Annotated in this window: 38 protein-coding genes, 1 pseudogene and 2 riboswitches; of the genes and pseudogenes, 18 read left to right on the top strand and 21 right to left on the bottom strand. The window is 73.5% G+C overall.

What is annotated here, in order from left to right; genetic code table 11:
• Positions 1–151 precede the first annotated feature (151 nt).
• A pseudogene (locus ACFXHB_RS32035) lies at positions 152–1,474 on the bottom strand (tyrosine-type recombinase/integrase).
• The gene (locus ACFXHB_RS32030; RefSeq protein WP_380578189.1) at positions 1,474–1,623 is read right to left on the bottom strand and encodes a helix-turn-helix domain-containing protein; all 150 of its coding nucleotides are present in this window, start codon (positions 1,621–1,623) and stop codon (positions 1,474–1,476) included. Before ACFXHB_RS32030 ends, ACFXHB_RS32035 begins: the two are co-directional and overlap by 1 nt.
• Positions 1,624–1,848: 225 nt before the next feature.
• On the opposite strand from ACFXHB_RS32030, the gene ACFXHB_RS32025 reads away from it, so the two are divergent.
• Entirely contained in the window at positions 1,849–2,586 is a 738-nt protein-coding gene (locus ACFXHB_RS32025; RefSeq protein ID WP_380578188.1) for a (2Fe-2S)-binding protein, read from the top strand.
• 93 nt (positions 2,587–2,679) lie between these two features.
• Here ACFXHB_RS32025 and ACFXHB_RS32020 read toward each other — a convergent pair whose 3' ends face one another.
• On the bottom strand, positions 2,680–3,432 hold the full coding sequence (locus tag ACFXHB_RS32020; RefSeq protein ID WP_380578187.1) for a FadR/GntR family transcriptional regulator: 753 nt from the start codon (positions 3,430–3,432) through the stop codon (positions 2,680–2,682).
• Positions 3,433–3,606: 174 nt separating this feature from the next.
• On the opposite strand from ACFXHB_RS32020, the gene ACFXHB_RS32015 reads away from it, so the two are divergent.
• Positions 3,607–5,130, top strand: coding sequence for an APC family permease (locus ACFXHB_RS32015; protein ID WP_380578186.1), 1,524 nt, complete (start codon positions 3,607–3,609; stop codon positions 5,128–5,130).
• A gap of 142 nt (positions 5,131–5,272) precedes the next feature.
• On the opposite strand, the gene ACFXHB_RS32010 is transcribed toward ACFXHB_RS32015, so the two are convergent.
• The 5 genes from ACFXHB_RS32010 to ACFXHB_RS31990 form a co-directional block, all read right to left on the bottom strand.
• Entirely contained in the window at positions 5,273–6,340 is a 1,068-nt protein-coding gene (locus tag ACFXHB_RS32010; RefSeq protein WP_380578185.1) for a hypothetical protein, read from the bottom strand.
• Positions 6,341–6,568: 228 nt separating this feature from the next.
• Entirely contained in the window at positions 6,569–8,194 is a 1,626-nt protein-coding gene (locus ACFXHB_RS32005; protein WP_380578184.1) for an alpha-amylase family glycosyl hydrolase, read from the bottom strand.
• Between the two features lie 199 nt (positions 8,195–8,393).
• Positions 8,394–9,050, bottom strand: a complete 657-nt coding sequence (locus ACFXHB_RS32000; RefSeq protein ID WP_380578183.1) for a bifunctional 4-hydroxy-2-oxoglutarate aldolase/2-dehydro-3-deoxy-phosphogluconate aldolase — start codon at positions 9,048–9,050, stop codon at positions 8,394–8,396.
• 131 nt (positions 9,051–9,181) lie between these two features.
• Positions 9,182–10,807 (bottom strand): amidohydrolase family protein, encoded by a 1,626-nt coding sequence (locus tag ACFXHB_RS31995; protein ID WP_380578182.1) that lies wholly within the window; start codon positions 10,805–10,807, stop codon positions 9,182–9,184.
• Positions 10,807–12,111 (bottom strand): alanine racemase, encoded by a 1,305-nt coding sequence (locus tag ACFXHB_RS31990; protein WP_380578181.1) that lies wholly within the window; start codon positions 12,109–12,111, stop codon positions 10,807–10,809. The genes ACFXHB_RS31995 and ACFXHB_RS31990 overlap by 1 nt, the downstream gene beginning before the upstream one ends.
• A 123-nt stretch (positions 12,112–12,234) precedes the next feature.
• Here ACFXHB_RS31990 and ACFXHB_RS31985 point away from each other — a divergent pair, with 123 nt between their 5' ends.
• From ACFXHB_RS31985 to ACFXHB_RS31975, 3 genes are all read left to right on the top strand, one after another.
• Entirely contained in the window at positions 12,235–13,554 is a 1,320-nt protein-coding gene (locus ACFXHB_RS31985) for a sugar kinase (protein WP_380578180.1), read from the top strand.
• Positions 13,551–14,303: an IclR family transcriptional regulator gene (locus tag ACFXHB_RS31980; protein WP_380578179.1), complete on the top strand. Its 753-nt coding sequence runs from the start codon at positions 13,551–13,553 to the stop codon at positions 14,301–14,303. The genes ACFXHB_RS31985 and ACFXHB_RS31980 overlap by 4 nt, the downstream gene beginning before the upstream one ends.
• 131 nt (positions 14,304–14,434) lie before the next feature.
• Positions 14,435–14,842, top strand: a complete 408-nt coding sequence (locus ACFXHB_RS31975; RefSeq protein ID WP_380578178.1) for a RidA family protein — start codon at positions 14,435–14,437, stop codon at positions 14,840–14,842.
• Between the two features lie 60 nt (positions 14,843–14,902).
• Here ACFXHB_RS31975 and ACFXHB_RS31970 read toward each other — a convergent pair whose 3' ends face one another.
• On the bottom strand, positions 14,903–16,138 hold the full coding sequence (locus tag ACFXHB_RS31970; protein ID WP_380578177.1) for an MFS transporter: 1,236 nt from the start codon (positions 16,136–16,138) through the stop codon (positions 14,903–14,905).
• Positions 16,139–16,335: 197 nt separating this feature from the next.
• Between ACFXHB_RS31970 and ACFXHB_RS31965 the strand changes: the two genes are divergently transcribed.
• Positions 16,336–17,055 (top strand): DUF2470 domain-containing protein, encoded by a 720-nt coding sequence (locus ACFXHB_RS31965; RefSeq protein ID WP_380578176.1) that lies wholly within the window; start codon positions 16,336–16,338, stop codon positions 17,053–17,055.
• A 466-nt stretch (positions 17,056–17,521) separates the two neighbouring features.
• On the opposite strand, the gene ACFXHB_RS31960 is transcribed toward ACFXHB_RS31965, so the two are convergent.
• Positions 17,522–18,568, bottom strand: a complete 1,047-nt coding sequence (locus ACFXHB_RS31960; RefSeq protein ID WP_380578175.1) for a peptidoglycan DD-metalloendopeptidase family protein — start codon at positions 18,566–18,568, stop codon at positions 17,522–17,524.
• A gap of 4 nt (positions 18,569–18,572) precedes the next feature.
• A riboswitch (cyclic di-AMP (ydaO/yuaA leader) is annotated at positions 18,573–18,733 on the bottom strand.
• A gap of 313 nt (positions 18,734–19,046) precedes the next feature.
• On the opposite strand from ACFXHB_RS31960, the gene ACFXHB_RS31955 reads away from it, so the two are divergent.
• Positions 19,047–20,588, top strand: coding sequence for an MFS transporter (locus ACFXHB_RS31955; RefSeq protein ID WP_380578174.1), 1,542 nt, complete (start codon positions 19,047–19,049; stop codon positions 20,586–20,588).
• A gap of 7 nt (positions 20,589–20,595) precedes the next feature.
• On the opposite strand, the gene purB is transcribed toward ACFXHB_RS31955, so the two are convergent.
• From purB to ACFXHB_RS31935, 4 genes are all read right to left on the bottom strand, one after another.
• Positions 20,596–22,026: an adenylosuccinate lyase gene (purB, locus tag ACFXHB_RS31950; RefSeq protein WP_380578173.1), complete on the bottom strand. Its 1,431-nt coding sequence runs from the start codon at positions 22,024–22,026 to the stop codon at positions 20,596–20,598.
• A gap of 219 nt (positions 22,027–22,245) precedes the next feature.
• Positions 22,246–22,701 carry a MarR family winged helix-turn-helix transcriptional regulator gene (locus tag ACFXHB_RS31945; protein ID WP_380578172.1) on the bottom strand — a complete coding sequence of 152 codons (456 nt, stop codon included), beginning with the start codon at positions 22,699–22,701 and terminating at the stop codon, positions 22,246–22,248.
• A 91-nt stretch (positions 22,702–22,792) separates the two neighbouring features.
• The gene (locus tag ACFXHB_RS31940) at positions 22,793–23,209 is read right to left on the bottom strand and encodes a DUF3037 domain-containing protein (RefSeq protein WP_380578171.1); all 417 of its coding nucleotides are present in this window, start codon (positions 23,207–23,209) and stop codon (positions 22,793–22,795) included.
• Complete coding sequence (locus ACFXHB_RS31935) at positions 23,206–23,961, bottom strand: HipA family kinase (RefSeq protein ID WP_380578191.1); 756 nt, start codon at positions 23,959–23,961, stop codon at positions 23,206–23,208. Before ACFXHB_RS31935 ends, ACFXHB_RS31940 begins: the two co-directional genes overlap by 4 nt.
• Positions 23,962–24,131: 170 nt before the next feature.
• On the opposite strand from ACFXHB_RS31935, the gene ACFXHB_RS31930 reads away from it, so the two are divergent.
• The gene (locus ACFXHB_RS31930; protein WP_380578170.1) at positions 24,132–25,490 is read left to right on the top strand and encodes an NAD(P)/FAD-dependent oxidoreductase; all 1,359 of its coding nucleotides are present in this window, start codon (positions 24,132–24,134) and stop codon (positions 25,488–25,490) included.
• Positions 25,491–25,544: 54 nt separating this feature from the next.
• Here the strand turns inward: ACFXHB_RS31930 and ACFXHB_RS31925 are convergent, their stop codons facing one another.
• Together ACFXHB_RS31925 and ACFXHB_RS31920 are read right to left on the bottom strand one after the other, a co-directional pair.
• The gene (locus tag ACFXHB_RS31925) at positions 25,545–26,741 is read right to left on the bottom strand and encodes a GDSL-type esterase/lipase family protein (RefSeq protein WP_380578169.1); all 1,197 of its coding nucleotides are present in this window, start codon (positions 26,739–26,741) and stop codon (positions 25,545–25,547) included.
• A 156-nt stretch (positions 26,742–26,897) separates the two neighbouring features.
• Positions 26,898–28,235 (bottom strand): aminotransferase class I/II-fold pyridoxal phosphate-dependent enzyme, encoded by a 1,338-nt coding sequence (locus ACFXHB_RS31920; protein WP_380578168.1) that lies wholly within the window; start codon positions 28,233–28,235, stop codon positions 26,898–26,900.
• 34 nt (positions 28,236–28,269) lie between these two features.
• Between ACFXHB_RS31920 and ACFXHB_RS31915 the strand changes: the two genes are divergently transcribed.
• The 6 genes from ACFXHB_RS31915 (at position 28,270) to ACFXHB_RS31890 (ending at position 33,903) form a co-directional block, all read left to right on the top strand.
• Complete coding sequence (locus ACFXHB_RS31915; protein WP_380578167.1) at positions 28,270–28,932, top strand: pyridoxamine 5'-phosphate oxidase family protein; 663 nt, start codon at positions 28,270–28,272, stop codon at positions 28,930–28,932.
• A 13-nt stretch (positions 28,933–28,945) separates the two neighbouring features.
• Complete coding sequence (locus ACFXHB_RS31910) at positions 28,946–29,569, top strand: FMN-binding negative transcriptional regulator (RefSeq protein ID WP_380578166.1); 624 nt, start codon at positions 28,946–28,948, stop codon at positions 29,567–29,569.
• 123 nt (positions 29,570–29,692) lie between these two features.
• The gene (locus ACFXHB_RS31905) at positions 29,693–31,105 is read left to right on the top strand and encodes a sugar porter family MFS transporter (RefSeq protein ID WP_380578165.1); all 1,413 of its coding nucleotides are present in this window, start codon (positions 29,693–29,695) and stop codon (positions 31,103–31,105) included.
• 112 nt (positions 31,106–31,217) lie between these two features.
• On the top strand, positions 31,218–31,919 hold the full coding sequence (locus tag ACFXHB_RS31900) for a dienelactone hydrolase family protein (protein ID WP_380578164.1): 702 nt from the start codon (positions 31,218–31,220) through the stop codon (positions 31,917–31,919).
• 71 nt (positions 31,920–31,990) lie between these two features.
• Positions 31,991–33,268, top strand: coding sequence for an MFS transporter (locus ACFXHB_RS31895; protein ID WP_380578163.1), 1,278 nt, complete (start codon positions 31,991–31,993; stop codon positions 33,266–33,268).
• A 101-nt stretch (positions 33,269–33,369) separates the two neighbouring features.
• A complete protein-coding gene (locus ACFXHB_RS31890; RefSeq protein WP_380578162.1) occupies positions 33,370–33,903 on the top strand; it encodes an HAD domain-containing protein in 534 nt (177 codons plus the stop codon).
• Here the strand turns inward: ACFXHB_RS31890 and ACFXHB_RS31885 are convergent.
• The gene (locus tag ACFXHB_RS31885; protein ID WP_380578161.1) at positions 33,881–34,669 is read right to left on the bottom strand and encodes a CPBP family intramembrane glutamic endopeptidase; all 789 of its coding nucleotides are present in this window, start codon (positions 34,667–34,669) and stop codon (positions 33,881–33,883) included. The genes ACFXHB_RS31890 and ACFXHB_RS31885 overlap by 23 nt on opposite strands.
• Before the next feature lie 145 nt (positions 34,670–34,814).
• Entirely contained in the window at positions 34,815–36,320 is a 1,506-nt protein-coding gene (locus ACFXHB_RS31880) for a glutamate--cysteine ligase (protein WP_380578160.1), read from the bottom strand.
• Between the two features lie 366 nt (positions 36,321–36,686).
• Here ACFXHB_RS31880 and ACFXHB_RS31875 point away from each other — a divergent pair, with 366 nt between their 5' ends.
• Both ACFXHB_RS31875 and ACFXHB_RS31870 read left to right on the top strand, forming a co-directional pair.
• Complete coding sequence (locus ACFXHB_RS31875; protein WP_380578159.1) at positions 36,687–37,259, top strand: hypothetical protein; 573 nt, start codon at positions 36,687–36,689, stop codon at positions 37,257–37,259.
• 360 nt (positions 37,260–37,619) lie between these two features.
• The gene (locus ACFXHB_RS31870) at positions 37,620–37,811 is read left to right on the top strand and encodes a DUF5999 family protein (RefSeq protein WP_329490880.1); all 192 of its coding nucleotides are present in this window, start codon (positions 37,620–37,622) and stop codon (positions 37,809–37,811) included.
• Between the two features lie 95 nt (positions 37,812–37,906).
• Here ACFXHB_RS31870 and gcvP read toward each other — a convergent pair whose 3' ends face one another.
• Positions 37,907–40,807, bottom strand: coding sequence for an aminomethyl-transferring glycine dehydrogenase (gcvP, locus tag ACFXHB_RS31865; RefSeq protein ID WP_380578158.1), 2,901 nt, complete (start codon positions 40,805–40,807; stop codon positions 37,907–37,909).
• Positions 40,808–41,046: 239 nt separating this feature from the next.
• Positions 41,047–41,150: riboswitch (glycine riboswitch) on the bottom strand.
• 223 nt (positions 41,151–41,373) lie between these two features.
• On the opposite strand from gcvP, the gene ACFXHB_RS31860 reads away from it, so the two are divergent.
• Together ACFXHB_RS31860 and ACFXHB_RS31855 are read left to right on the top strand one after the other, a co-directional pair.
• Complete coding sequence (locus ACFXHB_RS31860) at positions 41,374–42,672, top strand: DUF2382 domain-containing protein (RefSeq protein ID WP_380578157.1); 1,299 nt, start codon at positions 41,374–41,376, stop codon at positions 42,670–42,672.
• Between the two features lie 142 nt (positions 42,673–42,814).
• The gene (locus ACFXHB_RS31855; RefSeq protein ID WP_380578156.1) at positions 42,815–44,302 is read left to right on the top strand and encodes an MFS transporter; all 1,488 of its coding nucleotides are present in this window, start codon (positions 42,815–42,817) and stop codon (positions 44,300–44,302) included.
• Positions 44,303–44,444: 142 nt separating this feature from the next.
• Here ACFXHB_RS31855 and ACFXHB_RS31850 read toward each other — a convergent pair whose 3' ends face one another.
• Together ACFXHB_RS31850 and ACFXHB_RS31845 are read right to left on the bottom strand one after the other, a co-directional pair.
• Positions 44,445–45,863, bottom strand: coding sequence for a DNA polymerase IV (locus tag ACFXHB_RS31850; protein ID WP_380578155.1), 1,419 nt, complete (start codon positions 45,861–45,863; stop codon positions 44,445–44,447).
• A 52-nt stretch (positions 45,864–45,915) separates the two neighbouring features.
• A complete protein-coding gene (locus ACFXHB_RS31845) occupies positions 45,916–46,674 on the bottom strand; it encodes a vancomycin high temperature exclusion protein (RefSeq protein ID WP_380578190.1) in 759 nt (252 codons plus the stop codon).
• Between the last annotated feature and the right edge of the window lie 32 nt (positions 46,675–46,706).

Genomic DNA, 46,706 nt, shown 5'->3' with positions numbered 1-46,706 from the left:
CTCGGACTCGCCCACAACGGCACCACCTGGCAGATCGGGGCTGCCGCCTGACGGCGGCAGCCCCGATCACACCAAGATCTTCATCAGCGTTCTAGAAACCGCCACTCCGGCGGGGCTTCTCGCGGTCTTGACGGCAGTAGTTGAGGCAACGTCAGCGGACGGGGGCTCCGCAAAGTGGTGGGTCGTTGCCATCATCGGGGTTGGTAGCGGCCCCCGAGGAGGTGCCAAGGGCGCGGCCGAGGAGGTTGATGGCGTCGCGCTGGAGGCGGAGGCGAACATGAGCTTAGACAGTGGCGGTCACGCCGATGTGGGCGTGGCCGAGAAGTTCCTTGATGACGACGAGTTCGACGCCTTGCTCCAGGAGGAGGGTGGCGGTCGAGTGCCTCAGGTCGTGGAACCGGATCGCCCGGAGGTGGGCGCGGCGGAGGAGCGCGTTGAAGTGGCGGGTGAGGGTGGCGGGTTCGATGAGGTGCCCGTCGGGCCGGGTGAATACGTACTTGCTGTCCGTCCAGTTCGCGCCCGCGCTCTGCTTCTCCTGGGCCTGCTGGGCGCGGTGGGCGCGCAGTGAGGCGACGCAGGCGGCCGGGAGGGCGATGCGGCGTTCGGAGCTGATGGTCTTGGTTGGCAGGGTGGTCAGGCCGCTGCTGTTGGTGCGCTGGAGGGTGCGGCGGATGGTGGCGGTGCTGGCGTCCAGGTCGAGGTCTTCCCAGCGCAGGCCGAGGAGTTCTCCCTTGCGGAGTCCGGTGCGGAGGGCGAGTTCGAACAGGGCGTGCAGGCGGTGGCCCTGTGCGACGGCGAGGAAGGTGCGGGCCTCGTCGGCAGTGAGCGGGTTGAAGCGGCGCGGCCGGGGCGTCCCGGTGCGGACGTTGCGGGCGACGTTGCGCGGGATCTCTTCCTCACGCACGGCGTGTTCCAGGGCCGACTTGAGTACGGAATGGATGTAGGCGAGCGTCAGCGGTGAGAGGTGCTTGCGGCAGCACTTGCCGATGGCGCAGCAGCGCGGCCGGCGGTCGGCCTGCGCGTCTGGCCTGCGACGGGCGTCGATGCCACGAGCGCAGCACTGGCAGACGGTCCGCAGGCCGTTCAGCCAGGTGCGGATGTCCTTGGCGGTGAGCTTGGCGAGCTTCTTCTTGCCGAGGCCGGGGATGAGGTACTGGTTGGTGCAGGCGGTGTAGCGGGTGTGGGTGGTCTCGCGGAGCTGGTGGACGGCGACGTTGTCCAGCCAGTACGTGAGATAGGCGGCCAGACTCCCTTGGGCGGAGACCACGGGGACGCCGCGGTTGCTGGTGGCGATCTTCTCGGTGAGCTTGGCGAGGGCTACTTTGCGGGTGGTGCCGTAGACGCGGACTCGCTTGCGGCTGCCGCCAGGGGCGAGGACGTATCCGGCGGCTTCCCAGCGGCCATCTTTGCGCTGGTAGACGGTGCCGTTGGCGCGGACGCGGCGGGAGGCGGGGGCGTCGCGGGGCATGGTCATCAGGCGGCGTCCTGTTCCAGTCGGGTGCGGATGAAGTCGTTGAGGGCGCGGGTGGGGATGCGGCGGGAGCCGCCGAGGGTGAGGGAAGGGAGGTGCCGGGTGCGGCGCAGGTCGTAGACGGTGGAGTGGCCGAGCTGAAGGCAGGCCATGACCTGGGGCCGTCAGCAGGTCTTCGGCCGAACTCGGAACCGTGAGCGACGTGGGTCATCAAGAGCCACCGCCCGGCCGTGGCCGTGACCGCTCGGCGCGGTAGCGTTCATCGCTGCCACCACCGGCACCGTCACCGTCCCGCCGGGACCGCGCCCCCGAGGAACCCCGATGACCGACGACCGCCCGCCCTCCGGCTGCCCGCAGGTCCACCGGGTGGCCGGCCGATGACCGGCGCCGTGCCCGACTACGGCCGGCTCGCCGCCGTCGGGCCGTATTTCGCCCTGGACGCCGCCGCCTCACCCGGCGAGGCTCCGCCGGCCGGGTTCCGGCCGCTGCGCGAGCTGTACGCGCAGGGGCCGGACGCGCCGCTGGCGGAGCGGGTCCGGGTGGTGGCCCGGCGGCTCGGCACCGCCGAACTCCGGGTGGCGGCGTCGATCCTGCACCTCGGGCTGGCCGCCCGGTTCTGCTCGGTGGGCCTCGGCTCCGCCGTCCTGCTGGGCACCGTGCCGACGCTGGATCCCGACCGGGCCCGGGTGCGCGTCCCCGAGCAAGGCCCGATCGAGCTCTGGACGCCGTACGAGCCGCACGAGCCGACCGAGGCGTACGAGCCGCACGAGCCGCACGAGCACCCGGCCGACCGACTCCACCAGGTGCTCGTCCAGGGCCAGTTGGCGCCGCTCGCGGCCGCCGTCCGGGCCGCCGTGCCGCTCGCCGGCAGGCTGCTCGACGGCAATGCCGCCTCGGCGCTGGCGGGGGCCCTGCGCATGGTCGAGCCCCACGCGGCCCCCGGTCGGGCCCGCGCCCTCGTCGCGGAGCTGCTCCGCCGGCCACCGCTGGCCGGTACCGGGGCGCTGCGCACCGCCGGTTTCCGGCGGACCAGTTGCTGCCTCTACTACCGGGTCGGCCCGGGCGCGGGTGTCTGCGGCGACTGCTGCTTCGACAGCCCTCCTCGTCGCGCCTGATCCCCTGCCCCGCGAGGGGGCGAGCGACCGGCCGCGCGATACCTCTCCTTTCGGAGGTCAAGCCCGCGACGGTCGGCGGCCCACCGCCCGGGCTCAGTCGTCACCGAGCCGCAGGCGGCCGCGGACGAGGTGGCGCACGCAGGCGACGGTGTGCGCCTCGGCCGCCGCGCGGGCTCCCGGTCCGTCCCCGGCGACCACCGCGACCAGGATCTCCCGGTGCTCCTCGACGAGCCGCTCCCGGTCGGGGGCGTAGGGGGCAGGCAGCCAGAGCACCGGAGCGAGCTCCGCCTGTAGCCGGACGGCCAGCCGGGTTAGGCGTGACGACTGGGCGGCGACGGCGAGTTCGAGGTGGAAGCGGGTGTCGGCGCGCCGCCGTTCGGCCGGGGTCGCGGCCTCCCGCAGCAGGGCGACCAGATGGGTGAGGCGGGCGGCGAGGTCGGCGGGCGCGGCGCGTTCGGCGGCCAGCCGGGCGGCGGTACCGGAGACGGCGAGTTCCTCGTCGCCCAGGTCCCGCAGCTCGACGGTCCCGAGTGCGCGCAGCCGGGCCAGTTGGCGGGCGACGGGCTCCTCGGCCGGGGTGCGGACGAAGCTGCCGCCCCGGCGCCCGCGCCGGGTCTCGATCAGCCCGGTGTCGCGGAGCAGGGCGAGGGCCTCGCGGAGGGTGCCGTTGGCGACTCCGAGCCGCTCGGCGAGATCGTTCTCGCTGGGCAGCTGCTGACCGTCCGTCACCAGTCCGAGGGCGATCACCTCGGTGATCCGGCGGGCGACGGCATCGGCCCGCCCGAGGTCGGTGAGCGGCGCGAGGACGGTGGTGAGCAGCGGTGTCGCACTCTCGATGGTCGTCACGGCGAACCTCCCCGAGCGCCGTCCTGGCGCGTGGCCCGACGGGGTGGACGTGGCCGGCCGGGCACTCTTGCCGATGAACACTCAATCTCGTAGGTTTCCCGCACCCCCTCCCCGAGCGTCACGTCACGACACCTCACGACACCTCACGACATGTCACGATCCCAGGAGCCGGTCATGACCGATGCCAGCGCACGTGCCGCCGCCCACGACGGCCGGTCCGCTCCTCCCCTGCCGCCGGACGCCGACGCTCAGCGGCTGGCTTCGCTCGGCTACACCTCCGAGTTCAGGCGCGACATGAGCCCGTGGGCCAACTTCTCCCTCGGATTCACCTATCTCTCCCCGGTCGTCGGCGTCTACACACTCTTCGCCGCCTCCCTCGCGACGGCCGGCCCGCCGATGATCTGGAGCTTCCTGATCGCCGGGGTGGGCCAGTTGCTCGTCGCCCTGGTGTTCGGCGAGGTGGTCGCCCAGTACCCGGTCGCGGGCGGCGTCTACCCGTGGTCGCGCCGGCTCTGGGGGCGCAAGTGGGGCTGGATGACCGGCTGGGTGTACCTGGCGGCGCTGATGTCCACCATCGCGGCCGTCTCCTACGGCGCCGGTCCCTACGTGGCCGCGCTGTTGGGCGTCGAGCCGAGTACCGCGACGACCGTGTGGTGCGCGCTCGGCCTGCTGCTGCTCGCCACGGTGGTCAACCTCGGCGGGACCAAGGTGCTCTCGGCGGCGGCGGTGTTCGGCTTCACGGCCGAACTGCTCGGGGCGCTCGCGGTCGGCGGCTGGCTGTTGATCACCCACCGCCACCACGGGCTCGGCGTGGTCCTCGACCGGTTCGGCGCGGCCGAGGGCGGCTCGTACACCGATGCCTTCCTGGCCGCCGGGCTGATCGCGGTCTTCCTCTACTTCGGGTTCGAGGCCTGCGGCGACGTGGCCGAGGAGGTCCGGGACCCGGGCCGGCAGATCCCCCGGGCGATGCGGCGGACGATCTACGTCGGCGGCAGTGCCGCGATCGGGGTCAGCCTGGCCCTGGTGACGGCGGTCCCCGACATCGGCGCGGTGGTCTCCGGCGCCGAGACCGATCCGGTGACAGTGGTGCTCCACGACGCCTTCGGCGCCACCGGCGCCCGGGTGGTGATCGGCGTGGTGCTGCTGTCCTTCCTGTCCTGCGTGCTGAGCCTGCAGGCCGCGGCCAGTCGTCTGACGTACGCCTTCGCCCGGGACCGGATGATCGTCGGCAGCCGGCTCCTCGCCACCGTCTCCGACCGGCTGCGCGTGCCGCCGTACGCGCTGCTGCTGGCCGCCGCGTTGCCGGGCGTGATCATCGTGTCCGCCTCGGCGCTCTCCGGCGGCGCCCTGACGAAGATCATCTCCTTCTCCAGCATCGGCATCTACCTGGCCTTCCAGATGGTGGTGCTCGCCGCGCTGCGTGCCCGGCTGCGCGGCTGGCGGCCCGACGGCCAGTACCGGCTGGGCCGTTGGGGCCTGCCGGTGACGATCGGCGCGCTGGTGTACGGGGTCGCGGCCATCGTCACCATCTGCTGGGGCCGCACCCCGGAGGCCGCCTGGTACGACAACTACCTGGTGCTGCTCACGGCAGTGGTCGTGCTCGCCGCCGGCGGGCTCTACCTGGTGGCGGCCCGACCGCACCTGCGCGGCGACGCGCCGTCCGGCGACGCGCTCGCCGGCTCCCCCGCAGCCGACTGACGGGCCCGCGCGAACGGCCGGCCCGCGCGGCGCGCGCAGGCAACCGGCCCGCGTCCGGCCTGTCCGGGGCCGGGCGCGGGCCGCCGATCCCCACCCGCCGCCGATGCCCGTGGCGGCGGGTGAAGCCTTCCGACGGTCACGGTCAGACCGCGACCGCCTCCTCCAACTCCTCCGCCGACTCCTCCTCGGCCGCCGCGGCCTTCCGGTCGCCCAGCACCCGCGCGCGCTTCTCGTACCCGGCCGCGCCGGCCATCACCGCGCCGCCCAGCAGCAGCCAGAGCGCCAGGGTCAGCACGTGCCCGCCGAGGCCGGCGCCACCGTCGAAGTACAGGACGCTGCGGGCACCCTCCATGAAGCCGGCGCCGGTCCAGAACCCGTGCAGGCCGCCGAAGAAACCGTTCTGCAGCTCGGGCCGGTAGATGCCGCCCGAGGTGGTGAAGTTCAGCATCACGAACAGCACCATCATGGTCAGCGTGGTCCAGCGCTTCAGAAAGCTGTGCAGGCCGATGCCGATCGCGACGACACCCGCCGAGTACAGCCAGCCGAGGGCCCAGACGGCCGCCAGATCGTGGTCAACGACATGGAAGACCGGTCCGGCGGTGACGATGCCGATCACGCTCACCGCCAGCGAGACGGCGAGGCCGACCAGGGCCCGGATCCACAGGGCGAGCGCGGCGCCCGCCACGCCGATCACGGCGACGCTCGCGTAGGAGCCGATGCTGAGCGCGACGAGCAGGAAGAACAGGCCCTGACCGGTCGGATCACCCTTGCTGGGCGTGGTCAGGTCGGTGACGGCCAGCGACACGCCCTGCCGGTCGGTGACGTTCTGGAAGACCGCCTCCGCCGCCATCGCCGAGGTGTCGGACCCGCCCTTGGCGACGAGGAGTTCGGGGCTCCGGGCGTCCGGCAGGAACGCGCCGACCAGCCGGCGCTCGCGCAGTTGCTGCTCGGCGGCCTCCCGGCTGGGCAGGGTGCTGACGTCGAGCGCCGGACCGGCCTTCGCCCGGACGGCGTCCGCGAGCCCCTGGGCCTGCGCGGAGGTACCGACGACGGCGACCTTCAGATGGTGCGGCTCGGGCTGGTGGAACGCGCCCTGGTAGGCGAGCGCCATGCCCAGGCACATCAGCAACGGGGTGAGGAGGTGAACGGCGAGGTGCTTGAGCGAGTGCCCCAGGGCGGGCGCTGCGGCGGTGGTCCGGGGTGAGCTCATGGCGTTCGTTTCGTCCTTCGGTACCGCATCCGATAAAGGATGGTAAATGCAACCATCTGGATGCAGTATGCAACTACTTTCGGCATGGGCGGAACCGGGCCCGCACAGGCGGGACCGGGCCCGCGCGGGACGAGCCGGGACCTCACCCGGCGCGGCTCACCCCGACCGGCCCCACCCCAGCAGGCCCCACCCCAGCAGGCTCACCCCCACCGGCCCACCCTCACCGCCTCACCCCAGCTCGAACACCCCGTACGAGAACCCGTCCGCCCGCAGCTCGCCGTCGACCACCCGCACCCCCTGCACGTCCAGCGGCCGCACCCCGCCCCGGCCGCCGACGCCGGCCGCGCCGCTCACCCCGTCCGGCAGCGCCGACCCGAGCGGCACCGCACCCGGCTCCCGGCGCGGATTGACCACCACCAGGTACCGCCCCGCCCGGGTGTACACCAACGGGTACCCGGCACTGCGAACCTCGACCGTGCCGCCCGCGCCGAGCCCCGGGTGCGAGCGCCGGAGCGCGATCAGGCGCCGGACGGTGTGCAGCAGCGAGGTCGGGTCGGCCCGCTGGGTGGCGACGTCCGGGCGGTGCGGATCGGGGTCGACCGGCAGGTAGAGCCGGTCGGCGGGCGCGGTGGAGAAGCCGGCGTTCGCCCCGGGCTCCCACTGCATCGGCGTGCGCGAGCCGGCCCGGTTGTACCGCGGGCCGAGCACGCTGCCCTCGACGTCGGGCAGTCCGGGCAGGTACCGCATTCCGATCTCGTCGCCGTAGTAGACCGCGGGCAGGGTGGGCCAGGTGAGCTGGAAGGCGAAGGCGGGGGCGAGTTGCTCGGCGGTGCGCGGGCCGGTGGCGAGCCGGGAGAAGTCGTGGTTCGCGGTGGGAAGCGCGATGTACCCGGCGCCTTCGGTGAGTTCGGCGGCGTCGCGCCAGGCGTCGAGGAAGACCTGCGGGGTGCCGCGGCCCTCGGCCTCGAAATAGCAGGGGCCCTGCTTCCAGTGCTCCTCGACGGTGCCGGCACCGTTGTTCCAGAGCGAGCGCAGCGGCAGGCCGTGGTCGGCGCCGCCGAACTGGAGGAAGAAGTCGGCGTGGAAGCCCGCCGCGACGGCGGTGGCCGGGTCGCCCCACTCGGCGAGCAGCGCGGCCCGCGGGTGGGCGCGGTCGAGCCAGTCGCGCAGCCCGGTCCAGAGCTTGGCGGTCTCGACGAACCCGGGGTCGTCCTTGACCAGCGAGGAGGCCATGTCGACGCGGAAGCCGGCCAGGCCGAGGTCCAACCAGTGCGCCATGATCTCGCGCAGCGCGGCGCGGTTGGCCCGCGGACCGTCGGCGTCCACCGCCTGTCGCCAGGGCTGGTCCGAACGGCCGCGCGCATAGCCGAAGTTGAGCGCTGGCTGGCATTCGAAGAAGTTCGGCCGGTACCAGCCGGGGCGGCTGCCGGGCGAGGCGGCGAAGCCGTCCACCGGGCGGTCCGACCAGATGTAGCGGTGGTCGCCAGGGTCCTCGGCGGCGGCCAGGAACCAGGGGTGCCGGTCGGAGGTGTGGCCGGCGACCAGGTCGAGCAGGATCCGGATGCCCCGGCGCCGCGCGGCCTCGACCAGCGCGGCCAGGTCCTCGGTGGTCCCGTAACGGGGCGCGGGCGCGAGGTAGTCACTGACGTCGTACCCGGCGTCGCGGAAAGGGGAGTCGAAGCAGGGGTTCAGCCAGACCGTGTTGACGCCGAGCCAGGCGAGGTGGTCGAGACGCTCGGCGACGCCCGCGAAGTCGCCGATGCCGTCGCCGTCGGAGTCGGCGAAGGTCTGCGGATAGATCTGGTAGAGGACGGCGTCGGCCAGCCAGTCGGGGCCGGGGCGGGTCGAGGTCATGGGTGGAGCCTCCTGCCGGGTGCCGGGGTCCGGGCGCCGGGGTCCGGATCCACCGATTCTCGTCCAATCCCGGCCGTCCCGACAGTCCCCGTCCGGCACTTCCCCCTCGCCGAACCCCGACTCCCGGCCCCGCCCCCGAAAACCGCCTACCGACGTCGACCGCCGACCGCCGACCGCCGACCGCCGACCCGCCCCGGACCTACCGCCCCCGGCCCGCCGACTCACAGGCCTGGGTGAACACCTTGGCGCGCCGGGTGATCTCGGCCCAGTCCCCGGCCGCGACGACCTCCGGCGCCACCACGTCCGTCCCCGCGCACACCGCGAGCGCGCCCTGCGCGAGGAACTCCCCCGCGTTGCCCGCGTTGACACCCCCGGAGGCGACCAGCGGGACGTCCGGGTAGGGTCCGCGCAGGTCCTTGAAGTACCCGGGCCCGAACGCCTTGGCCGGGAAGATCTTGACGGCGGCGGCGCCGAGGTCCACGGCCTGGGCGACCTCGGTGGGGGTGAGCGCGCCCAGCACCACCGGCACCCGGGCGGCGTGCGCGGCCCGTGCCACGTCCGGCCGGAGCCCGGGGGTGACCAGGAACGAGGCGCCGGCGGCGATTGCCTCCTCGGCCTGCGCCGCGGTCAGCACGGTACCGACCCCGACCCGCCAGCCCTCCCGCGCCGCGTGCCGCAGATGGGTCGTCACATCCGGTGTGGTGTAGGTGAATTCGGTCAGGTTGATGCCGCCCTCGGCGAGCGCGGCGCAGAGCGCGACGGCGTCCGGTATCCGGGGAGCGCGGACGACGGCGATGACGGGCGAGGCGGCCAGCACCGCCCGCAGGCGGGCGAGCAGCGGAGGCGAGGGGTTCACCGCACTCGAACTCACGGCACTCGGATTCACAGGGCTCGGTTCTACAGGGCTCGGATTCACAGAGCCGGGGTTCACAGGGTTCGGATTCACAGGGCTCGGGTTCACAGGGCTCGGATTCACAGGGCTCGGGTTCATAGCGCTCGGGTTCCTCGATCGGTTCGGCGCAGGGCGCGCCCGGGCCGGGCGCCCGTGGTACGGCCCTGCGCGACGACGGCGGTGCCGTTGACGTAGACGTACTCGATCCCGACGGCGGGCCGCCGGGGTCGCTCGAAGGTGGCGCCGTCCTGGACGCGTTCGGGGTCGAAGAGCACCAGGTCGGCGTGGAATCCGGGAGCGATCCGGCCGCGCCGGTCCAGCCCCAGCCGGGCGGCCGGCCGGCCGGTCATCCGGGCGATCGTCTGCTCCAAGGTCAGCACCCCCAACTCCCGGCTGTAGTGCCCGAGGTAGCGGGGGAACGTCCCCCAGGCGCGGGGGTGCGGCCGGGCCCCGACCAGCAGTCCGTCGCTGCCGACGGTGTGCGCGCGGTGGCGCATGATCGCCCGGACGTTCTCCTCGTGGCCGACGTGCTGGAGGATCGTGGTGGCCAACTCGTCCCGGCGCAGCAGGTCCAGGAAGACCTCCGTCCCGCTGCGGCCCTGCTCGGCGGCGAGTTCGGCGACGGTCCGGCCGACCGCCCCCGCCAGCTCCGGGTCACGGACGCCGGAGAGCTGGATGGTCGCCCAGTCGGTGACCACCCCGTGGCAGCCGTCGCTGCCCTTCTCCTCCACCTCGTACCGGATCCGCTCGCGCGCGTCCGCGTCGCCGAGCCGGGCCAGGGTGGCCTGCGGGCCGCCCTCGGTGGCCCATCCGGGCAGCAGGGCGGCCAGGGTGGTGGAACCGGGCAGGTAGGGGTAGCTGTCCAGGGTGAGGTCGATGCCGTCGGCGAGTGCCCGGTCGACGAGGTCGAGCAGTTCGCCGGCCCGCCCCTGGTTGACGCCGAAGTTCATCGTGGCGTGGGTGAGGTGCAGCGGGCAGCCGGAGCGCCGGGCGATCTCCACCATCTCGGCATAGCCCTCCAACGCACCCGCTCCGTAGGAGCGTTGGTGCGGCGCGTGGTAGCCGCCGTACTGGGCGACCACCTGGCAGAGCGCGACCAGTTCGGCGGTGTCGGCGTACATCCCGGGCGTGTAGGTCAGACCGCTGGAGAGGCCGACCGCGCCCTCGACCAGCCCCTGGGCCAGCAGTTCACGCATCCGGTCGAGTTCGGCGGCGCTCGGCGCCCGGTTCTCCCAGCCCATGGCGAGCATCCGCAGCGAGCCGTGCGGGACGAGGTAGCAGGCGTTGACCGCCGGACCGGTCCGGTCCAGCCGGTCCAGGTATCCGCCGACGGTGCGCCAGTCCCAGTCGAAGCCCTCCGGATCGCCGTTCCAGCCGGCGATCTGCCGGCGCAGCGCCGCCAGCGTGCGGTCGTCCACCGGTGCGTACGAGAGCCCGTCCTGGCCGAGGACTTCGCAGGTGACGCCCTGGGTGACCTTGGCGGGGTGGTCGGGTTCGAGCAGCAGGGCGAGGTCGGAGTGGGCGTGCATGTCGATGAAGCCGGGGGCCAGCACCAGGCCGTCGGCGTCCACCTCACGGGCGGCGCCGAGGCCGTGCCCGATGTCGGTGATCCGCCCCTGTCCGATCCGGACATCGGCCCGGTACCGGTCGGCCCCGGTGCCGTCGACGACGGTGGCCCCCTTGAACACGAGGTCGCCGCCGCCCATGAGATGACGTTCCATCAGAAATAGGTCCTGACCAGGCCGGTGACCTTCGGCTCGGCGGCGGAGGCGTCGTCCAGCACCGGGATCAGCGTCCACTTGTCGAAGGCGGTGCACGGGTGGGAGACCCCGAGCCGCAGCACGGCGCCGATCGGCGCGAGGTCGCCCGCGTCGCGCAGGAAGGCGTGCTGGTCGTTGAGCGCGGTGATCCGGGCCGCCGTTCCGGTCAGCACCGCTCCGCCCCGGACGCGCTGCGGTTCCGGCAGGCCCTCGTCGAAGGGCAGGTCGCGCTTGCCGGCGTCGAGCAGCGCCAGCTGCGGCTCGGGCCGGGAGACCACCCGCGCCCAGCCGTGCAGCGCGCCGCGGAAGGAGGCTGGGCCGGCGCCCCGGACCAGGGGCGAGATCCCCCGGTAGAAGCCGTCGTCGTGGGCGATGTAGGCGCCCGAGCGCAGCACGACGGCGGCCTCCGGCAGCGCGGCCAACTCCTCGACCACCAGGTCGAAGTAGGCACTGCCGCCGGCCGTGACCATCGGCCGCGCCCCGTCGGCGTAGGCGCCGGCCAACCGTCCGTGCAGCTCGGCGAGCGCGCGCAGATAGCCGCGGACGGTGGCCAGTCCGTCGGCGGTCGCGTCGTGGGCCAGCGCGCCCTCGTAGCCGCCGATGCCCGCCAGTCGCAGCGTCGGCGCGCGCCGCACCGCGTCGGCGACCTCGACCGCCGCGTCCACGCCCCGCGCTCCGGTGCGCCCGCCGGGGCCGCCGAGTTCGACCAGGACCTCGACCGGCCGCTCGGCTCCGGCCGCGCGCAGCGCCTCGTCCATCAGTCGGACGCTCTCGGTGGAGTCCACCCAGGAGACGAAGGCGAACGAGGGGTCCGCGGCCAGCTCGGCGGCGAGCCAGCCGAGCCCGGCGGGGTCGAGCAGGGTGTTGGCGAGCAGGATCCGCCGGACGCCGAACGCCCGCGCCACCCGGACCTGCGGCAGGTTGGCCAGGGTGATGCCGTGGCTGCCGGCGTCGAGCTGCGTCTGCCAGAGCGCGGGCGCCATCGTGGTCTTGCCGTGCGGGGCGAGGGCGACGCCCGCCTTGGCGCACCAGTCGGCCATCGTCCGCACGTTGTGGTCGAGCGCGGCGGCGTCCAGGGTGAGCAGCGGGGTGCCGAACCCGGCGAGGGTGGGACCGGTGGCGAGGTAGTCGCGCACGGTCGACCCCCAGGCGGCGGGCGGCAGCGCCTTGAAGCGCCAGTCGAGCACCTCGTCGGCGAGGGCTGCCACCGCGCCGGCGTCGATGCCCGGCCCGGTGCCGCTGCTTACGAAGGTCTGGTCCACCATCTTCTCCTTACGTGTTGCAACATGTGCAACGAGGGTTGCACATGCTGGCATCACGGTTCTAGCATCGGCGCCGGACGAAGGTCAACGGAAACGGTCACCCGCAGCACACGAGGAGCCCACCAGATGCCCCGACAGGACGCCGCCGTGAGCTCGGGCACCCCGCCGCTCGACAGCCCGACGGTGGACCGCCCGGCGGCACGGGGCGGACACGCGCCACGGGGCGGACACGCGCCACTCGGCGGACAGGCCGCACCCGGCGGACGGGCGGCCCAGGCGCCCGCGCCGGAAGCGCCGGCCCGGGACGGAGAGGCCGCCTCCCCGACGGCGGTCTGCGTGGGCGAGTCGATGGCGGTCCTGCTGCCGGACCGCCCGGGCCCGCTGGAGGCGGTGGAGAACTTCCACCTCTCGGTCGGCGGCGCGGAGTCCAACGTGGCGGGCGCCCTGGCGGCGCTCGGCGTGTCGAGCGCCTGGATCAGCCGGGTGGGCGACGACGGCTTCGGCCGCCGCCTGGTCGGCGAGGTCGCCGCGCGCGGGGTGGACGTCTCGGCGGTCGCCGTCGACCCGCACCGTCCGACCGGCCTCTACCTCAAGGAGGTCGGCGGCTCCAGCGGTGCCCGGTACGACCTCGGGCCCGGGCGCAGCCGGCTGCACTACCACCGGCGCGGGTCCGCCGCCTCCGCGCTCTCCCCCGCCCTGCTGGAGGACCCGGCCGCCGCGCGGCTGCTGGCCGGCGCCCGGCTGCTGCACCTGTCCGGGATCACCGCGGCCCTGTCGGACGACTGCCTGGCCCTGCTGCGCGCCCTGCTCGCCGAACGCCGCCCCGGCCGGCTGACCAGCTTCGACCTGAACTGGCGCCCCGCGCTCTGGCTCGACCGCGACCCGGCCGTCCTTCCCCCGCTGCTGGACGCGGCCGATCTGCTGCTGCTCGGCGCCGACGAGGGCGAGGCCGCCTTCGGCACCGGCGACCCGCTGGCGCTGCGCCGTCGCTTCCCCTCCCCCGCCACCGTGGTGGTCAAGGACGCCGCCCGCACCGTCACCGCGCTGGAGCGGGACGGCGCGGCCGTCACCGAGCCGGCCCTCGCCGTCGAGGTGGTCGAGGCCACCGGAGCGGGCGACGCCTTCGCCGCCGGTTACCTCGCGGCCACCCTGCGCGGCCTGGACCAGCGCCGCCGGCTGCGGCTCGGCCATCTCAGCGCCGCCTGCGCGCTCACCGCCCACGGGGACCAGGCCGAGCTGCCGCCCGGACCGGTGGTCGCCGCACTGCTGAACGCCTCCCCGGGGGAGTGGGCCGCCACCCGCGTCTCGGCGGATGGCATCGTGTCCCCCGTACTGCCCGCGGCGGTGCCGCCCGGGCCGGTCCCGTCCGCGTCGGCGGGGTCGGCGACCGGGGGCGGGGCCCCCGACCACCGACCGGCCGCCTCCCCGGCCCTTGGAGCACGATGAGCCAGACCGTCACCCGCGCCCTGCGCATCCTCGCCGAACTCGGCGAGGGCGAGCGCTCCCTGGACCAGCTCGCCGAGGTGCTCGGCGTGCACAAGACCACGGTGCTGCGGCTGCTCCAGAGCCTCGAAGAGGAACGGTTCGTCTACCGCGACCAGACCTACCGCTATCACCTCGGCGCCGGTCTCTTCGCCCTCTCCGGCCTCGCCCTGGAGCAGCGCGGCGTCCGCCGGATCGCCGCCCCGCACCTGGCCGAGCTGAACGCCGCCACCGGCCAGACCGTGCACCTGGCCGCGTACGAGGGCGGCGAGGTCGTCTACATCGACAAGTACGACTCGCGGCACCCGGTCAGGATGTACTCGCGGATCGGCCTGCGGGCGGCCCTGCACAGTGCCGCCGTCTCCAAGGTGCTGCTCGCCGACCTGCCGGTGCCCGAGCGGCGCCGGGTGGTGGCCGGCATCGACTTCACCCCGCACACCGCCCGCACGCTGACCACTCCCGAGGCGCTGCTCGCCGAGCTGGACAAGGTCGCGGCCCAGGGCTGGGCGCAGGACCACGCCGAGCACGAGGCCTTCATCAACTGCGTGGCCGCGCCGATCCGGGACGCCAGCGGACGGGTGGTCGCCGCCGCCTCGATCTCCGTCCCCGATGTCGTCCTCCCCTACGAGCAGGTCCTGGAACTGCTGCCCCAACTGCTCGCCACCACCCGCGCCGTCTCCGCCGACTGCGGACAGACCCCCCGGACCGGCTGACCCCCGGACCGCCTGACCCACCGAACCGCCTGCCACCGCGAACCGACCGACCCGTCGGACCCGCCACCCCGCCCCGCCCTGCCCCACCCCGTGACCCACCCCCGGACCCGCCCCACCAACCGAGGAAACTCATGAGCGACAAGACCGAGATCCGCACCGACGGCGCCCCCGCCCCGGCCTGGATGTTCTCCCAGGGCGTCCGCAAGGGCCCCATCCTGCAGGTCTCCGGCCAGGGCCCGCAGGACCCGGCCACCGGCGAGTACCTGTACCACGGCGACGTGAAGGCGCAGACCCGCCGGACCCTGGAGAACGTGAAGGCGATCGTGGAGGCCGGCGGCGCCACCATCGAGGACGTGGTGATGTTCCGCGTCTACCTGACCAAGCGGGCCGACTTCCCGCTGATGAACGAGGTCTACGCCGCGTTCATCGAGGAGAACGTCAAGCCGGGCGGGGTGAAGCCCTGCCGCACCACGATCTTCGTCGAGCTGCCGCAGGAGCCGATGCTGGTCGAGATCGACGCGCAGGCCGTGATCGGCTGAGCCGCGCCACCACGCGCAGGGGCCCGGACGCTCGTCCGGGCCCCTGCGCGTGCCACACGGTCACCGCCCGGCGGTGACCGCCTCCTCGACGGCCGTACTGCCGTGCGCCACGGCCGTACCACCGCGCGCCACGATCCGGCCGCCGGCACCGCCGGCCCGCCGCTCCAGCGCACCGGAGAGCAGCGCGATCCCCAGGGCGAGCGCGGCCATCAGCCCGCCCACCCAGTTCGGCGCGTCGTAGCCGAGGCCGGACGAGATGACCAGTCCGCCGAGCCAGGCGGCGAGCGCGTTGCCCAGGTTGAAGGCCGCGATGTTGGCGGCCGAGGCCAGCGTGGGCGCGCCGGCGGCCTGGTCCATCACCCGCTTCTGCAGCGGCGCGACGGTCGCGAAGCCGAACACCCCGATCAGCGGGATGGCGACGATCGCGCCGGTCCTGCTGTGCGAGGCGACGGTGAAGGCGAAGAGCAGCACCGCCAGCGCGGCGAGGATCACGTAGAGGCTGCGCATCAGCGCGCGGTCGGCGAACCAGCCGCCGAGCAGGTTGCCGGCGAACAGGCCGACGCCGAAGAGGAAGAGCAGCCAGGTGACGCTGGAGGGCGCGAAGCCCGCCATCTCGGTCATCATCGGCGTGATGTAGGTGAACATCGCGAAGATGCCGCCCCAGCCGAGCACCGTCATGCTCAGCGCGAGCCAGATCTGCGGCTTGCGGAAGACGGCCAGCTCCGGGCCGAGCCGGGTGTCGGCGACCCTCGGCTGGACGGGGACCAGAGCGGCGATGCCGGCGAAGCCGATCGCGCCGAGCACCGCGACCACGAAGAAGGTGGAGCGCCAGCCGAAGTGCTGGCCGAGCAGGGTGCCCATCGGGACGCCGAGCACATTGGCGGCGGTGAGCCCGGTGAACATCAGGGCGATGGCGCCGGCCCGCTTGTGCGGGGCGACCAGGTCGGCGGCGACCACCGAGCCGATGCCGAAGAAGGCGCCGTGCGCGAAGGCCGCGAGCACCCGGCCGACCAGCAGCAGACCGAAGGCGGGCGCGACGGCGGAGACCAGGTTGCCGGCGATGAACAGGCCCATCAGCATCAGCAGCATCCCCTTGCGGGGGATCCGGGTGCCGAGGACGGTGAGCAGCGGGCCGCCGATCACGACGCCGAGTGCGTAGCCGGAGATGAGCAGACCGGCGCTGGGGATGGACACCGAGAAGTCGCCGGCGACCTCGGGCAGCAGGCCCATGATCACGAACTCGGTGGTGCCGATGCCGAAGGCGCTGATCGCCAGCGCCAGGAGCGCGAGGGGCATGAGGGGACCGCTTTCCGGAGCGAACAGATGATTGCGTGTGCAACTACCAGCGTCGACAATACGACCCTGGACCCGATACTTGCAAGCGCTCCCTATCTCCATTCGCAATGGCATCGGCGCGACACTCCCACCCCCCGCACCTTGCCCTCCCCCGTCGAAGTGATTAGGTTAGGCTCACCTAACCAACGGAGGTCGTCATGAGCCCCAGCCCCGTCGACGTCGAGGCGCCCGAACCCACCGCCGCCGAACGGGTCTGCAGCCTGCTCAGCGCCACCTCCTCGGTGGTGATCCGTGCCTGCGGCGAGCACCACGACCTGGACACCCCGGTATCGGTGCACGGGTCCCGACTGCGCCTGCGCGCCCCGCTCGACGCGCCGCTCACGCTCGCCGTCACCCGCGAACAGGACGGCCTCGCCGTGGTCCTGGACCTCACCGACATCGCCCCGGTCGCCGTCCGCGACCGGGTCCGCGGCCGCCTGACCCTGGCCGGCCGCCTCCACCTCGCGCACCTCGCCGACGACGGCCTCAGCGTCCACCTGCGACTGGACGTCGCGCACGCCGTCCTCTCCACCCCCTACGGCACCTCCGCCCTCACCGGTGCCGACCTCTCCCTCGCCGCGCCCGACCCGCTCGCCCGCTTCGAGGCCGCGATGCTCACCCACCTCGCCGACGACCACCCGGACGCCCTCGACCTGCTCACCCGGCTGCTGGACCCGGAGCTGCTCGCCGGACACCCCGACGTCCGCCCGCTCGCCCTCGACCGGCACGGCCTGGTGCTCCGCCTGGACCACCCGTACGGCCACCGGGACGTCCGCCTGGTCTTCCCCGAACCGGCCCGTGACGCGGACGAGTTCGGCCACCGCGTGCACCAGCTGCTGACCGCCGCGCACGGCGACCTGCCCGCCCACCGGTCCTGACGGGACGCCGGGCACCGGGCGAAGCGGCACCGGACACCGGACACCGGGCGAAGCGGCACCGGACAGCTCACCCGACGACAGCAGGCCGACGGCCCGTCCGACTCCGGACGGGCCGACCGCATTCCGGGCGGTCCCCGACCGCATTCCGTCCGAACCCGCCCGGCATCCGCCCCGAACAACCCACCGACAACCCCGGAAAGGCCCGTAGGGCCGGCGCGGCCGACTCCCGAAAACCCGCCGAGACAGGGGGGGTGAACGGGTATCAGAATCCGCACCCGATATCCGTGGGCGGAAACGCGCAATGGCCGGCCCGGCCCACGAAGGAAATTCGTGAGCCGGGCCGGCCTGGGCGTGTCCCGCGCCCATGATCCACTGGTGGTGCGGCGATCACCCGGTCGAGCGGTCACCCGACATGACCATCCCGGGAGGTCGTTCGCCCCGCACCCAGCGGTGGTCCGACTTCCGGTCAGATGGAGACGCCGTGCGCCCGCAGGTAGGCGATCGGGTCGATGTCCGAGCCGTACTCCGAGCCGCTGCGGATCTCGAAGTGCAGGTGCGGGCCGGTCACGTTGCCGGTCGCGCCCGAGAGGCCGATCTGCTGGCCGGCGGTGACGGTCTGACCGATCTTCACGCCGATCGAGGACAGGTGCGCGTACTGGGCGTACTTGCCGTCGGCGAGCTTGATCTCGACCTCGTTGCCGTAGGCGCCGCCGTTGCCGGCCTTGACCACGGTGCCGGCCGCGATGGCGCGCAGCGGGGTGCCGGTGGAGGCGACGAAGTCGGCACCGGTGTGGTGACCGGAGGACCACATCGAGCCGGCCACGCCGTAGGCGGTGCCGAGCTTCGGGTTGGCGACGGGGGCGACGTAACCGGAGGTGGCGGCCACGGCGGCCGGAGCCTGGGTGGCGGCTGGCGCGGCCGGCTTCGCGGCGGGGGCGGCCGGCTTGGTGGCCGTGGCCGGCGCGGGCTTGGCGGCCTGAACCGGCTTCGGGGCGGCGGGCTTCGCGACCGGCTTCGCCGAGTCCTGCGAGGCCTGCGGCTTCGCGGCGGGGGCGGCGGGGGCGGCGGGCTTGGCGGCCTCGGCCGGGGCCGCGGCGGCCTTGGCGCCGAGCGCGAGCTGCTGACCCGGGAAGATGAGGTTCGGGTTGGCACCGACGACCGAGCGGTTGTGGTCGTACAGCGCCTGCCAGCCGCCCTCGACCTGCTTGGCGTCGGCGATCTTCGACAGGGTGTCCCCACCGGCGACCTTGTAGGTCTCCTCGGCCGGAGCGGCGGCGGGCTTGGCGGCCTCGGCGGCCGGAGCCGCGGCCTGGGCAGCGGCGGCCGGCGTGGCGTCGACGCTGGTGGCGCCGGTCCAGGTGCTGGTCTGCGCGGGCTTCGCGGCCGGGGCGGTGTGGGCCTGGGCACTGATGGTGGTCACCAGCGGAAGGGCGAAGGCGGCGCCGGTCACGGCGGTGGCGATGCCGATGCGGGCGGCGCGGGGCAGGGCGATACGACGAGCCTGTGCGGGCATGGGGAACTGTCCTCTCCGACGCCTGCGAGGTGAGCTGTCGGGTTCGGGCTGGAGTTGCCCGGCCGCATAGCGCGGCTTCACCCCAAGCCGGACCGCGAATTCCGGTCCGGCGACTTACCTTTGGGTCCCCCGCTCCTGCCGTACAGAGTTCGGTTCGTACCACCGGGCAGCGGCAGGACTAGGCGTTCCACCCGGTGGCCACCCGGGCCAATGCCGGGCGGTCGCTGAACTAAAGCCCATCCACCCGGGTGAAGCAATGTCGATCTCTTGAATCGGCAACCAATGCCGGACGGCTCGTGACACTCCGAATGATCGGCTGCACAGTATGTGCACAATCGATTCACCGCGTGCCACTGATCCGCGACGCTCCGCCGATTTCGATGGCCGTCCGCATGCGATCACCTACGGAAAGCCATCTGCCGACACACCCCCGGTGAGCCTTGTCACGTCGCCTCCCGGGGCGCACGATCGGGCGGTGATGACCACCTCCGAGGCCGGCACCCTGCGCCTGGGCACCGCACAGGGCCGCTGGGTACTGCTGGCGACGGTGCTCGGCTCCAGCATGGCGATGCTCGACGGCACCGTGGTGAACGTCGCCCTCCCCCGGATCGGCACCGACCTCGGCGCCCCGCTCGCCGCACTGCAGTGGACGCTCAACGCCTATCTGCTCACCCTGGCCGGCCTCATCCTGCTCGGCGGCGCGCTCGGCGACCGCTACGGCCGGCGCCGGGTCTTCCTGATCGGCGTGCTCTGGTTCGCCGCCGCCTCGGCGGCGTGCGCCGCGGCGCCCACCATCGAGGTGCTGATCGCCGCCCGCGCGGTGCAGGGCATCGGCGGGGCACTGCTCACCCCCGGCTCGCTGGCGATGCTCCAGGCCGTGTTCCACCCTGACGACCGGTCGGCGGCGGTCGGCCTCTGGTCCGGTCTGGGCGGGGTGTCGGCGGCGATCGGTCCGTTCCTCGGCGGCTGGCTGGTGGACGGCCCCGGCTGGCGGTGGATCTTCCTGCTGAACGTCCCGCTCGCCGTCCTGGTGATCGCGGTGGCCTCCCGGCACGTCCCGGAGAGCCGGGACGAGAGCGCGACCGGCCGGTTCGACGCCCTCGGCGCGGCCCTGGCCGCGCTCGCCCTGGGTTCGGTCACCTACGCCCTGACGGCCGCGGGCGGCGGGCTCTCGCCGGAGGTCTGGCTGGCCGGCGCGGCGGGAGTGCTGCTGGGCGCGGCCTTCGTCGTGGTCGAGCGCCGCGTCCCGGAGCCGATGCTGCCGCTCGGCCTCTTCTCCTCCCGGCTGTTCACCGCGGTGAACCTGGTCACCCTCTGCGTCTACGCGGCCTTCAGCGGCGTGTTCTTCCTGCTGGTCGTGCAGTTGCAGATCGTCTCCGGGTTCTCCCCGCTGGTCTCCGGGCTGGCCCTGGTGCCGATCACCGTGCTGATGCTCGCGCTGTCCGCCCGGGCCGGCCGGCTCGGCAAGCGGATCGGCCCGCGACTGCCGCTCACCGTGGGGCCGCTGATCTGCGCGACGGGCGTGCTGCTCATGCTGCGGATCGGCGCGGACGCCTCGTACTGGACGGACGTGCTGCCGGCCGTCACCGTGATGGGCTGCGGGATGGTCCTGCTGGTGGCACCGCTGACCGCGACGGTGCTGGCGGCGGTGGAGGTCCGGCACGCCGGGATCGCCAGCGGCGTCAACAACGCCGCCGCCCGCGCGGCCGGTCTGCTCGCGGTGGCCGCCCTGCCCGCGCTGGCCGGGCTCAGCGGCGACGCCTACCAGGTGCCCGCCTCGGTGGACTCCGCCTTCCGGATCGCCATGATGATCTGCGCCGGACTGCTGGCCGCCGGCGGACTGACGGCCTTCACCACGGTCCGGGGCAACGTCCTGGCTCCCGAGGACCACCCGGTCGCCGAGCCGGACTGCCGCTACACCTGCGGCACCAACGGCCCGCCGCTCGATCCGGGGCACGTCGGCGCCGACCACGGCGAAGGCCCCGCCACCGGATCGGCGACGGGACCCACACAGGCCTGACGAGTCGTCAGAGAATGTCATCCGGGGCGTACTTGGCGGCCTCCGGGTAGGCGGCCGCGACGGCCTCCACCCGGCGGACGACCTCGGCGACCTGGGCACCGGCCGCGCCGGTGAAGGAGAGCCGGTCGGCGAGCAGCGCGTCCAGCGCGGCCCGGTCCAGCGGCATCCGCTCATCGGCGGCCAGCCGGTCCAGCAGCGCGTTCTCCCGCGCGCCGGCCCGCATCGCCAGCGCCGAGGCGACGGCGTGCTCCTTGATGACCTCGTGCCCGGTCTCCCGGCCGACGCCCGCGCGCACCGCGCCCATCAGCACCTTGGTCGTGGCCAGGAACGGCAGGTAGCGGTCCAGCTCGGCCTCGATCACGGCGGGGAAGGCGCCGAACTCGTCGAGGACGGTCAGGAAGGTCTCCAGCAGGCCGTCGAAGGCGAAGAAGGCGTCCGGCAGCGCGACCCGGCGGACCACCGAGCAGGAGACGTCGCCCTCGTTCCACTGGTCGCCGCCCAGCTCGGCGGTCATCGAGGCGTAGCCGCGCAGGATGACGGCCAGACCGTTGACGCGCTCGCAGGAGCGGGTGTTCATCTTGTGCGGCATCGCGGAGGAGCCGACCTGGCCCTCCTTGAACCCCTCGGTGACCAGCTCGTGGCCGGCCATCAGGCGGATCGTCTTGGCCAGGCTGGACGGCGCGGCCGAGAGCTGGACGAGGGCGGTGAGCACCTCGAAGTCCAGCGAGCGCGGGTAGACCTGGCCGACGCTGACGAGCACGTTGTCGAAGCCGAGGTGGCCGGCCACCCGGCGCTCCAGCTCGGCGAGCTTCTCGGTGTCGCCGCCGAGCAGGTCCAGCATGTCCTGGGCGGTGCCGACCGGGCCCTTGATCCCGCGCAGCGGGTAGCGGGCGATCAGCTCCTCCAGCCGCCGGAAGGCGACCAGCAGCTCGTCCGCGACGGTCGCGAAGCGCTTGCCCAGCGTGGTGGCCTGCGCCGCGACATTGTGCGACCGGCCGGCCATGACCAGCTCGGAGTGCTGGGCGGCGAGCCGGCCCAGGCGGACCAGCACGGCGACCGTACGGTCGCGGACGTGCTCCAGCGACTGGCGGATCTGCAGCTGCTCGACGTTCTCGGTCAGATCCCGGGAGGTCATGCCCTTGTGGATCTGCTCGTGGCCGGCGAGGTCGCTGAACTCCTCGATCCGCGCCTTCACGTCGTGCCGGGTGACCCGCTCGCGGGCGGCGATCGAGCCGAGGTCGACCTGGTCGATCACCCGCTCGTAGTCGGCGACGGCACCGGCGGGCACCTCGACGCCGAGGTCCTGCTGGGCCTTCAGGACGGCGAGCCACAGATGGCGCTCGAGAACCACCTTGTGCTCGGGGGACCACAGCTGGGCCAGGGTCGCCGAGGCGTACCGGGAGGCCAGGACATTGGGGATCTGGGGCTTCGCGCTCACGCTTCGCAAGCCTAACAGCCGAGGTCAGCACGAGCGTCGGCGGACCGGACCCCACCGCCCGACGGCCCGGACCCACCCACCCGGCAGCCCGGACCCCATCGCCCGACGGCCCGCCCGACGCTCCCGGCCGGAGCCACCCGGCCCCGCGACCGCGCACCGCTACCACCCGCACACCGGCACCACCCGCGCGCCGACCGCCGACCGGCGCCGGACCACGCCCTACGCGCCGCCGACCGCCCGGCCGGCGAGCACCGGCAGCACCTGCGCGCAGATCGAGTGCAGCGACACCCGCTGCTCGTCGCTCATCGCCTCGAAGGCCTGGTGGGTGCGGCTCATCTCGCCGCGGATCAGCCCGAGGATCTCGCGCCCCTGCGCGGTGATCACCACGATCTTGACCCGCCGGTCACCGGCCGCCGCCTCGCGGTTCGCCAGGCCGAGCGACTCCAGCCGGTCGACGATCCCGGTCACGTTGGAGGCATCGCAGCCCAGCCGGCCGGCCAGCGCCCGCATCGGCACCGGCTCCTGCACCGCGCCGAGCGCCTTCGCCTGCGAGGAGGAGAGGCCGTGCCGGGCCGCCGCCGCCGCGAAGTCCTGGAAGTAGGCGGCACCGACGGCGGCCAACGCCTCCATCAACTCGGCGTTGGTCGGTACGGTCGTCGTCGCTGTCGAACCCATGGGGCCAGCGTACGACCGAGTGCTTCACCAACTCAAGCTTTGACCAGGGCAAAAGTCCGTAGGTCAACCGCTCGACCACCGAAGCGGTCGATCAGAGCACCAGCTGGTCGAAGAGCCGCCGCAGCTCGGCCTCCGGGTCACCGGTCAGCCCGGTGTGCACCGGCCCCGGCTGGACGATCGCGCTGCGCGGCGCCGTCAGCCAGCGGAACCGCTGTCCCGGGTTGTCCGCCGCCGCCGGACCGGCCGCCGGACCACCCGCGCACACCGCCTCGATCCCGTGAAGCGCCCGGCGCACCCCGGCGACGTCCGCCACCGGGTCCAGCGCCAGTAGCCGGGCCTGGTCCAGATGGGTCCGCGCACCCAGGTGCGCGCTCTGCCGGCAGTACAGCAGCACCCCGACGTTGACGCACTCGCCGCGTTCCACCCTGGGCACCGCCCGGATCACCGCGTACTCGTAGTCGTGCAGCTCGGCGACGGCCGACGGGGCCGACGGCACGGGCTCGGTCATACGGACACCTCCGGCAGCCAGTCGCGCGGACCGGCCAGTCGCTCGGTCAGCTGGGCGCGGTACGCGGCGCGCACCGCCTCGGGCGAGTCGAAGCCCGGCTCGTCCAGCAGCCAGACGTCGGGGATCTGCGCCACCGCCGCCTCCACCGCCGCCTCGGCGAGCGGGGCGAGCGCCTTGTCCGCGGCCGCCAGGTCCGGCTCGGCCCGCAGCAGCGCGTGGTCGGAGGCGTCGTACGGGCGGCGGGCCCAACCGGCCGCACCCGCCCAGTGGTGATGGAAGATCAGGCTGGCGCCGTGGTCGATCAGCCGCAGCCCACCGGTCGCCACCAGCAGGTTGGGGTTGCGCCAGGAGCGGTCGACGTTGCCGATCAGGGCGTCGAACCAGAGCACCTGACCGGCCAGCCCGGCGTCCACCTCGAAGCAGAGCGGGTCGAAGTTGAGCGCGCCGCCGACGAAGGCCATCCCCAGGTTGAGGCCGCCGCTGGCCCGCATCTGGTCCTGGATCTGCGGGTCCGGCTCGCTGCGGGCCAGCACCGGGTCCAGGTCCACGGTGACCAGCTCCGGTACCGGCAGCCCCAGCCGGCGGCCCAGCTCCCCGGCCAGCACCTCCGCCACCAGCGCCTTGCGGCCCTGTGCGGCGCCGACCCATTTCAGCGCGTACAGCCGCCGGTCGTCGGCCTCGACCAGGCCCGGCATCGAGCCGCCTTCTCGCAGTGGCGTCACGTATCGGACCGCCGTCACCTCGGTGAGCACGCCGGACAGCCTATCGGGCATATGCGCGCACCGGGCGCCGCGTGCCGCACCCGCCGCCCTCGTCTGCGCCATCCGCGCCGCCCCGGTGGCACCCCCCGCTGCTCCGTGCGAGTGTGGCGGACAGTAGTGGGGACCTTTGACGGTACGAACTGCACGGTAAGGGATGAACGATGGAACGACCTCGGATCCTGATCGTGGGCGGCGGCTTCGCCGGGCTGGAGTGCGCTCGCCGTCTCGAACGCAAGCTCACGCCCTCGGAGGCGGAGATCTCGCTGGTCACGCCGTTCAGCTACCAGCTCTATCTGCCGCTGCTCCCGCATGTGGCGGCCGGGGTGCTGACCCCGCAGTCGGTCGCGGTCTCGCTCCGCCGGACCTTGCGCCGGACCCACATCGTCCCGGGCGGCGCGATCGGCGTCGACCCGCGCTCCAAGGTCTGCGTGGTCCGCAAGATCACCGACGAGGTCGTCGCGCAGAAGTACGACTACCTGGTGCTCGCCCCCGGCAGCGTGACCCGCACCTTCGACATCCCGGGCCTGACCGACTACGCGCGCGGCATGAAGACGCTCGCCGAGGCGACCTACGTCCGCGACCACGTGATCGCCCAGCTCGACCTCGCCTCGGCCACCCTGGACCAGCGGGAGCGCGAGTCCCGGCTGCAGTTCGTGGTGGTCGGCGGCGGCTACGCTGGCACCGAGACGGCCGCCTGCCTGCAACGGCTGACCACCGCCGCCGCCCGCCGCTACCCGCGGCTGGACGCCCGGCAGATCAAGTGGCACCTGATCGACATCGCCCCGAAGCTGATGCCGGAGCTCGGCGACGCCCTCGGCACCGCCGCGCTGGAGGTGCTGCGCGAGCGCGGCATCGAGGTCTCGCTGGGCGTCTCGGTGGCCGAGGTCGGCGCCGAGTCGGTCAAGTTCACCGACGGCCGGACCCTCCCCTGCCGGACGCTGATCTGGACGGCCGGTGTCGCGGCCAGCCCGCTGATCGGCACCCTGGACGCCGAGACGGTCCGCGGCCGGATCGCGGTCACGGCCGAGATGCGGGTGCCCCAGTTCGAGAGCGTGTTCGCGCTCGGCGACGCCGCCGCCGTCCCGGACCTCGCCAAGGGCGACGGCGCGGTCTGCCCGCCCACCGCCCAGCACTCCGCCCGCCAGGGCCGGGCGGTGGCGAACAACCTGATCGCAGCACTGCGCAACCAGCCGCTGGAGCCCTACTACCACAAGGACCTGGGGCTGGTGGTGGACCTCGGCGGCAAGGACGCGGTGTCCAAGCCGGTCGGCATCGAGCTCCGCGGCGTACCCGCCCAGGTGGTCGCCCGCGGCTACCACCTGATGGCGATGCGCACCAACGCCGCCAAGTTCCGGGTCGGCGCCAACTGGCTGCTGAACGCCACCGCCGGCGACGACTTCGTCCGGACCGGCTTCCTGGCCCGCCAGCCCGCCCGGCTGCGCGACTTCGAGTACACCGACGCCTATCTGACGAAGGATCAGGTCCGGGCGCACGCCCAGGCCCTGCTCGCCAAGGGGTGACGCACCGCGGCCGGTCCCCGCTCCGCCCGGAGCGGGGACCGGCCGCGCCGTGCGTCAGCGCGCGGTCAGGTACATCCCGCTCGCGTCCTTCCCCGCCGTGTTGCGGCAGCCGAAGTCGCCGCTCGGCCGTGCGTACAGCAGGGTCAGGCACTGCCCGAGGGCCTGCTGGCCGTAGTAGTTGGGGTGCATCGACTCCTGCAGCGCGCCCTGCGAGGTGTTGAGCCCGCCGTCGACGAACCGCGCCCACTCGCTGGTGACGGCGGACGGCGCGCTGGTGGCACTCGCCTGCCGGGTCGCCTTGGAGCAGACCTCGCGCCCCTGCATCATGTCCGCGAGGTCCAGGAACTGCGCGCCCTTCGCGGCGGCGACGCCCGCCAGCGCCCGCGAGATCTGCGGCACCAACGAGTCCCGTGCCCAGTCGGCGTCGCCGTTCCAGAACGGACACCCGCCGGTGTCGGACCGGCTCCAGCCGCTCTCCGGGTACCGCATCTCGGCCGCCCGCGGGATCGGCGAGGGGTAGGACTGCAGCACGACGCGGTAGTCACCGGTCGCGTAGCCGGCGCTCGACATCACGGCCCGGATCTCGTCCAGCGCCTTGCCGACACCGGCCATCGCGTCGGGCATCCGGGAGTCGATCGCGGACTGCTGGTCGTCGTTGCAGTAGGAGTACCAGACCAGGTAGTCCTTGACGCAGGTGCTGATCACGTCGCCGAAGCCGAGGTCGTTGCCGCCGATCGACAGCGTGATCAGCTTGACGTTGTACTGGCCCGCCACCGTGGCGAGTTGGTCGGCCTGCGGGGCCTCGCCCTTGAACGACTGGCCCCCGTTGGCGGCGCGGAAGACATTGGCGGCGACGGCTCCGGAGCAGGCCAGGTTGATCTGGTTCTGCGCCACCGACGGCGCGCTGCGGACCTCGGCGACGTCCGAGCGGTCGCACCCGCTCGTGTACGTCGCTCCGTAGATCCGGCTCGGATCGTAGGCACTGCCGGTCCAGGCCCGGTCGGTGCCGGCCCGACTGCCGCTGGTGACAACGGCGTTGCCCTTCCAGCGGCCGGCCTCGCCGGAGATGTAGCTGTCCCCCAGGGTGACGGAGGCGGTCGGCCCGGTCGGTGCGGCGGTGGCGGCCGAGGCCGGCACCGCCGCCCCGGTGATCAGTCCGGCCGCGCCGAGCGGCAGGGCGAGGGCGGCGACGAGCAGCCGCCGGGTGAGGCCGGTGGTTCTGCGAGTGATGCTCGAACGGTTTTCGGGCACGGCGGAACTCCTGCGGTCGGTCTCGCCCGCGGTGTGGGGGCGGGGAGACACGGAGGTGAGGGTAGGCCGCCGGCCGGTGGCGCGATGAAGATGACATGCTCGCGCTTGTTACCGCTAGGTATCTGCACCAGGTTTCTCACTCTGTTACCGACCGGTTCAGATCAGCCGCGCGTCGACACCGCCCGTTCCCAGCACGGCCGCCAGATCGTCGGCCAGCCGCCGCGCGTCGGCCGGGTCCAGCCGGGCGACGGTGATCCGCAGGCCCGGCGCGGACTGCAGGCGGAACCGCGCGCCCGGCGCCACCACCCAGCCGCGTTGCACCAGCGCGGCGAGCACCGTGGCCTCGTCCGGGACGGGCACCCAGACGTTCAGCCCGCTCGCCCCGTGCGCCTCGATGCCGCGCGCGGCCAGTTCCCCCCGCAGGGCGTCCCGCCGCTCCCGGTACGCGGCGGCCACCCGGGCGACCGGCGCCGCGTCGGTGCGCCACAGCTCCGCGACGGCGACCTGCAGCAGATGGCTGACCCAGCCGGCCCCGAGGCGCTGGCGTCCCCGCACCCGCCCGATGGTGTCCGCGTCCCCGATCGCGAACGAGAGCCGCAGGTCCGGCCCGTAGGCCTTGGCCGCCGAGCGCACCACCACCCAATGCTCGGACCCGGCTCCGACCAGCGAGTGGAACGGCTGGTCGACCATGCCGTGGCCGTGGTCGTCCTCGATCAGCAGCACTCCGGGGTGGCGGGCCAGCACCGCGCGCAACGCGGCCGCCCGGGCGGCGCCGACGGCCGCACCGGTCGGGTTCTGCGCGCGACTGGTGACCACCACCGCGCGGGCGCCGCCCGCCAGCACCTCGGCCAGCGCCTCCGGCAGCGGGCCCTCGTCGTCCAGCCGGACGGGGGCGGCCCGCAGGCCGAGGGCCGGCAGCAGGTCCATCAGACTTCCCCAGCCCGGGTCCTCGACGGCGACGGCGTCACCGGGGCGCAGCCGGGTGGCGAGGATCCGCTCGATGGTGTCGAGCGATCCGGAGGCGATGGTGATCGGCGCGTCGGGCAGGCCGTCGGCGCGGAAGCCCGCGGTGACCAGGGCCAGCAGTCCGGGGTCGACCGCCGGGCGCCCGTAGAGCACCGGGTCGCGGCGGGCGGCCTCGGCCGCGGCGGCCAGGGCCGGCGTGAGGTCCGGGAGCAGCGCGGGGTCGGGGTTGCCGTTGGCGAGGTCCCGGGCCTCCGGCGGGACGGGAAGCCGGAGCTCGTCGCGCGGAGTGAGTGCCGGCCGCGGGCGGATCCGGCTGCCCTTGCGACCGGCGGTCTCGATCACCCCCCGGTCGCGGAGCAGCCGGTAGGCGGCGGCGACGGTGTTGGGGTTGACACCGAGTTCGCCGGCCAGGTCGCGCAGCGGGGGCAGCGCGGTGCCCGGCGCGAGCCGTCCGGTACTGACGCCCTGCTCGACGTCGGCCGCGATTTCGCTGGCGCGCCGTCCCTTGATCGGATAGTCTCCTAGCACAAAAGAGATTATGCACTAGTACATAGAGGTTGTCATGTCAGACGGCGACGTGTCCTACGCCCGCACCCCGCGCACCACCCCGACCCGCTACAAGGACCGCGCGACCTGGGAGCAGGCGGCGATCCACGCGATCCTCGACAGCACCTACCTCTGCCACCTGGGCTTCGTCGCCGACGGCGCCCCCGTCGTCCTGCCGACGATCTTCGCCCGGGTCGGTGACCGCCTCTACATCCACGGCTCCACCGGCAGCCGCCCGCTGCGCGGCGCCAAGGGCGACCAGGGCCTGCCGGTCTGCGTCACCGTCACCCTGGTCGACGCCCTGGTGCTGACCAAGTCGGCGTTCAACCACTCGGTCAACTTCCGCTCGGTGGTCGCCCACGGCACGGCCCACCAGGTCACCGACCCCGTGGAGCTGTCGGTCGCGCTGGACGCCCTGGTCGACCAGGCCGTCCCCGGCCGGTCCGCCGAGGTCCGCCCGGCCAATGCCAAGGAGCTGGCCGCCACCGCCGTCGTCCGGCTCGACCTGGACGAGGTCTCCGCCAAGACCCGCGCCGACGGCGCCGACGACGACGAGGCGGACCTCGACCTGCCGTACTGGTCCGGCGTGGTGCCGGTGACCACGGGGTACGGCGCCCCCGTACCGGACGCCTCCGCCACCGTGCCGCTCCCCGCGCACCTGCGCGACCTCACCCGCTGACGCCGGCCCCCCGATGCTGATCAGATCCTGGGACCGCGGCGACGACGCCGAGTGGCGCGCCTGGCTGGCGCAGGGCCGCGACTTCGGCCTGCTCGCCGCCAACGGCCTGCCCGGCCAGGGGCCCGTCCTGGTCCCCACCCACTTCCTGCTGGACGTCGAGCGGAGTGAGGTGCTGCTGCACCTCGCCGCGCCCAATCCGCTGTTCGCCGCCGTCCGGGCCGACCCCGAGGTCACCCTCGCGGTCACCGACGACTACGCCTTCGCCCCTGGGCACTGGCGCGGCGAGCCGGGTACGCCCACCAGCTACTACGCCTCCGTCCAGTTCACCTGCACGGCCGAGATCGTCGAGGACGCGGCCGGCAAGGCGGCGATCCTCAACCGCCAGCTGGCGCACTTCCAGCCCGAGACGCCCTCGCTGCGGGTCGCCCCCGGCGAGGAACCGTTCGGCCGGCTGCTGTCGGGCCTGCGCGGGCTGCGGCTCACCGTCCGCACGGTGCGGGCCAAGTTCAAGTACGACGACAAGAAGACCGTCGAGGAGCAGCACGCCCTCGCCGACCGGCTGGCCGAGCGCGGCCAGGGCCTGGACGCCGCCGTCCGGACCCAACTCCTGCGGCGTAACGCGCGGCGCACGGGGTAGCAGCGCTGACGCCACGTCACCCGATCGGCTCGATTTCGGGCGAAGCCGGGAAGCCGCTGATCGAATGTGTGACGAATCCTGCCCACTGCCGTCCCGGTGGGCCCGTCCACCCGGGGAGCGCGCGTGTCCGCAGCCACATCCCGTCCGGCCTCCGGCGAGGCGCATCTCGGGCACGTCGTCTTCATCTCGGCGGCCGCCGCGATGGGCGGCTTCCTGTTCGGCTACGACAGCGCGGTGATCAACGGCGCGGTGACCGGAATCCAGAAGCACTTCGCGGTGGGCAACGGCGAGACCGCCTTCGTGGTGGCCATCGCCCTGCTCGGCTCGGCCGCCGGCGCGGTGGCGGCAGGTCGGCTCGCCGACCACTTCGGCCGGGTCCGCACCATGCTGCTGGCCGCCACGCTCTTCGCGATCAGCGGCGTCGGCTCGATGTTCCCACCGAGCATCCAGGTGCTGGCCACCTGGCGCGTGGTGGGCGGTGTCGCGATCGGCATCGCCTCGGTGATCGCCCCGACCTACATCGCCGAGGTCGCGCCCACCGCGTACCGGGGCCGGCTGGCCTCCTTCCAGCAGATGGCGATCGTGCTCGGCATCACCGTCTCCCAGCTCGCCAACTGGGCGCTCAACCAGGCGGCCGGCGGTGAGTCCACCGGCCACCTGGGCGGTATCCAGGCCTGGCAGTGGATGCTCGGCGTCGAGACCGTCCCGGCGCTGGTGTACGGCCTGATGGCGCTGGCCATCCCGGAGTCGCCGCGCTACCTGATCGCCGACCGGCGCGAGGAGCAGGCCCGCAAGGTGCTGCTGGAGGTGGAGGGCGAGGACGTCGACCTGGACGCCCGGGTGGCCGAGATCCGCGCGGTGCTGGAGTCCGCCCACAAGCCCCGGGCGAGGGACCTGCTGGGCGGCCGCTTCGGGCTGCTGCCGATCGTCTGGGTCGGTATCGGCGCCTCGGTGTTCCAGCAGTTCGTCGGCATCAACGTGATCTTCTACTACTCGTCGTTCCTCTGGCAGTCCGTCGGCATCAACGAGGCCAACTCCCTGCTGATCAGCCTCTCCACCTCGATCGTCAACGTGGTCGGTACGGTCGTCGCCATGGTGCTGGTCGACCGGATCGGCCGCAAGCCGCTCGCGCTGGCCGGCTCGGCGGGCATGGCGCTGGCCCTGGCCACCGCCGCCTGGGCGTTCTCCTACCGGCAGGGCACCGGCGACTCCGCCACCCTGGACGACACCTACGCCACCGTCGCGCTGGTCGCCGCGCACGTCTTCGTGTTCTGCTTCGCCTTCTCCTGGGGCGTGGTGGTCTGGGTCCTGCTCGGCGAGATGTTCCCCAACCGGATCCGGGCGCTCGCCCTGTCGGTCGCCGCCTCGGCGCAGTGGATCGCCAACTGGGCGATCACGGTCAGCTTCCCCGACCTCGCCGACTGGAACCTGTCGGCGACGTACGTCATCTACGCCGTCTTCGCCGTGCTCTCGATCCCGTTCGTGGCCTTCTGCATCAAGGAGACCAAGGGCCGTGCGCTGGAGGAGATGGGCTGATCCACCGCACCGGCGTGGCGGGCGGCACCGTCGGCCCCACGACCGGTAGGAGGCACCCCGCAGCCCCCGCCGCGCCGCGCCGCGCGCGGCCCGTCCCCACCGAGAGGAAGCCATGCCTGAGCAGGGCGGCTCCCGGCAGAACGTCACCTTCCGCACCGGCGGCCGCGAGGCCCACGGCTATCTGGCCCGCCCTCCGCAGGGCGTCGGCCCCGGCCTGGTGGTGGTCCAGGAGTGGTGGGGGCTCACCTCCCACGTGGCGGCGATGGCGGACCGGTTCGCCGCCGAGGGCTTCACCGTCCTGGCCCCGGACCTCTTCGGCGGCACGACCACGCACGACGGCGCCGAGGCGGCCCGGCTGAAGCGGGAACTCCCGGTCGAGCGGGCCGTGGCGGACCTGCGCGGTGCGGTCGGTCACCTGCTCGGCCTGGACGGTGTGGTCGGCGACGCGGTCGGCGTGGTGGGGTTCTGCATGGGCGGCGGCTTCGCCCTGCTGCTGGCCGCCGCCGAGGGCGACCGGGTGGCCGCCGCGGTCCCGTTCTACGGGCTGCCGCCCGATCCGGACTTCGACTACCGGGGCCTCACCGCCCACGTCCTGGGCCACTACGCCGAGAACGATCGCTCCATCCCGATGGCCGCCGTCGACGAGGCGGCCATCCGGATCGGCGAGGCCACCGACGTCCGGCCCGAGATCCACTTCTACCCGGCCGGGCACGCCTTCATGAACGACGAGAACCCGCACGGCGGCTACGACCGGCTCCAGGCCCGGACGGCCTGGCGGCGCACGCTCAGCTTCCTCTGGGGCCACCTCGGCTGAGCCGCCCCGACCGGCCCCGTAAGGCGTGAAACCCGCTGGACAGCTGACGCCTCCCCCGGCATAGTCGCCGGGTGCAGAGCCAACCCCCGCCCCCGCGCCGACGCCGGTTCCCCTGGGCCGGGCGCAACTTCCGCATCCAGACCGCCGCCACCGTCGTCAGCGGCCTCGGCAACGCGGGGGCTCCGATCGCCACCGCCTTCGCTGTCATCGAGGGCGGCGGCTCCACCACCGAGGTCGGCTACGTCACCGCCGCCCGGCTGGTCCCGGTGGTCCTGCTGCTGATGATCGGCGGCGCGCTCGCCGACCGGCTGCCGCGCCACCACGTGATGGTCGCCGCCAATCTGTTCAGCGCCGTCTCGCAGGCCGTGCTGGCCGCGCTGGTCCTGACGGGCCAGGCGCAGCTCTGGCAGTTGATGGTGCTCTCCGCGGCCGGCGGGGCCGGTCACGCCTTCTACGCCCCCGCCTCCGAAGGCATGATCATGCAGAGCGTGGCCGCCGAGCACGCCGGCCGGGCGTTCTCGGTCTTCCGGCTGGCGCTCAACTCCGCCCAGATCGGCGGCATGGCGCTCGGCGGCGCCCTGACCGCCGCCGTCGTCCCCGGCTGGGTGCTCGCGGTGGACGCCGGCTGCTTCCTGGTCGCCGCCGCACTGCGCCTCTTCCTGGAGGCCGAGCCCGCCGCCCCCGCCGGGGCCGGCGGCGGGATGCTCCGCGACCTGCGCGAGGGCTGGCAGGAGTTCGCCTCCCGTCGCTGGCTCTGGGTGATCGTGCTCCAGTTCGCCGTACTGATGGCCTGTATCACCGCCGTGGACGCGGTGTACGGGCCGATCGTCGCCGAGCAGCGGCTGGGGGGCGCCCGGGACTGGGGCCTGGCGCTCGCCGCGCACGGGACCGGCCTGGTGGTGACCGGACTCGTGATGGTCCGCTGGCAGCCCCGCCGGATCCTGCTGGTCGGCAACTGGGGCGTCTTCCTCTTCGGTGTGCCGGCCCTGGCCCTCGCGCTGGCCGCGCCGCTGCCGGTGCTGGTCGTGGCGATGTTCCTGTCCGGCGCCGGGGTCACCGTGTTCGGCGTGAACTGGATGATCGCGCTGCAGCAGGAGATCCCGGTCGAGATGTTCTCCCGGGTCTGCGCGTACGACCATCTCGGCTCACTGTCGCTGGCCCCGGTCGGCACCGCGCTGGCCGGACCGGCCGCGGCCGCGCTGGGGCTCTCCGGCGCGCTCTGGGCCTGTGCGGCGCTCTGCCTGCTCCTCAGCGCCGTCGTCCTGCTGGAGCCTCAGGTCCGGCGGCTCTCCCGGCGCTCCGCCGTCGGCTCCGCGCCGCCGCTCGGCGAACCCGCCGCCGCCCGCTGAGCACCCCGTGCGCCCCCTGCGTGCGCCCTCCGGTGGGCAACCACCGCCGGGCGCCGCTCGTCCCACCAGGTGACGACGAGGTCCTACCTGGGGGGCGCCCGGTGCCGAAGCCACTGCTGTTCCTGGATGTCGACGGGGTGCTCAACCCGGTCTGCCCGAGACCCGAGGCCGGGTTCGACGTGCACACCCTGCTCGGCTACAGCGTGCTGCTCTCCGCCCGGCACGGCGCCTGGCTGCGCGAGCTGGCCGGCGCGTACGAACTGGTCTGGGCCACCACCTGGGAGGAGGACGCCAACACCCACATCGCCCCGGCGATCGGGCTGCCCCGGCTGCCGGTGGTCCGCTTCGCGGGCTACGTCCCGCGGCCCGGCGACCCCAGGGTCCCGCTGATGGAACTGTTCTCCGCCCACAAGTGGGCCCCGCTGCTGCGGTACGCCGCCGGCCGGCCGTTCGCCTGGATCGACGACGTCATCCCGGCCCGGCTGGTCCGCAACGCGCTCTGGCGCCGTGACCGCCTCCTGCTGCCGATCGACCCCGGCCAGGGCCTGGAGCGCCGGCACGTGGACCGCCTGCTCGGCCGGCCGCCGCGGGCGCTGGCCGTCCGGCCACCGGTCAGCCGGTGGGCAGCCAGCTGACGTGACCGGCCAGCAGCGCGTACCCGACGAAGGCCACCGTGTCGATCAGCGCGTGGGCCACCACCAGGGGCATCACCCGCCCCCAACGCCGGTACAGCAGGCAGAACACCGCGCCCATCACCATGTTGCCGACCAGCCCGCCCACCCCCTGGTACAGGTGGTACGACCCCCGCAGCACCGAGCTGGCCACCAGCGCGGCCGGCCACGACCAGCCCAGCTGCCCGAGCCTGCGCAGCAGGTAGCCGAGGACGACGACCTCCTCCAGGACGGCGTTCTGCCAGGCGGACGCCACCAGGACCGGGATGCGCCACCAGACGTCGGGCAGGCCGGAGGGCGCCACGGTCAGGTTGTAGCCGGCCGCCTGCGAGGCCAGGTAGAGCGCCAGCCCGGTGCCGCCGATCGCGGCCGCGACGGCGGCGCCCCGGCCGAGGTCGCGCGCCTTCTGTCCGAGGTCGAAGCCGAGCACCCGCAGCGAGCTGCCCTCGCGCACCAGCAGGTAGCCGACCAGCACCACCGGCATCAGTCCGCGCGCGACGTAGTAGAGCTGCCAGGCGAGGTCGAGCCAGGGCCGGCCCGGCGCGCGCGAGGAGTTGAGGGTGGCCACCTGCTTGCCGAGTTCGAGGGTCTCGGTCAGTGAGCCGGTGAAGCTGATCAGCGCGCCGATGCCGCTCGCCCCGAGGGAGAGACCGAGGACGATCAGCAGTTCCACGCCGAGCAGCCGGCGCGTGGGCCGCGCGGTCGCCGGTTCGGTCGGGGCGGTGGTCACGGGATGCTCCAGCGGTCCGGCGTCGCTCCGGCCGTCGGCCGACCGCCGGAGCGGTCATCCTTCCACAGCGGCCGGCAGCCGCCCCGCCGGGCACGGCCTCACCTCGGACCGCGCCGGCCCCGACCGGGCTTCGCGGGCGGCCCCGCTACCCGACCGGCCAGGTGTGCACGGGCTCGCCCGTCCGCATGTACTCGATGTAGCGCCGGGTCATCGCGGCCAGCGCGGCCGGCCGGTCCATCCCGAACTGCTCGCGCAAGCGGTGGAAGGTGGCGCTCTGCCAGGAGGCACCGTTGACCCGGCGCAGACAGCGCTGCTCGATGATGCCGAGGTAGCGGTCCCGGTCGGCCGGCTCCACACCCCACTCGTCCAGCCCCTGGTGCGCCATCGGGAGCAGCTCGTTCAGCACCAGGTCGACCGCGGGCAGGGTGGTCAGCCCCCCGCCGCGGCCGGCCCGGCCGTGCCGGGGCCACTGGAAGACGGCGTCGAGGCCGTACCGGGCGGCCTGCTGGAAGTTCTCGTCGGCCCGCTCGAACGGCAGCCTGGTCCAGATCGGCCGCGACTGCTCGGCGAGCACCCGGACGAGCCCGTAGTAGAAGGCCGCGTTGGCCAGCGTGTCGGCGACGGTCGGGCCGGCCGGCAGCGCGCGGTTCTCCACCCGCAGGTGCGGCACGCCGCCGCTGACGTCGTACACCGGGCGGTTCCACCGGTAGATGGTCCCGTTGTGCAGCCGCATCTCGGCCAGCCGCGGCACTCCGCCGGAGGCGAGCACCTTCACCGGGTCCTCGTCGTCGCAGATCGGCAGCAGCGCCGGGAAGTACCGCAGGTTCTCCTCGAAGAGGTCGTACGCCGAGTCCACCCAGCGCTCACCGAACCAGGTGATCGGGCGGACGCCCTGGGCCTTGAGCTCCGCCGAACGGGTGTCGCAGGCCTGCTGGAAGAGCACCGGCCGGGTCTCCCGCCACAGCTCCCGCCCGAACAGGAACGGCGAGTTGGCACCGAGCGCCAGCTGCGGGCCGCAGATCGCCTGGGCGGCGTTCCAGACCGAGGAGAACCGCTCCGGGGTGACCTGCAGGTGCAGTTGCAGCGAGGTCGCGGCGGCCTCCGCGACCATGGTGATCGACTCCAGCTGGAGGTGCTCGACGCCCTCGATGTCCAGCGTGATGTCCTCGCCCCGGGCGGCCAGGATCTGGTCGCTGAGCAGGTTGTACCGCTGGTTGTGGGACATCGCGTCCAGCCCCGTGTGGTCGTGCTCCAGGGTCGGCAGGATGCCCACCATCACGATCCGCGCGCCGGCCTCGGCGGCCCGCCGGTCGGCGTAGCGCAGTCCGGTGTCGATCTCCTCGCGCAGTTCCTCGAAGACGTGGCCGCAGAGCCGGTGCGGGGCGATGTTGACCTCGATGTTGAACCGGCCGAGCTCGGTCTGGAAGTCGCTGGAGCCGATCGCGCTGAGCACCTGGGCGTTGCGCATCACCGGCAGGCCCTGTTCGTCGGCCAGGTTGAGCTCGATCTCCAGGCCCATCACGGCCCGCGGCCGGTCGAAACGGTCCTCGCGCAGCATCCGCCCCAACGCGTCCTGGCAGGACTGGAGCTTGCGACGGTACAGCTGCCGGTCCGACAGGTCCGCCCGCGTCGCCACGACCTTCTCGCCCATGGTCCCCTCCTCCTGAGCGGCCGGTCGACCGACCGTGCAAGCATCATGCCCACCCCGAAGATCGATACCCGATTGCTTCGAACGGCTTGCAATGCAAGGGAACTGATGGTCTTTCAGCACATCCGTCGACTTGCCCGGCGCCACCGCCTGTGATAAACAGGTCACCCTGTGCACCTGTTCGATAGAATTCGCACTGCGCCAAGGCCGGCCCGCTGCCGCTCCGAAACCCTCGTCGACGGCAGCGGCGGCGCCCGCACCGCGATCATGCACAACCGGACACGGCCAGGTTCCGTCACCGACGACACACCGCGCCATGCCGGTATGCCGCACTCGCACGCCGATCTCGCACGGAGAGGCGACCCCGCCATGACTTTGCAGACTCCCCAGCCCCCGCCCAGCGCCCTGCGCGCGGTCCTGGCCGCGCTCGACTCGGAGACCGCGCTGCGCCAGCCCGCCGCCGCCGCGCTGCGTCATCCGACCGGCCCGCTGCTGCCCGCGCACCCGCTCGCGGTCCACGTCCTGGACGGTCCGCGCCCCGAGCTCGGCGCCGCCCGGCGGACGGGCTGGCGCTTCCTGATCAAGGACGGCGCCGACGTGGCCGCCGCGGCCGAGGTGGTGCAGGGCGTCGAGGGCCACGCCTTCTCCCACTTCACCGCCGGGCCGTACCTGGACTCCACCGTCCGGGCGCTGCGCCAGGCCTGGCAGCTCGCCCAGACCTCACGGGCGCGTCAGCAGCCCCGGCTGCTCACCTTCCCGGGCCAGTACGCCACCGCGCTCTGGCTGCACAGCCCGGACGCCGGCCCGGACGCGGACCAGCTGATCCCGCTGGCCCCGGCCCCGCTGGGCGTCACGGCGCACCGTGCCTACCCCGCCGCCGATCTGCTGCCGCTGCTCACCCGGGCTCCGCTCGCCAGGCCACTGCTGCTCGGCTCCTCCTGACCGCTCCCCCGTCACCTCCGTCACCCCCGCTCCGCCCGTACCCACCCGGACGGGTCATGGGGCATGGCCGAGTCGGGTCAGCCGCCCACTGACCCGTCCGGTAGCGATTTCCGCCTGCCGCCACCCGAACGGGTGATCTCTGCTCGGTAGTTGTGGCGCATGTCACGAAAATGCTGCGCGAGCGGCCCCGGATGCCGACACTGGGAACCAGCGTGGAAGGACCACCTGTCCTACCCACTTGAGCGTCGGCCCACACCTGGCCCGGCGCCGGACAGGATCCGACTACCGCGGCGGCTCCCGCCGGTCACCCGGCGGCGCCGCATCACGGGGAGGATCGCCAAGCGAAGCGAGGGTACGCGTATGTGCCAGCACCGTCCTGAGTGCCCGTCGGCGGAGTCCGAGGACCGCGAGGCGGCCGTACCGGTGGCCTGCCACCCGGAGCAGGGCTGGAGCCTGCTCTGCAACGGGGTCCTGGTCTTCGAGGACACCGGCGAACTGCTGCCGGACGGCCGGGTGATCGCTCCGCGCCGCCCCGTCGCCCACGCCGCCTGACCGGCCGGCGACGGGGGTCCGCCGAGCGACGCTGGACACCAACGGGCGGGGCCCCGGCGAACGTTCCGCCGGGGCCCCGCCGTTCCTCCACCCGCTCAGACGCCGTACTCGTCCAGCGGCGGGCAGGAGCAGACCAGGTTGCGGTCACCGTACGCGCCGTCGATCCGGCTGACCGGCGGCCAGTACTTGTCCGACGGGTTCACACCGGCGGGGAAGACCGCCTCCTGCCGCGAGTAGCCGTGCGCCCAGTCGCCGGCCAGCGTGGCGGCCGTGTGCGGGGCGTTGCGCAGCGGGTTGTCCTCGGCGGCCCACTCGCCCGAGCCGACCTTGTCGATCTCGGCGCGGATCTCGATCATCGCGTCGCAGAAGCGGTCGATCTCGTGCAGGTCCTCGGACTCGGTCGGCTCGATCATCAGGGTGCCGGCCACCGGGAACGACATCGTCGGCGCGTGGAACCCGTAGTCGATCAGGCGCTTGGCGATGTCGTCGACCGACACGCCCGTCTCCTTGGTGAGCGGGCGCAGGTCGATGATGCACTCGTGCGCGACCAGGCCGCCGGGGCCGGTGTACAGCACCGGGAAGTGCGGGGCCAGCCGCTTGGCGATGTAGTTGGCGTTCAGCACCGCCACCTGGGTGGCGCGCTTGAGGCCCTCGCCGCCCATCAGCCGGACGTACGCCCAGGAGATCGGCAGGATCGCCGCCGAGCCCCAGGGGGCGGCCGAGATCGGGCCGACGCCGGTGGCCGGGCCCGCCTCCGCCTGCAGCGGGTGGTTCGGCAGGTACGGCGCGAGGTGCGCGCGCACCGCCACCGGGCCGACGCCCGGGCCGCCGCCGCCGTGCGGGATGCAGAAGGTCTTGTGCAGGTTCAGGTGCGAGACGTCCGCGCCGAACTTGCCCGGCTTGGCGAGGCCGACCAGGGCGTTCAGGTTGGCACCGTCCACGTAGACCTGACCGCCGGCCTCGTGCACCAGGGCGCAGATGTCGGTGATCTGGGTCTCGTACACACCGTGGGTGGACGGGTAGGTGACCATCAGCACGGCGAGGCTCTCGCGGTGCTGCTCGATCTTCGCCCGGAGGTCCTCGACGTCCACGTCGCCGTCGACCAGGGTCTTGACCACGACCACCCGCATGCCGGCCATCACGGCGGAGGCCGCGTTGGTGCCGTGCGCGGAGGACGGGATCAGGCAGACGTCGCGCCGCGTGTCGCCGTTGGCGTGGTGGTAGGCGCGGACGGCCAGCAGGCCGGCCAGCTCGCCCTGGGAGCCGGCGTTCGGCTGGATCGAGACGGCGTCGTAGCCGGTCACCTCGACCAGCTGCTGCTCCAGCTGGCGGATCAGGGTGAGGTAGCCCTGGGCCTGCTCGATCGGCGCGAAGGGGTGCAGCTGGCCGAACTCCGGCCAGGTCACCGCCTCCATCTCGGTGGTCGCGTTGAGCTTCATGGTGCAGGAGCCCAGCGGGATCATGCCGCGGTCCAGCGCGTAGTCCCGGTCCGACAGGCGGCGCAGGTAGCGCAGCATGGCGGTCTCGGAGCGGTGGCTGTGGAAGACCGGGTGGGTGAGGTACTCGTCCTCGCGCAGCAGCGCGACCGGCAGCGCCTCGGCGTCCTCGGAGATCTCGACGCCCGCGACGCCGAACGCCGCCCAGACGCCCGCCAGGTGCTCGCGGGTGGTGGTCTCGTCGGTGGAGACCGAGATCCGGTCCTCGCCGTCCTGGTACACGTTGACGCCGTGCGCGCGGGCGGCCTCGGCGATCGCGGCGGCGCGACCGGGGACGACCGCGGTGACGGTGTCGAAGAACTCGCCGTGCAGCAGCTCGACGCCACCGGCGCGCAGGCCCTCGGCGAGGGCGGCGGCGTAGCGGTGGGTGCGGCGGGCGATGTCGGCCAAGCCGTCCGGGCCGTGGTAGACGGCGTACATCGAGGCCATCACGGCGAGCAACACCTGGGCGGTGCAGATGTTGCTGGTGGCCTTCTCGCGGCGGATGTGCTGCTCACGGGTCTGCAGGGCCAGCCGGTAGGCACGGTTGCCGTCGGCGTCGACGGAGACGCCGACCAGACGGCCGGGCAGCGAGCGGGCGTAGTCGGCGCGCACCGACAGGTAACCGGCGTGCGGGCCGCCGAAGCCCATCGGCACGCCGAAGCGCTGCGAGGTGCCGCAGGCGATGTCGGCGCCCAGGGAGCCGGGGGACTTCAGCAGGGTCAGCGCCAGCAGGTCGGCGGCGACGGCGACGATCGCGCCGAGGCCGTGGGCCTGCTCGATCACCGGGCCGAGGTCACGGACCACACCGGTGGCGCCCGGGTACTGGAGCAGCACGCCGAAGACGCCGCGCTCGACGATCTCGGCCGGGATGCCGGCGGAGAGGTCGGCGACGACGACCTCGACACCGGTCGGCTCGGCGCGGGTCCGGATCACCGCGACGGTCTGCGGCAGGGTCTCGACGTCGACCAGGAAGACGCCGCCCTTGACCTTGGTGACGCGGCGGGCCAGGGACATCGCCTCGGCGGCCGCGGTGCCCTCGTCCAGCAGCGAGGAGCCGGAGGTGGGCAGACCGGTCAGGTCGGAGACCACGGTCTGGAAGTTGATCAGCGCCTCCAGGCGGCCCTGCGAGATCTCCGGCTGGTACGGCGTGTACGCGGTGTACCAGGACGGGTTCTCCATGACGTTGCGCAGGATCACCGGCGGCGTGAAGGTGCCGTAGTAGCCCAGGCCGATCATCGGCTGGAGGACAGTGTTGCGGCCGGCCAGCTCGCGCAGCTCGGCGAGGACCTGGGCCTCGCTGCGGCCGGCGGGCAGGTCCAGGGCGGTGATCGAGCGGATCGCCTCGGGTACGGCGGTGGCGGCGAGCTCGTCCAGCGAGCCGTAGCCGACCTGGGCCAGCATCTTCTCCTGCGCCGCGGCGTCGGGGCCGATGTGGCGGTTCTCGAAGGGGCTGGCCTGCTCAAGCTCGGTGAGGGTCACGGGGGTGGTGGGGCGTCCCGCGTTCGGCTGGGCGTTCATGGTGGTCGAGGCCTCCTGGTCACGGACCGGCGGGGGTACGCACGCCGGACGGAACGGCCGCTGTGGAGGACAGCGGACAGACCTGGGCGGACGAACCCGACAGGCCTCCCCCTCTGTCATCGGGACCTGAGAGCTTCGCCCGCGCGGAGCGCTGTGGCGCCCCGCCGGCTTGCACCGTCGGTGAGGGTGGTGCCCGCCGGCTCCCTCGCCGGCAGTCCTGCCCTGCTTTCCAGAGTGACCTATCCCACACGGTACGGATGCCTGAGAGATTCCGGGGAGGAGTTGCTCCTTCGGCGCCCCGACCAGCGGTTTCCGCTCTCGGGGACTCTCCCGAGCGGGCTCGGCGGTCGCGCCCAGGGTACCAGCGGGAGGCCATCCGATCACGGGGGCGTCCGGTCACGGTACGGCCCGGCCCGTGACCCGTACGGCGCAGCACCGGGCCCGTCCGGCCTCGCCCCGGTCGCGCGTGTCCGCTTCATGGCTTTTGGTGTGAAGTGGCGGATGGGACGGGCGGGCCGGCCGCCGGCCTGCGGGCGTTCCGCAGGCGCAGCGCACTGGAGGAAAGAGTGCAGACCGATATCGACCCCCGAGACCTCATCGGCCACAAGGCGGTCGACCGCAACGGAGACAAGATCGGCACGGTCGACGAGGTGTACCTGGACGACGCCACCGGACAGCCCGAGTGGGCCGCCGTCCGGACCGGCATCTTCGGCCGGGACGCCTTCGTCCCCCTGACCACGAGCGAGTTCTCCGGCGAAGAACTGCGGGTGCCGTACGACAAGTCACTGGTGAAGGAGTCACCGGACTTCGGCGTGGGCCAGCACCTGTCACCCGCCCAGGAGCTCCAGCTCTACCGCTACTACGGGCTGGACACCCGGCTGGACGACCGGCCGTCGGCCGGCGACGGCTCCGGCTCCGAGCCGGCCGACCTGGACTTCGGGACCGTGCCGGCGGCAGCGGCGGGCACCGCGGCGGCCGCCGCCGTCGCCACGCCGAAGTCCGCGGAGCAGCCGGCCGTCGCGCCGGGGCCGGTGGACCGGCCGGCCGCCGCGGCCCCGGCCAAGCCGCTCGCCTTCCACTCGGCCGACAACGCCCCCACGTCCCCCACCGTCCCCCCGGCCGCCGACCTCGGCAAGCCGTCCGAACCCGCCACGGAGGCCAACGTGCGCACCCTGAGCGCGACCGCGCCCGCCGCCCCCTCGACACCCACCGCACCGGAGCAGCGCCCGTCGGCGGCTCCGCTCGTCGCCGGCCACGAGGGCGCCGCCGCGTCGGCGCCCTCGGTCGCGACGCCGGGCACCACCGGTCCGGCCTCGTCGGCGCCCAACGGTCCGGTGGAGATCACCTGCCGCGAGGAGCGGCTGGACATCACCACCGAGTGGCACGTGCTGGGCACCGCGAAGCTGCGCAAGTACGTGACCAGTGAGGCGGTGGAGCGCCGGGTGCCGGTGGTCCGCGAGCGGGTCCGGGTGGAGCGGATGCCGGTCGGCGAGGCCGAGCGGGCCTCGCTGAGCGACAAGGACATCGCCGAGGCGGTGGAGGAGGTCACCCTGCGCGAGGAGCGGCCGGTCGTCCGCAAGTACCTGGCCCCGATCGAGCGGGTCCGCCTGGTGGTCGAGCGCTACACCGCGGAGGAGGTGATCCGGGACGAGTTGCGGCGCGAGCACGTCGAGGTGCACGACAACACCGCGGCCGCCTCGACCCCGGCCCCCTCGTCCGCGCACGCCCCGGCCGCCGCCCACCCGGGGGGCGGCGAGCACGCGAACGCCGGCGAGCGGCCGGGGACCGGCGAGCGCTTCGCCAACGGCGAGCACGCGGGTGCCGGCGAATCGTCCCGACCGGCCCCGCTGAGGCCGCTCGCCTGACGGCGGGACACGGGGACCCCGGACCTCCACGGTCCGGGGTCCTTCGACTTTGCCAAAGCTTCACCAATCGATATTTGACACAATGAAGTATCTCCCTGCATGGTTACTTCAGTTCATTCACTATGTACGGGAGGAAGCAACCGTGAGTGAGGCACCACAGCCCACCACCGCGGCCGAGAAGCAGAGCAGCGCCCGGGTCCTGCCGGCCCTCATCCTGGCGATGCTGTCGTTCAGCGTGGTGCAGACCGCGGTCGTTCCGATCCTGCCCTCGCTGGCCAAGGAGCTCAGCGTCTCGGGCTCCAGCATCACCTGGCTGATGACGGCCAACCTGCTCTCGGCCGCCGTGCTGACCCCCCTGCTGGGCCGCTTCGGCGACCTGCGCGGCCGCAAGCCGATGCTGCTGATCTCGCTGGCCGGCCTGGTCGCCGGCTCGGCGCTCGCGGTCAGCACCCACTCCTTCACCTGGCTGGTCGTCGCCCGCGTCCTCCAGGGCGCCGGCGGTGGCGTGCTGCCGCTGGCGATCAGCATCGTCCGCGACGAGCTGCCGAAGCAGAAGGTCACCGGCGGCGTCGCCGCCATCAGTGCCTCGATGGGCGTCGGCAGCGGCCTCGGCCTGGTCGCCACCGGTCTGCTGCTGGAGCACTGGAGCTACAAGTCGATCTTCTGGATGGGCCTGTTCTTCGGCCTGCTGGCGGTCGCCCTGGTCGCCTTCCGGGTGCCCAGCGACCCGGTGACCGACAAGGAGGGCGGGGCCGACCCGCTCGGCGCGATCACGCTGGCCGGCTGGCTCTCCGCCCTGCTGGTCGCGGTCAGCCAGGGCAACACCTGGGGCTGGACCTCCACCAAGACGCTCGGCCTGTTCGCCGTCGCCGCCGTGGTCGCCCTGGTCTGGGGCGTCATCGAGGTCAAGGTCAAGCACCCGCTGGTCGACATGAAGATGATGTCCCGTCCGGCCGTCGCCTTCACCAACCTCGCCGGCCTGCTGATCGGCTTCGGGATGTACGGCTCGTTCATGGTGATCAGCAACTTCGCCCAGACCCCGGAGAAGTTCGCCCACTACGGCTTCACCGCCACCGTGCTGCACGCCGGTGTCATGCTGCTGCCATCCGCCCTCGGCTCGATGGTCGCCGCCCCGGTCGGCGCCCTGCTGATCGCCCGCCGCGGCCCCCGCCTGCCGCTCGTCCTCGGTGGCGTCCTCGGCGCCGTCGCGATGGCCTACCTGGCCGTGCGCCACAGCCACGAGGCCGACATCTACACCGCCTCGGCGATCTTCGGTCTGGGTATCGGCCTCGCCTTCTCGGCGATGCCGGCCTACATCAACGGCGCCGTCCCGGTCGAGCAGAGCGGCATCGCCAACGGGATGAACGCCGTGCTGCGCACCGTCGGTGGTGCGATCGGCACCGCCGTGATGGCCGCGATCCTCACCGGCGACACCATGAAGCTGCCGATCCCGATCGCGCTGCCCACCCTGGACGCCTACAAGCACGCGTTCTGGGTCGCCGCCGCGGTCTGCGCGGTCGCCGCGGTCGTCCCCTTCCTGATCCGCGGCGTCAAGCCCGCCGTCACCGTCGCCGACGGCAACGCGACGGCGAACCTCTCCGGCCCCGAGCTGGTCAAGACCGACGCCTGACGAGGCGTCCGCCCCCCGCGCCCAGGGACAGGGCGCGGGGGACCGGGTTCCGAACGGTCGACGAGGGCATCGCGACCACCGGCGGCCCGGCACCGCACGCGGCCCCACCCGGCACCCCCTGCCGGGTGGGGCCGCTTCGCGTTCAGCCCCCCGCCGGCCCGCCGCCCCCGGGCCCGGCCTCTCCCCCGGGCCCGACGCCGTCCCCACCCAGCGGCAGCGGACGCGCCGGTTCCAACGCCGGGTCCTCGACCGCGAAGGTCCGCACCCGGCCCGGCCCGCTCCACGGCGTCTCGAACCGCACCGTCACCCGGCCGACGCCACTGCCCTGCACCCACCCGGGTCCGAGCTCGTCGTGCCGTACGTCCTGTCCGGGCATCCAGTGCCTCGCGGCGGGCACCTCGGGCTCCTGGTCCCCGGCCTCGCTCTCGGCCTCGACCGCCCCCGGCTCCCCCGGCTCCTCCCGGACGGACTGCGCGAAGAGGTCCTCCTGGGTGTAGTCCGCGAGTTGCGAGACCCCTACACCGAGCAGCCGCACACCACCGGTGATGTCCACCTGGGAGGCCAGCCGGTGGGCCGTCTCGACGATCACCGCCTCCTCGTCCGTCGGCCCGCGCAAGGTCTCCGAACGGGTCAGCGTGGAGAAGTCGAACCGCCGCACCTTCAGCACCACCGTGCGCCCCGACCGGCCGGTGGCCCGCAGCCGCCGTACGCACCGCGCGGCCAGCACGTCCACCTCGCGCAGCACCCGGTCCCGGTCCGCGAGGTCCACCTCGAAGGTGTCCTCGACCGACACCGACTTGGCGTCCTGGTCGGCGACCACGGGCCGCTCGTCCAGCCCGGTCGACATCTGGTGGACACCGGCGCCGTGCGCCTTCCCCAACAGTTGCACCAGCTCGGCCTCCCCCGCCTCGGCGAGATCCGCCACCGTGGTCAGGCCCGCCCGGCGCAGCATCTGCTCGGTGGCCGGGCCGATGCCCGGCAGCGCCCGGACCGGCATCGGGCCCAGCACCGCCCGCTCCTGGCCCGGTTCGATCAGCACCAGCCCGTCCGGCTTGGCCTGCTCCGAGGCGATCTTGGCCATCAGCTTGGACCCGGCCGCCCCGACCGAGGCGGTCAGCCCGGTGCGCCGGTGGATGTCCGCCCGGAGGTCCTCCGCGAGGGCCAGCACCAGCCGCTCGCCCGTCCCGTGGTCCGCCGCCGCCAGCGCCGGCCCGTACGGACCCGCCTCCAGGTCCACGAAGGCCTCGTCCAGGCTGAGCGGCTGCACCAACGGCGACAGCTCCCGCAACAGGCCCATCACCAGCTCGCTCACCGCCCGGTAGGCCTCGAAGCGGCCGGACAGGAAGGCCGCGTTCGGGCAGAGCCGACGCGCCTGCGCCATCGGCATCGCCGAGTGCACCCCGAACTTCCGCGCCTCGTACGAGGCCGTGGAGACCACCCCGCGGCCGCCCAGGCCGCCCACGATCACCGGCTTCCCGCGCAGGCTCGGCTTGGCCGCCTGCTCCACCGCCGCGAAGAAGGCGTCCATGTCGAGGTGGATGATGCTCGGCAGTGACCGCACCCGCCGATCATGCCGCACGGGTCCGACAGCGCGGCCGAAGCCGGCCTCCGGCTCAGCCCCGCGCCGTACCCGCGTCGGCCAGCGCCTTGGGGATGCCGTCCTCCCGGGGCCCGAGGAAGAGCGGGTCCGGCCGCAGCCAGGCGTTCAGCGCCGCCTTGCCCGCGCCGGGGATCTCCCGCAGCCCGCCGTACAGCCAGGTGACGTCGTGCCGTTCCGGCACGCCGACCGCGTACGCGTCGATACCGGCCGCCCGGCAGAGCGCCAGCGCCCGCCGGACGTGGAAGTCCTGGCTGACCAGCACCGCCCGGTCGACGCCGAACACCCGGTGCGCCCGGGTGCAGGAGTCCCAGGTGTCGAAGCCCGCGTAGTCGCCCACCACCCGGACCTGCGGCACCCCCTGGTCGATCAGGTACTGCCGCATCGCGTCGGTCTCGTCGTAGCTGTCCCGCCCGTTGTCCCCGGTGACCAGGATCGCCTGGACCTTACGCTCCCGGTACAGGTCGACCGCCGCGTCCAGCCGGTGTGCCAGGTACGGCGACGGCCTGCCCTCGAAGAGTCCCGCGCCGAACACCACCGCCACCGGCGCGTTCGGCGCGCTCGCCACGGTGCCCACCCCGCCCCCCGCCGAGAGCCACAGCCAGGCACTCGGCGCCAGGGCCAGGGAGCAGCAGACGGTGGCGAGTTGGAAGACCCTGCGCTGGGCGCGCCGGCGGCGCAGCCGAACGCCGAGCCGCAGCGCCCGCCGCCGCAACAGGCCGGGTATCCCGGAGCCGAACCGCACATGCCCTCCCCTGATCGATCCACCAAGCATGACGAGGCCGCGGGCCCGGACGGTTCCCCGTC

The sequence above is a fragment of the Kitasatospora sp. NPDC059327 genome, assembly GCF_042752535.1.
Lineage (GTDB): Bacteria > Actinomycetota > Actinomycetes > Streptomycetales > Streptomycetaceae > Kitasatospora.
Note: the sequence above shows the minus strand (reverse complement) of the source record. Positions and strands in the feature narration are given on the sequence as shown.

Excerpts from the sequence above, each read along its gene's own strand:
- ACFXHB_RS31875 (WP_380578159.1), top strand. The coding sequence starts at position 36,687 with ATGACTTTGCAGACTCCCCAGCCCCCGCCCAGCGCCCTGCGCGCGGTC.
- ACFXHB_RS31930 (WP_380578170.1), top strand. The coding sequence starts at position 24,132 with ATGGAACGACCTCGGATCCTGATCGTGGGCGGCGGCTTCGCCGGGCTG.
- ACFXHB_RS32005 (WP_380578184.1), bottom strand. The coding sequence starts at position 8,194 with ATGACCTCGACCCGCCCCGGCCCCGACTGGCTGGCCGACGCCGTCCTC.
- ACFXHB_RS31955 (WP_380578174.1), top strand. The coding sequence starts at position 19,047 with ATGACCACCTCCGAGGCCGGCACCCTGCGCCTGGGCACCGCACAGGGC.
- ACFXHB_RS32015 (WP_380578186.1), top strand. The coding sequence starts at position 3,607 with ATGACCGATGCCAGCGCACGTGCCGCCGCCCACGACGGCCGGTCCGCT.
- ACFXHB_RS31980 (WP_380578179.1), top strand. The coding sequence starts at position 13,551 with ATGAGCCAGACCGTCACCCGCGCCCTGCGCATCCTCGCCGAACTCGGC.
- ACFXHB_RS32030 (WP_380578189.1), bottom strand. The coding sequence starts at position 1,623 with ATGGCCTGCCTTCAGCTCGGCCACTCCACCGTCTACGACCTGCGCCGC.
- gcvP (WP_380578158.1), bottom strand. The coding sequence starts at position 40,807 with ATGAACGCCCAGCCGAACGCGGGACGCCCCACCACCCCCGTGACCCTC.
- ACFXHB_RS31960 (WP_380578175.1), bottom strand. The coding sequence starts at position 18,568 with ATGCCCGCACAGGCTCGTCGTATCGCCCTGCCCCGCGCCGCCCGCATC.
- ACFXHB_RS32010 (WP_380578185.1), bottom strand. The coding sequence starts at position 6,340 with ATGAGCTCACCCCGGACCACCGCCGCAGCGCCCGCCCTGGGGCACTCG.
- ACFXHB_RS31965 (WP_380578176.1), top strand. The coding sequence starts at position 16,336 with ATGAGCCCCAGCCCCGTCGACGTCGAGGCGCCCGAACCCACCGCCGCC.
- ACFXHB_RS31995 (WP_380578182.1), bottom strand. The coding sequence starts at position 10,807 with ATGGAACGTCATCTCATGGGCGGCGGCGACCTCGTGTTCAAGGGGGCC.
- ACFXHB_RS31940 (WP_380578171.1), bottom strand. The coding sequence starts at position 23,209 with ATGACCGAGCCCGTGCCGTCGGCCCCGTCGGCCGTCGCCGAGCTGCAC.
- ACFXHB_RS31945 (WP_380578172.1), bottom strand. The coding sequence starts at position 22,701 with ATGGGTTCGACAGCGACGACGACCGTACCGACCAACGCCGAGTTGATG.
- ACFXHB_RS31910 (WP_380578166.1), top strand. The coding sequence starts at position 28,946 with ATGCTGATCAGATCCTGGGACCGCGGCGACGACGCCGAGTGGCGCGCC.
- ACFXHB_RS32025 (WP_380578188.1), top strand. The coding sequence starts at position 1,849 with ATGACCGGCGCCGTGCCCGACTACGGCCGGCTCGCCGCCGTCGGGCCG.
- ACFXHB_RS31880 (WP_380578160.1), bottom strand. The coding sequence starts at position 36,320 with ATGGGCGAGAAGGTCGTGGCGACGCGGGCGGACCTGTCGGACCGGCAG.
- ACFXHB_RS31990 (WP_380578181.1), bottom strand. The coding sequence starts at position 12,111 with ATGGTGGACCAGACCTTCGTAAGCAGCGGCACCGGGCCGGGCATCGAC.
- ACFXHB_RS31845 (WP_380578190.1), bottom strand. The coding sequence starts at position 46,674 with ATGCTTGGTGGATCGATCAGGGGAGGGCATGTGCGGTTCGGCTCCGGG.
- ACFXHB_RS31870 (WP_329490880.1), top strand. The coding sequence starts at position 37,620 with ATGTGCCAGCACCGTCCTGAGTGCCCGTCGGCGGAGTCCGAGGACCGC.
- ACFXHB_RS31975 (WP_380578178.1), top strand. The coding sequence starts at position 14,435 with ATGAGCGACAAGACCGAGATCCGCACCGACGGCGCCCCCGCCCCGGCC.
- ACFXHB_RS31915 (WP_380578167.1), top strand. The coding sequence starts at position 28,270 with ATGTCAGACGGCGACGTGTCCTACGCCCGCACCCCGCGCACCACCCCG.
- ACFXHB_RS31900 (WP_380578164.1), top strand. The coding sequence starts at position 31,218 with ATGCCTGAGCAGGGCGGCTCCCGGCAGAACGTCACCTTCCGCACCGGC.
- ACFXHB_RS31970 (WP_380578177.1), bottom strand. The coding sequence starts at position 16,138 with ATGCCCCTCGCGCTCCTGGCGCTGGCGATCAGCGCCTTCGGCATCGGC.
- ACFXHB_RS31985 (WP_380578180.1), top strand. The coding sequence starts at position 12,235 with ATGCCCCGACAGGACGCCGCCGTGAGCTCGGGCACCCCGCCGCTCGAC.